This window comes from Exiguobacterium sp. RIT594, assembly GCF_003339585.1.
In the GTDB taxonomy this organism is placed as follows: domain Bacteria; phylum Bacillota; class Bacilli; order Exiguobacteriales; family Exiguobacteriaceae; genus Exiguobacterium_A.
Window position 1 is genome coordinate 57,672 of the sequence record NZ_QPKF01000004.1, and the last position, 57,671, is coordinate 115,342.

At 47.9% G+C, this 57,671-nt stretch carries 53 protein-coding genes (2 of these 53 cut by a window edge); 40 read left to right on the forward strand and 13 right to left on the reverse strand.

Annotated elements, in window-relative coordinates; all coding sequences use genetic code 11:
- From DVG79_RS12500 to DVG79_RS12530, 7 genes are all read left to right on the forward strand, one after another.
- Positions 1–1,219: the 3' portion of an ABC transporter ATP-binding protein gene (locus DVG79_RS12500; RefSeq protein ID WP_114597019.1), read on the forward strand. Its footprint begins 506 nt before the window's first position; the window shows 1,219 of its 1,725 coding nt (coding positions 507–1,725); the start codon falls outside the window, past its left edge; its stop codon occupies positions 1,217–1,219.
- Positions 1,216–3,087, forward strand: coding sequence for an ABC transporter ATP-binding protein (locus tag DVG79_RS12505; protein ID WP_114597020.1), 1,872 nt, complete (start codon positions 1,216–1,218; stop codon positions 3,085–3,087). Before DVG79_RS12500 ends, DVG79_RS12505 begins: the two co-directional genes overlap by 4 nt.
- A gap of 118 nt (positions 3,088–3,205) precedes the next feature.
- Positions 3,206–3,505, forward strand: a complete 300-nt coding sequence (locus DVG79_RS12510) for a rhodanese-like domain-containing protein (RefSeq protein ID WP_114597021.1) — start codon at positions 3,206–3,208, stop codon at positions 3,503–3,505.
- A gap of 31 nt (positions 3,506–3,536) precedes the next feature.
- A complete protein-coding gene (locus DVG79_RS12515) occupies positions 3,537–4,943 on the forward strand; it encodes an MBL fold metallo-hydrolase (RefSeq protein WP_114597022.1) in 1,407 nt (468 codons plus the stop codon).
- 184 nt (positions 4,944–5,127) lie between these two features.
- A complete protein-coding gene (locus DVG79_RS12520; RefSeq protein ID WP_114597023.1) occupies positions 5,128–6,933 on the forward strand; it encodes a mechanosensitive ion channel in 1,806 nt (601 codons plus the stop codon).
- A gap of 223 nt (positions 6,934–7,156) precedes the next feature.
- Complete coding sequence (bcaP, locus tag DVG79_RS12525; protein WP_114597024.1) at positions 7,157–8,545, forward strand: branched-chain amino acid transporter BcaP; 1,389 nt, start codon at positions 7,157–7,159, stop codon at positions 8,543–8,545.
- Positions 8,546–8,649: 104 nt separating this feature from the next.
- Positions 8,650–9,435, forward strand: a complete 786-nt coding sequence (locus DVG79_RS12530; protein WP_114597025.1) for a GNAT family N-acetyltransferase — start codon at positions 8,650–8,652, stop codon at positions 9,433–9,435.
- A 277-nt stretch (positions 9,436–9,712) separates the two neighbouring features.
- On the opposite strand, the gene DVG79_RS12535 is transcribed toward DVG79_RS12530, so the two are convergent.
- Entirely contained in the window at positions 9,713–10,159 is a 447-nt protein-coding gene (locus tag DVG79_RS12535; RefSeq protein WP_114597026.1) for an NUDIX hydrolase, read from the reverse strand.
- On the reverse strand, positions 10,156–11,256 hold the full coding sequence (locus DVG79_RS12540) for a nitric oxide synthase oxygenase (protein ID WP_114597027.1): 1,101 nt from the start codon (positions 11,254–11,256) through the stop codon (positions 10,156–10,158). The genes DVG79_RS12535 and DVG79_RS12540 overlap by 4 nt, the downstream gene beginning before the upstream one ends.
- A gap of 184 nt (positions 11,257–11,440) precedes the next feature.
- Here DVG79_RS12540 and DVG79_RS12545 point away from each other — a divergent pair, with 184 nt between their 5' ends.
- Positions 11,441–12,298 (forward strand): YihY/virulence factor BrkB family protein, encoded by an 858-nt coding sequence (locus DVG79_RS12545; RefSeq protein WP_114597028.1) that lies wholly within the window; start codon positions 11,441–11,443, stop codon positions 12,296–12,298.
- Here the strand turns inward: DVG79_RS12545 and DVG79_RS12550 are convergent.
- Positions 12,295–13,161 (reverse strand): sulfite exporter TauE/SafE family protein, encoded by an 867-nt coding sequence (locus DVG79_RS12550; protein WP_114597029.1) that lies wholly within the window; start codon positions 13,159–13,161, stop codon positions 12,295–12,297. The two genes, DVG79_RS12545 and DVG79_RS12550, sit on opposite strands and share 4 nt — an antisense overlap.
- 116 nt (positions 13,162–13,277) lie before the next feature.
- Between DVG79_RS12550 and DVG79_RS12555 the strand changes: the two genes are divergently transcribed.
- The 9 genes from DVG79_RS12555 (at position 13,278) to DVG79_RS12595 (ending at position 18,609) form a co-directional block, all read left to right on the forward strand.
- A complete protein-coding gene (locus DVG79_RS12555) occupies positions 13,278–14,126 on the forward strand; it encodes a LysR family transcriptional regulator (protein ID WP_114597030.1) in 849 nt (282 codons plus the stop codon).
- 107 nt (positions 14,127–14,233) lie between these two features.
- A complete protein-coding gene (locus DVG79_RS12560) occupies positions 14,234–14,497 on the forward strand; it encodes a metal-sensitive transcriptional regulator (RefSeq protein ID WP_114597031.1) in 264 nt (87 codons plus the stop codon).
- 56 nt (positions 14,498–14,553) lie between these two features.
- Positions 14,554–15,033, forward strand: a complete 480-nt coding sequence (locus DVG79_RS12565; RefSeq protein WP_014969361.1) for a DsrE/DsrF/DrsH-like family protein — start codon at positions 14,554–14,556, stop codon at positions 15,031–15,033.
- Positions 15,034–15,048: 15 nt separating this feature from the next.
- Positions 15,049–15,414 carry a rhodanese-like domain-containing protein gene (locus tag DVG79_RS12570; protein ID WP_114597032.1) on the forward strand — a complete coding sequence of 122 codons (366 nt, stop codon included), beginning with the start codon at positions 15,049–15,051 and terminating at the stop codon, positions 15,412–15,414.
- Positions 15,415–15,436: 22 nt separating this feature from the next.
- Positions 15,437–15,733 carry a rhodanese-like domain-containing protein gene (locus DVG79_RS12575; RefSeq protein WP_114597033.1) on the forward strand — a complete coding sequence of 99 codons (297 nt, stop codon included), beginning with the start codon at positions 15,437–15,439 and terminating at the stop codon, positions 15,731–15,733.
- A gap of 48 nt (positions 15,734–15,781) precedes the next feature.
- The gene (locus tag DVG79_RS12580) at positions 15,782–16,348 is read left to right on the forward strand and encodes a sulfurtransferase TusA family protein (protein ID WP_114597034.1); all 567 of its coding nucleotides are present in this window, start codon (positions 15,782–15,784) and stop codon (positions 16,346–16,348) included.
- A 32-nt stretch (positions 16,349–16,380) separates the two neighbouring features.
- Positions 16,381–17,517, forward strand: coding sequence for an MBL fold metallo-hydrolase (locus DVG79_RS12585; protein ID WP_114597035.1), 1,137 nt, complete (start codon positions 16,381–16,383; stop codon positions 17,515–17,517).
- Positions 17,518–17,550: 33 nt separating this feature from the next.
- Positions 17,551–17,778 carry a sulfurtransferase TusA family protein gene (locus DVG79_RS12590; protein WP_012369262.1) on the forward strand — a complete coding sequence of 76 codons (228 nt, stop codon included), beginning with the start codon at positions 17,551–17,553 and terminating at the stop codon, positions 17,776–17,778.
- A gap of 54 nt (positions 17,779–17,832) precedes the next feature.
- Positions 17,833–18,609 (forward strand): sulfite exporter TauE/SafE family protein, encoded by a 777-nt coding sequence (locus tag DVG79_RS12595; RefSeq protein WP_114597036.1) that lies wholly within the window; start codon positions 17,833–17,835, stop codon positions 18,607–18,609.
- A 62-nt stretch (positions 18,610–18,671) separates the two neighbouring features.
- Here DVG79_RS12595 and DVG79_RS12600 read toward each other — a convergent pair whose 3' ends face one another.
- Positions 18,672–19,058, reverse strand: a complete 387-nt coding sequence (locus DVG79_RS12600) for a DUF302 domain-containing protein (protein ID WP_114597037.1) — start codon at positions 19,056–19,058, stop codon at positions 18,672–18,674.
- A gap of 187 nt (positions 19,059–19,245) precedes the next feature.
- Here DVG79_RS12600 and msrB point away from each other — a divergent pair, with 187 nt between their 5' ends.
- The 4 genes from msrB (at position 19,246) to DVG79_RS12620 (ending at position 27,818) form a co-directional block, all read left to right on the forward strand.
- Complete coding sequence (msrB, locus tag DVG79_RS12605) at positions 19,246–20,346, forward strand: peptide-methionine (R)-S-oxide reductase MsrB (RefSeq protein ID WP_114597038.1); 1,101 nt, start codon at positions 19,246–19,248, stop codon at positions 20,344–20,346.
- Between the two features lie 146 nt (positions 20,347–20,492).
- On the forward strand, positions 20,493–23,405 hold the full coding sequence (locus DVG79_RS12610; RefSeq protein ID WP_114597039.1) for a S8 family peptidase: 2,913 nt from the start codon (positions 20,493–20,495) through the stop codon (positions 23,403–23,405).
- 163 nt (positions 23,406–23,568) lie between these two features.
- A complete protein-coding gene (locus DVG79_RS12615; RefSeq protein WP_114597040.1) occupies positions 23,569–26,106 on the forward strand; it encodes an ATP-binding protein in 2,538 nt (845 codons plus the stop codon).
- Between the two features lie 191 nt (positions 26,107–26,297).
- On the forward strand, positions 26,298–27,818 hold the full coding sequence (locus DVG79_RS12620; protein WP_114597041.1) for a GGDEF domain-containing protein: 1,521 nt from the start codon (positions 26,298–26,300) through the stop codon (positions 27,816–27,818).
- A 44-nt stretch (positions 27,819–27,862) separates the two neighbouring features.
- Here DVG79_RS12620 and DVG79_RS12625 read toward each other — a convergent pair whose 3' ends face one another.
- On the reverse strand, positions 27,863–28,495 hold the full coding sequence (locus DVG79_RS12625; RefSeq protein ID WP_158537538.1) for a FusB/FusC family EF-G-binding protein: 633 nt from the start codon (positions 28,493–28,495) through the stop codon (positions 27,863–27,865).
- 115 nt (positions 28,496–28,610) lie between these two features.
- Here DVG79_RS12625 and DVG79_RS12630 point away from each other — a divergent pair, with 115 nt between their 5' ends.
- The 3 genes from DVG79_RS12630 (at position 28,611) to DVG79_RS12640 (ending at position 30,346) form a co-directional block, all read left to right on the forward strand.
- Positions 28,611–29,339, forward strand: coding sequence for a hypothetical protein (locus DVG79_RS12630; RefSeq protein ID WP_158537539.1), 729 nt, complete (start codon positions 28,611–28,613; stop codon positions 29,337–29,339).
- Between the two features lie 78 nt (positions 29,340–29,417).
- On the forward strand, positions 29,418–29,867 hold the full coding sequence (locus DVG79_RS12635) for a general stress protein (RefSeq protein WP_114597044.1): 450 nt from the start codon (positions 29,418–29,420) through the stop codon (positions 29,865–29,867).
- A gap of 29 nt (positions 29,868–29,896) precedes the next feature.
- Positions 29,897–30,346, forward strand: a complete 450-nt coding sequence (locus DVG79_RS12640; RefSeq protein ID WP_114597045.1) for a universal stress protein — start codon at positions 29,897–29,899, stop codon at positions 30,344–30,346.
- 67 nt (positions 30,347–30,413) lie between these two features.
- On the opposite strand, the gene DVG79_RS12645 is transcribed toward DVG79_RS12640, so the two are convergent.
- Positions 30,414–30,605: a hypothetical protein gene (locus tag DVG79_RS12645; protein WP_012369273.1), complete on the reverse strand. Its 192-nt coding sequence runs from the start codon at positions 30,603–30,605 to the stop codon at positions 30,414–30,416.
- A gap of 147 nt (positions 30,606–30,752) precedes the next feature.
- Here DVG79_RS12645 and DVG79_RS12650 point away from each other — a divergent pair, with 147 nt between their 5' ends.
- The 15 genes from DVG79_RS12650 to DVG79_RS12720 all read left to right on the forward strand — a co-directional run bounded on the left by DVG79_RS12650 (position 30,753) and on the right by DVG79_RS12720 (position 49,931).
- Positions 30,753–31,196 (forward strand): MarR family winged helix-turn-helix transcriptional regulator, encoded by a 444-nt coding sequence (locus tag DVG79_RS12650; RefSeq protein ID WP_026829386.1) that lies wholly within the window; start codon positions 30,753–30,755, stop codon positions 31,194–31,196.
- Positions 31,197–31,231: 35 nt separating this feature from the next.
- On the forward strand, positions 31,232–33,901 hold the full coding sequence (locus DVG79_RS12655; protein ID WP_114597046.1) for an MMPL family transporter: 2,670 nt from the start codon (positions 31,232–31,234) through the stop codon (positions 33,899–33,901).
- A 74-nt stretch (positions 33,902–33,975) separates the two neighbouring features.
- Positions 33,976–34,827, forward strand: a complete 852-nt coding sequence (locus DVG79_RS12660; RefSeq protein ID WP_114597047.1) for an MBL fold metallo-hydrolase — start codon at positions 33,976–33,978, stop codon at positions 34,825–34,827.
- Positions 34,828–35,165: 338 nt separating this feature from the next.
- The gene (locus DVG79_RS12665; protein WP_012369277.1) at positions 35,166–35,870 is read left to right on the forward strand and encodes a hypothetical protein; all 705 of its coding nucleotides are present in this window, start codon (positions 35,166–35,168) and stop codon (positions 35,868–35,870) included.
- Positions 35,871–36,015: 145 nt separating this feature from the next.
- A complete protein-coding gene (locus DVG79_RS12670; RefSeq protein ID WP_233494599.1) occupies positions 36,016–37,164 on the forward strand; it encodes an ROK family transcriptional regulator in 1,149 nt (382 codons plus the stop codon).
- A gap of 235 nt (positions 37,165–37,399) precedes the next feature.
- Positions 37,400–37,882 (forward strand): hypothetical protein, encoded by a 483-nt coding sequence (locus DVG79_RS12675; RefSeq protein ID WP_026829381.1) that lies wholly within the window; start codon positions 37,400–37,402, stop codon positions 37,880–37,882.
- A 29-nt stretch (positions 37,883–37,911) separates the two neighbouring features.
- Entirely contained in the window at positions 37,912–39,222 is a 1,311-nt protein-coding gene (locus tag DVG79_RS12680; protein WP_114597048.1) for an ABC transporter substrate-binding protein, read from the forward strand.
- Between the two features lie 74 nt (positions 39,223–39,296).
- Entirely contained in the window at positions 39,297–40,262 is a 966-nt protein-coding gene (locus DVG79_RS12685) for a carbohydrate ABC transporter permease (protein ID WP_114597049.1), read from the forward strand.
- Between the two features lie 13 nt (positions 40,263–40,275).
- Positions 40,276–41,061: a carbohydrate ABC transporter permease gene (locus DVG79_RS12690; protein WP_026829378.1), complete on the forward strand. Its 786-nt coding sequence runs from the start codon at positions 40,276–40,278 to the stop codon at positions 41,059–41,061.
- Between the two features lie 25 nt (positions 41,062–41,086).
- Complete coding sequence (locus DVG79_RS12695; protein WP_114597050.1) at positions 41,087–43,081, forward strand: beta-galactosidase; 1,995 nt, start codon at positions 41,087–41,089, stop codon at positions 43,079–43,081.
- A 14-nt stretch (positions 43,082–43,095) separates the two neighbouring features.
- Positions 43,096–45,228 (forward strand): alpha-galactosidase, encoded by a 2,133-nt coding sequence (locus DVG79_RS12700; protein WP_114597051.1) that lies wholly within the window; start codon positions 43,096–43,098, stop codon positions 45,226–45,228.
- The gene (locus DVG79_RS12705; RefSeq protein WP_114597052.1) at positions 45,225–46,397 is read left to right on the forward strand and encodes a galactokinase; all 1,173 of its coding nucleotides are present in this window, start codon (positions 45,225–45,227) and stop codon (positions 46,395–46,397) included. Before DVG79_RS12700 ends, DVG79_RS12705 begins: the two co-directional genes overlap by 4 nt.
- On the forward strand, positions 46,398–47,396 hold the full coding sequence (gene galE, locus DVG79_RS12710; protein WP_114597053.1) for a UDP-glucose 4-epimerase GalE: 999 nt from the start codon (positions 46,398–46,400) through the stop codon (positions 47,394–47,396).
- A gap of 25 nt (positions 47,397–47,421) precedes the next feature.
- The gene (locus tag DVG79_RS12715; protein ID WP_114597054.1) at positions 47,422–48,915 is read left to right on the forward strand and encodes a UDP-glucose--hexose-1-phosphate uridylyltransferase; all 1,494 of its coding nucleotides are present in this window, start codon (positions 47,422–47,424) and stop codon (positions 48,913–48,915) included.
- Positions 48,912–49,931, forward strand: coding sequence for an aldose epimerase family protein (locus DVG79_RS12720; RefSeq protein WP_114597055.1), 1,020 nt, complete (start codon positions 48,912–48,914; stop codon positions 49,929–49,931). Before DVG79_RS12715 ends, DVG79_RS12720 begins: the two co-directional genes overlap by 4 nt.
- Before the next feature lie 49 nt (positions 49,932–49,980).
- Here DVG79_RS12720 and DVG79_RS12725 read toward each other — a convergent pair whose 3' ends face one another.
- The 7 genes from DVG79_RS12725 to DVG79_RS12755 form a co-directional block, all read right to left on the reverse strand.
- Positions 49,981–50,496 (reverse strand): methylated-DNA--[protein]-cysteine S-methyltransferase, encoded by a 516-nt coding sequence (locus DVG79_RS12725; RefSeq protein WP_114597056.1) that lies wholly within the window; start codon positions 50,494–50,496, stop codon positions 49,981–49,983.
- A gap of 77 nt (positions 50,497–50,573) precedes the next feature.
- Positions 50,574–51,974: a dihydrolipoyl dehydrogenase family protein gene (locus tag DVG79_RS12730; RefSeq protein ID WP_114597057.1), complete on the reverse strand. Its 1,401-nt coding sequence runs from the start codon at positions 51,972–51,974 to the stop codon at positions 50,574–50,576.
- Positions 51,975–53,189, reverse strand: a complete 1,215-nt coding sequence (locus tag DVG79_RS12735; protein WP_114597058.1) for a dihydrolipoamide acetyltransferase family protein — start codon at positions 53,187–53,189, stop codon at positions 51,975–51,977.
- Positions 53,190–53,201: 12 nt separating this feature from the next.
- Positions 53,202–54,200: an alpha-ketoacid dehydrogenase subunit beta gene (locus tag DVG79_RS12740; protein ID WP_114597059.1), complete on the reverse strand. Its 999-nt coding sequence runs from the start codon at positions 54,198–54,200 to the stop codon at positions 53,202–53,204.
- Position 54,201: 1 nt separating this feature from the next.
- Positions 54,202–55,254: a pyruvate dehydrogenase (acetyl-transferring) E1 component subunit alpha gene (gene pdhA, locus DVG79_RS12745; RefSeq protein ID WP_114597060.1), complete on the reverse strand. Its 1,053-nt coding sequence runs from the start codon at positions 55,252–55,254 to the stop codon at positions 54,202–54,204.
- A 15-nt stretch (positions 55,255–55,269) separates the two neighbouring features.
- A complete protein-coding gene (locus tag DVG79_RS12750) occupies positions 55,270–56,412 on the reverse strand; it encodes a Glu/Leu/Phe/Val family dehydrogenase (RefSeq protein ID WP_114597061.1) in 1,143 nt (380 codons plus the stop codon).
- A 44-nt stretch (positions 56,413–56,456) separates the two neighbouring features.
- Complete coding sequence (locus DVG79_RS12755; protein WP_114597062.1) at positions 56,457–56,852, reverse strand: thioesterase family protein; 396 nt, start codon at positions 56,850–56,852, stop codon at positions 56,457–56,459.
- Positions 56,853–57,177: 325 nt separating this feature from the next.
- Here DVG79_RS12755 and DVG79_RS12760 point away from each other — a divergent pair, with 325 nt between their 5' ends.
- Positions 57,178–57,671, forward strand: the 5' portion of a protein-coding gene (locus DVG79_RS12760) for a phenylacetate--CoA ligase family protein (RefSeq protein WP_114597063.1). Its footprint extends 802 nt past the window's final position; 494 of the gene's 1,296 nt are visible here — the first part of the coding sequence; it begins with the start codon at positions 57,178–57,180; its stop codon lies beyond the right edge, outside the window.

The window sequence follows — 57,671 nt, forward strand, 5'->3', positions numbered from 1 at the left end:
GATTCTGTTGATTCTCTGGAAAGGGGTCCCGTTGTTCGGCCAAGTCCAAAAACGGCTTGACCGCTTGAATCTCGTTTTACGGGAAAATCTGACCGGGATTCGTGTCATCCGGGCCTTTAACCGGGAATCCCAGGAGAAAGTCCGGTTAACAAAAGCAAATGCGGATTTAACGGATGTCTCGATCAAGGTCAATAAAATCATGGCCTTTTTGATGCCGGTCATGATGCTCGTGATGAACTTGACGGTTGTTGGTGTCATCTGGTTCGGTGGTATCCGGATTAACAACGGCGGAATGCAGATCGGGGATTTGATGGCGTTCATTCAATACGTCATGCAAATCATGTTTGCCCTCGTCATGGCGTCTGTCATGTTCGTCATGATCCCCCGGGCAGCGGTCTCGGCGAAACGGATTAATGAAGTCCTCGAGATGGAGCCGACAATGGTCGACGCCGGAACCGCTTCTGCGGATAAAGAACGCGGCACGCTTGTGTTTGACGGGGTGACGTTCAGCTATCCGGGAGCCGAGGCACCGGTCTTATCGGATATCAGTTTTACCGCCCGACCGGGTGAAATCACGGCGGTCATCGGCGGAACCGGTTCCGGGAAATCAACGCTCGTCAATTTGATTCCGCGCTTTTATGACGTGACGGCTGGCAGTATCCAAGTCAACGGTGTCGACAGTCAAGCCGTCCCGCAGGAAGAATTACGTTCGAAAATCGGCTTTGTCCCGCAAAAAGCGTTGCTGTTTACAGGGACGATTGCGGATAACATCCGGTTCGGGAAAGAGGACGCGACGGACGAAGAAATCCGGCATGCGGCGCGCGTCGCTCAAGCGACAGATTTTATTGAACGGATGCCAGACCGGTATGACTCAATGATTGAACAAGGGGGATCGAACGTCTCCGGTGGTCAAAAACAACGGCTGTCGATTGCCCGGGCGCTGGTCCGCAAACCGGACATTTATGTTTTTGACGACAGCTTCTCGGCGCTTGACTTTAAAACCGATGCAACGTTACGGAAAGCCTTGAAGCAGGAAACCGAGGACGCGACCGTCCTGATCGTCGCCCAGCGCGTCAGCACCGTCATGGACGCCGATCAAATCATCGTCCTCGAAGAAGGACGTGTGGCCGGCATCGGAACGCATGATGAACTGTATGAAACTAACGAAGTCTATCAGGAAATCGTCAAATCCCAACTGTCAGAGGAGGAGATCGCATGAGTACAAGTACAACAAAACGTCCTGCCGGTGGTCCTCCAGGTGGACCGGGTGGTGGTCCCGGCGGCGGGAACATGATGATGATGGGCGAAAAACCAAAAAACTTTAAAGCGACGTTCCGACGGTTGCTCGGTTATCTGAAACCACGCCGGAACGCTCTCATAGCGGTTTTTGTCGCAGCTATTCTCAGTACGATCTTCATGATTGCCGGACCGAAAATCATGGGGACGGCGATCACGGAACTGTTTGAAGGGGCATACGCCAAGTTCCAGGGCGTACCGGGAGCGGCAATCGACTTTACGAAAATCGGACAGATTTTGCTGTTACTCGCCGGACTGTATGTCATCAGCAGTCTGTTCAGTTACCTGCAACAGTATCTGATGTCCGGGATTGCGCAAAAAACCGTCTATGACTTACGGGAAGATGTCAATCAGAAGCTTGAACGCTTGCCGCTCAAGTATTATGACGGTCGTCCGAACGGGGAGACACTCAGCCGGGTCACGAATGACATCGATACGATCGGGAGTACGTTACAACAAAGTGTGACGTCGTTCATCACGTCGATCGTGACGATTGTCGGGATTTTAATCATGATGCTGACGATCAGTCCGCTGTTGACGTTGATTTCACTTGTCTCGTTGCCAATCTCGATTTTCGCGATTCGTCCGATTTTGAAACGGTCGCAAAAATACTTTGCCGATCAACAACGGACACTTGGACAACTGAACGGTCATGTCGAAGAGATGTATACCGGTCATCCGGTCGTCAAAGCGTTTGGTCATGAACGCAGAGCGGTCGAACAGTTTGATACGGTTAATGAAGAATTATATGAAGCGGGACGAAAAGCCCAGTTCATCTCCGGGATCATCATGCCGATGATGATGTTCATCGGAAATATCAGTTACGTCCTGATCAGTGTCGTCGGCGGGATTCTCGTCACCCAGCGCAGCATCTCAATCGGGGACATTCAGGCGTTCATCACCTATACACGCCAATTCACACAACCAATCACCCAAACGGCTAATATCGCGAACATCGTTCAGTCGACGGTCGCCGCTGCCGAACGGGTCTTTGAGTTGTTGGATGAAGAAGAGGAAGTCAAGGAAGTAACGACGCATCACTTAACAAAAGCCGACGGAGCCGTTGCGTTCGAGCATGTCGACTTCGGTTACGGCGAACAGCTGTTGATTGAAGACATGAACATCGACGTCAAACCGGGACAAACGGTGGCGATCGTCGGTCCAACCGGTGCCGGGAAAACAACGCTGATCAATCTGTTGATGCGCTTTTACGAGTTGAATCGTGGTGTCATCCGGATTGACGGGATCGATACACGGAAGATGTCACGCGAAGATTTACGGACGACGTTCGGCATGGTCCTGCAGGATACGTGGCTCTTTAACGGTACGATCCGTGATAATCTCGCGTACGGAAAAACCGGGGCAACAGAAGACGACATCGTCGAAGCCGCGAAAACAGCCCATGCCGATCACTTCATCCGGACTTTGCCGGACGGTTACGATACTGTCTTAAATGAAGAAGCATCGAATATCTCACAAGGGCAAAAGCAACTGTTGACGATTGCCCGGGCGGTCCTCGCCGATCCGCCAATCATGATTCTCGATGAAGCAACGTCAAGTGTCGATACGCGGACGGAAATATTTATTCAACAGGCGATGAAACGATTGATGGAAGGACGGACAAGTTTCGTCATCGCCCATCGTCTGTCGACGATTAAAGATGCGGATTTGATTTTGGTCATGGATCAAGGGCGGGTCATTGAACAGGGCACACATGAAGCCTTGCTCGAAGCGAACGGCTTTTATGCCGATCTTTACAACAGTCAGTTCTCGGAAAAAGAAGTCGTCTGAGGAAATGGCAGTATCCGATCCGGATGCTGTCTTTTTTTGTGCAATCTTTTTTCTTGCACTCATATACCTAAGGGGGTATATTAATGGCAGAAACTTATTCAGTAAAGGAGCCAACAAGATGAAAAACATGTCAACAAACGAATTAGAAGAGATATTGCAACAAGAAAAAACGATTCAACTGATTGATGTCCGTGAAACGGATGAATACGCCGGCGGTCATATCCGGCAGGCGAAAAACCTTCCGTTATCCGAACTGGCGGAACGGACAAATGAACTGGATGCAGATCGGCCGTTACACGTCATCTGTTTAGCCGGGGGAAGAAGTATGAACGCTTCAATCTATCTCGAACAAGCCGGTTTTGATGTCACGAATGTCGACGGCGGCATGATGAGCTGGCAAGGCGACGTCTCGAAATAATCAATCACACTTATCCGAAGGGGGAACTTCCATGTTATTACGTTACTTTTACGATGAAAAATTAGCCCAAGCTTCTTATCTGGTCGGTTGTCAGAAGACAGGGGAAGCAATCGTCATTGATCCGGCGCGAAATATCGAAGGATATCTCAAAGAAGCGGCCAAAGAAGGATTACACATCGTCGCGACAGCAGAAACACATATCCATGCGGATTTTGTGTCCGGCACACGGGAATTTGCTGAACGGTTTGATACGACGGCTTATCTGTCTGACGAGGGTGATGCCGACTGGAAATACGAATTTGCAGCTGATATCGAAGCGAAACTTGTGACGGATGGAAATCGTTTTAAAGTAGGGAACGTGACATTTGAAGTCATGCACACGCCGGGACATACGCCGGAACACCTCTCATTTTTACTGTATGACCGCGATCAAACGGTTCCGATGGGCATTTTTACAGGAGACTTTGTTTTTGTAGGCGATATCGGTCGTCCGGATTTACTTGAAGAAGCAGCCGGTATTCAAGGGACGACGGCTGTCGGCGCAAAACAGATGTTTGAATCACTTAAACGATTCAAAGAATTACCGGACTTCGTTCAAGTATGGCCGGGTCATGGAGCGGGCAGTGCGTGCGGGAAAGCCCTCGGTGCGGTTCCGACGACGACAGTCGGGTATGAAAAACAGACCAACTGGGCTCTTCAAGTCGAAGACGAAACGGCATTCGTCAAAGAGTTGACGACAGACCAACCGGAACCGCCGAACTATTTTGCGATGATGAAGCGGGTCAACAAAAAAGGAATTGTCGCCACGCCTACGCTTTCGAAACCACGTGTCGCCGATGCGACTGAACTGGAAACGCTTGTCAATACGATGCAGGTCGTTGACACACGCAGCGGAAAATCGTTTGCTTCGGGACATGTGCCGGGGGCGCTCAACATTCCGTACAATTCAAAATTCGTCACATGGGCCGGCTGGCTACTGGACTTTGATCATGATATTGCCGTGATTGCCGAGTCTCGTTTACTGGAAGACATCCAGACCGATTTACAGTCGATTGGTCTCGACCGGTTCGTCACATTGGTGGATATAGCGGATTTGTCACCCGAACAATTGACGGAACAGTATCCGGACTGGAGTGCCGAACAAGCGGTTGAAGCAGCGGAAGCCGGTGAAGTGGTTGTCCTCGATGTCCGCAATAAGACAGAATGGGATGCGGGCCATTATGAGCAGGCGAAACGGATTTTGCTTGGTAAACTGTCCTCACGTTACGAAGAAATTCCGGTCGATCGTCCGGTTGCAGTCCACTGTGCCTCCGGTGTCCGGTCACGAATGGCAGTCAGTGTCTTACAATCACTGGGCATGAAGAATGTCATCAATATTGACGGCGGGTATGCTGCTCTTCAGCCGGTTCTTGACCGACAGGCGTTAACAGAAAAATGACACCACGATACTAAAAAAAAATAGCTTTTCCAAAATGGATGGTTCTAATCAGAATCATCCATTTTTTTAAATACTATTCACAAAATGCCACTTTCAGGTTAAAAGTGGTTTAGCAATTCCTTTAGCTGGGGAAATTAAAGAAGTGTCGGAAATATACTATTTAGAGATGAAGGAGTGTGGCAGGATGAACAACTTTTGGAACACGACGTCATTTGACGTCAACGGGATTCTAGGGACTCTCGGAAACATTTTAGGAGCACTTATCGTCTTTCTGATTGGATGGCTGATTGCGAAACTGATCGCAAACGGTATTCAAAAGGCATTAGAAAAATCTGGTGTCGTTCATAAGTTGTCACCACAAAAAGAAGGTACACCACCACAAAAGAAAAAGTGGACACCTGAAAAAATTATCGGGACAGTCATTTTCTGGGTCTTGATGGTATTTGTTCTTATCCTAGTCTTTAACATCTTGAACTTGAACATCATCGCAGGACCACTTGCGGATACGATGAGCACATTGCTCGCAGCGATCCCGAATATCCTGAAAGCAGCATTGATTCTTCTTTTTGCTTACGTCATCGCGGTTGTACTCCGCATGATCATCGTCAAAGGCGGAACGAAGTTGATGTCGAACGAAAAAGTCCGTTCGAACAAAATGCTTCAAGGTCAAACGGATCTTTCGAACTATCCGAAGATTGCAGGCGAAATCGTCTTCTATCTTGTCTTGTTACTGTTCCTACCAGGTGTACTTGGTGCGCTCAACATCGAAAGTGTTTCTGAGCCGTTCAGCCAATTACTCTCGTCGTTCCTTGGTTTCATTCCACGTCTGATTGCTGCAGCAGCGATCTTCTTCGTCGGATTCCTCGTTGCGAAAATCGTTCGCGATATCGTCACGAACTTCCTGCACGCAGTCGGTACAGACAAATTTGCTTCACGCTTCAACATCGGTACAAACGAACAAAAAGATACAAAATCACTTTCTTCAATCTTAGGGACAGTCGTCTTCATCCTGATCTTAATCCCGATCACGATTTCGGCACTTGACCAGCTCAACATCAAAGGTATTACAGGACCAGCCATCAACATGTTAAATGATGTTCTTGGTATAATTCCGAACATCATTATCGGTGTCGTCTTGATCCTTGTCGGTCTTTATGTCGGTCGTTTCGTTAAGAAATTCGTTGCAGATCTCTTGTCACGTCTTGGTTTCAACAACTTAACACGCCACTTAAAAATCGGTAACTGGGATGCAAACAATGCATCGACATCACCATCATCAATCGTTGGATCACTCGTTGAAATCGTCATCGTCGTCTTGTTCGTCGTTGAAGCCTTCAACTTAATCGGCCTTGACTTCATGGTTGATCTCGGTCGCGCGGTTCTTGCTTTCCTTCCAAGCGTCTTGACAGCGATCATCATCTTGGCCATCGGTATCATCATCAGCAACTTGGTGAAACGTACAATGGACAGCCTGTTTGCTAACTCGGATTTAAAAGTTCTTTCAAGCGTCGCGAAATATGCCATCCTTGCTCTTGCTGTCTTCATGGCACTTGATCAACTTGGTGTTGCCGCTACAATCGTCAACTCAGCGTTCATCTTGATCCTCGGTGCTGTTGCTCTTGCTTTCGGACTCGCGTTTGGCTTAGGTGGCCGTGATAATGCATCACGTTACCTCGACCGTCTCCAGAAAAAAGCAGAGAATGCAGATATCGACACATCGAACCTGCCGTCAAACAACACATCGTCTGCTTCGACGAAGCCAAGCTTAAAAGAAGCAGCAAAAGGTGCAGCGTCAAAAGCAGCAGATGACGTCACACCAGATCAAGCACCAAAAGCGTCTAAACCATCATCTTCTACGAACGTGAACCCGACACACGGTACACCAAAAGGGGCACTTCCTGAAAATGATTTAGCACAACAAGACGATTACCCGATCGATCCGGACACGAACCGTGGTCCGAACTTAGATCACCCGAATGATCGTCCGTAACCAAAACGAAAACTCCTTCACCGAGCGGTGGAGGAGTTTTTAGTACGTTAATGCATATCTACATATTTGTATTGTAGTAAAATAACAAAACTGGTTTGACCAATTTGTGAAAAAAAACAGAAACTTTTGCTTATAAAAGCTGACATCCTTTGTTATGATGAAAAGGTCAATTAGAAAAATGATTTGAATATTCAGAAAAAAGAGAAAGTTCGGAGGGTGTTTTATGAGTTTGCTTCGTAAGAAAGATGTCAGTGTGATGATGGATCAAAAGAGCCATTCCAAACTGGCAAGGCATTTATCAGGCTTTGATTTAGTTTTACTTGGGATTGGTGCAATTATCGGAACAGGGATTTTTGTCCTGACCGGAACAGGAGCGTTGTATGCAGGACCCGCATTACCGGTTGCCTTTATTATTTCTGCTATCGTCTGTGCATTAGCGGCTCTCTGTTACGCCGAATTCTCATCGATGATTCCCGTCTCGGGCAGTGTGTACACGTACACCTACGCCACAATCGGGGAACTGGTTGCCTGGATCATCGGTTGGTGTCTCATCCTGGAATACGGTTTGGCATCAAGTGCCGTAGCGACAGGTTGGTCCGGTTATTTCCAATCACTATTATCCGGATTCGGTGTCAGTCTGCCGACAGCGTTAACAGCAGCACCAGGTGCTGTACCGGGAAGCGAAACATTCTTCAACTTACCGGCGTTCCTGATCTTGATGGTCATCACGCTGTTGCTCTCAATGGGTATTAAAGAAACAAAACGTGTCAACAATATCATGGTTCTTGTAAAAGTAGCGGTCGTTGTCTTGTTCATCGTCGTCGGCATCTGGTACGTCGAACCGGGCAACTACACACCGTTCGCACCGTTCGGTATCAGTGGTGTCTTACAGGCTTCAGCCATCGCCTTCTTCGCATACCTCGGTTTTGATGCTGTTACATCAGCAGCAGAAGAAGTAAAAGATCCGGGCCGTAACTTGCCGATCGGAATCTTAGGATCACTTGCCATCGTTACCGTACTATACGTCGTCGTATCCGCCATCATGGTCGGAATCGTACCATTCAAACAATTTGAAGGGGTCGACAGCCCGGTTTCGTTAGCCTTAAAAGTAGCAGGTCAGGACTGGGTCGCAGGTTTCGTCGACTTAGGTGCGATCGTTGGTATGACAACGGTTATCCTCGTCATGACATTTGGTCTGGTTCGTCTCCTGTTCGCGATGAGCCGTGACGGATTATTGCCGAAAATCTTCTCAGACGTGAATGAAAAATCACATACGCCTGTCAAAGCAACATGGATTCTTGGTACGACTGCCGGTTTGATCGCCGGATTCGTTCCACTCGGTACACTGGCAGAATTGATCAATATCGGAACACTCGCAGCATTCGCTCTGATTTCAATTGCCGTCGTCATCTTACGGAAAACGCGTCCTGATTTGAAGCGGGCGTTCAAAGTGCCATGGGTTCCATTCTTACCGATTCTTTCCGTCCTTGCCTGCATCATGTTGATGTTGAACCTTCAAACATTCACATGGATTGCTTTCTTCATCTGGACAGCGATCGGTCTGCTCGTCTACTTCGGATACGGAAGATCACGTTCAAAATTACAACAATAAACACTCATGCCATCCAGGATTATTTTTGGATGGTTTTTTGTTTACTTCCGGCAGGAATGAACACTGGAAAAGGCGAACGGTTGTAAAGAAAGGGGCGATCCGAAATGATTCATATTAAACGGGCACCTGATACAGAGACCGCATATTCAGTCATGAAGGAAGGATTCAGCGATTATATAATTCCTCTGGGTTTGTCACACGAAGTATTTGAAGAACGGATTCTAAAACGGGATGGAAACCAGTTGGAGCATTCCTTTATCGCGTACCACGGGGAACGACCGGTTGCGATTTGGTTAAACGGGCTGAAGACGATCAAGAAAAAAACGGTCATGCGTTGTGGGGGACTGGCAGTCGATCCGCAGTACCGGCGTCTTGGAATTGCCAAAGCCTTGTATGAAGCACAGCTGAGTTATGCCAAATCTTTGAATATCGATTGCTTGATGCTTGAAGTCATTCAAGGAAATGAGCCGGCGATTACCTTATACAAGAGTTTCGGTTATCAAACCGTCAGTGAACTCGGTTATTTTCAAAAAGAAGAACCGGGACAGGTTGAACCGCTTGTTGAAATTGATCAAGTGGCTTTTGAACGACGGTACATACAGCAGGGCGAATACATTTGGCAACAGGATCCGGGCGTTATGAAACTGGCGAAAGCCCGTTATTATGAATTGGATGGTGCTTTCATTGCCGCAGTCAACGGATTAATTTTTACCATTTTGACAGAAGAGGAAGAGGTCGCCCGTGTTGCAACCGAAGCGACACGCCGATTGGCAGGCGAACACTACCATCTGCAGTCGACGAATCAGCAGGTGTGGGAAGACTTACGGAAAGCCGGTTGGAAACAACGGGACCTCAAACAATTCATCATGCAAAAACCAATCGAAGTCTAAAAAACCGGGATGTGCAGAACGGCCTCTAAGGCAACTCTGTCCATCCCGATTTTTTGTTACATCCACAAGCTGATCATGACGATGACGGCAAAGATTACGAATAAGATCCCTGTGCCACCAAGCATGACGAGCATGATTTTGTTCATCATAAAACATCCTCAAATCTGTAGAAAACTACGTTTTTGTATGACTGAGCAATTAAAATTAGAAAACCAAAATCAAACTACGTTCGTATCCTCCAATAGATTGATTCTGTACGGAGAAAGAGACTGCCTGATTACAGCTGTCTCAAATAGTCCTCAATCATCACCCGATGCGAGCCGACGATTTGCTCCGGTAAATCTGCCAAAGGGAAATACGTTAACGCAACACTTTCTTCACTGATGCGTAAGGCTCCGGTCGTTTCGGAAGCAACGTAAGCCAGCGTGACGCTTTGAAAGACATCACCGTTCGCAAGCGTCGTGACATAGTTTTTTCCGGAATAGACACCGAGTAACGTCAAGTCTTCAGCGACAAGACCTGTTTCTTCCAACAGTTCACGGCGTGCAGTTTCGTCTGTTGACTCCGCCCATTCCATCAGACCGCCCGGCAGTCCGAACCGGGCTTGTGTTTCATTCCGTTGCTCGAGCAAAATGTGTCCGTCCTTGATGACGAGAACGACGGCACCGACGAGAATCAGCGGGGTCTGTCCGATTTGCTTTCGGAGTGTCTCGACATAATTCATCGAGGGACCCCCTGGTGAAACGGACAGCCGGTTGAAATATTTGTCTCTTCCGCAGGCGCAGAACGGGCAAAGAAATTCGGACGCTTGACGGCCGGATCGAAGTCTTTGTGGAAGACATGCGTCGCGGCACCGCTCATGGGCGGTACGAGCCAGGACCATTCTCCGGTTACGTCCCGTTCACAAGCCGCTTCATTTTTTTCGAACCGGGCAAATTGTTTCGTCGCCGTATGATGGTCGACAATCGTCACGCCGGCCCGTTCAAACGAATCGAGGACGGCATAATTGAGTTCGACGAGTGCCCGGTCTTTCCATAACGACCGTTCCCGGGATGTGTTCAGTCCAAGCTGCTCCGCGACCAGCGGCAAGAGGTTATATCGATCGACATCGGCCAAATTTCTTGCACCGATTTCCGTCCCCATGTACCAGCCGTTAAACGGGGCGCACGGATAGGAGATGCCTCCAATCTCAAGCCGCATGTCAGAAATCATCGGGACAGCGTACCATTTGACGGTATGGTTTGCGAACAAGTTAAAATCAGGATGTTGAATCGTGACTTCAAGCACCAGTTCGTCCGGGATCGGATGCAGACTGACCTGTCCGTCGAGTTCGACCAGTAACGGCAGAAGATCAAAGTCGGTTCCTTGTCCACTCCATCCGAACGACTCACAAAGCGAGGTGAATGCAACCGATGCCGAATCACCAATGATACCGTCCGGGGTGTCGTAACCGGCATAACGGATTAATTGATGGTTCAAGATGCGGACCCGGTCGGGATCAAAAATCGTAATCGTCGAACGGATCCGTCCATCGTTGGTCGCGTACTCCATATGATGAAACAAGGTGTCGCGGATCGATTCCACAGTCAGGGCATCCCGGGCATCAATGACGTGAAGTTGCTCCCAAAAGAGGCGCCCGATACAGCGGTTGCTGTTCCGCCAGGCAAGTTTTGCTCCATAAGTCAGTTCTTGAAGCGTTTGCGTATACGTACCTGTCCGCAAAATTTCTTCGCGGACTTCGTGCAGACGATAGCTGTCTTGCGGGTATTGTTCTATATAGTCATGGAAAAAGCTTTCGGCTTCTGTGAGTAAAGTAGACACGGCGTAAATCCTTTCTTTCATCCAACACGACGACTGTTCTTGCTTCAGTGTACCGTTTGCTTGCGCGTTGTGCCAAACGATAATCGCTAAACACTTACTTACAAGTTCAAAAGACGTTAAAAGTTTAGAAAGTGTATTGAAAGGGGGATAGGGGAAAGAACTATTCGAAAGTGAGGAAATTGTTATGTCATTATTAAAACCTGTATTTGCCCGCTTTTTTGGCGAAGCCTTTTTTGATAAATCGGCTCAACTCGCCTATTATCTGATGTTGTCCTTATTCCCATTTTTGTTATTTGTAGTTGGATTAGTATCCTTTTTACCGTTCACATCAGGAGACGTCCTTGATTTAATCCGTCCGTTTGCCCCGGCGGAAACATATGAATTGATCCGGAAAAACGTCGTCGGGATTTTTGATGACGGGGGATTGAAACTTGCCTCGATCAGTTTCCTGGCAGCCTTCTGGCTCGCTTCGATGTCGGTGCAGTCATTGGTTCGATCATTGAATGATGCGCTGGAAGTCACGCGGAAAGTGCCGTTTTGGAGAGGGTTACTGCAGGACTTCGGTTTTACGGTCGGCATGATGGTTATTTTACCGATGTCGCTTCTCGTTCCGGTTGCTGAAAAGTTAACGCGGCGTTTCATCACGCATTTTGCCATCGTCAATGATGTTGTCACGAACTACTCCTGGATTTGGTTTTTATTCCGTTGGGGACTCGGATCATTGTTCCTGCTCGTCTTCTTCATTCTCTTGTATCGTGTTCTGCCGAGTGTCCGGTTGACAGTCCGTCAAGTCTTACCGGGTGCATTGTTTGCGACAATCGCCTGGCAGGCCGTTTCTGAATTCTTCTCGTACTACGCGGAGTTCGGCAGTTACGACCGCCTGTATGGACAGCTGGCCGGAATTATCGTCCTGATGACGTGGTTCTATTTGTCCTCTGTCGTCCTGATGCTTGGTGGGTTGATGAACGCCGAACGGATGCGCCAAAAGAAGGAAGCGAAAGTCTTAAAACCTGAAAAAATCAAACAAGAGACTGTCCGTTAAGGGCGGTCTTTTGTTTGACGTTGCGTCCATTTTTGATAAAGAAACATACCGAGCAGACTGATGGTGAACGTACCTAAGATAATTAAAGACAGCGTCGGGAACCCCAATACTTTTGTGATGACACTCAGTGCAACGACGGCATAAAACTGACCAAGACTTTTCCGGACGAACCGGTTGTCAAACAGATTGAGGAAAGAGGCACCGATCGGGGAACCAATCAAAGCACCGGCAATCAAAGCACCGCCGAGATAAAGCGGTGCGTCCGTACCGGAAATGAAATAACTCGTGACCCCACCGAGAACAATCAGTGTCGCGGAAGCGATACTTGTTCCAATCGCTTGTTTGAGCGGGAAACCGACCCATCGCATCAAGAGAGGAGTCAATAAAAATCCACCGCTGACACCCATTAAAGAAGATAAAATTCCGGCTGCAAAACCAATCACAACTAATTTTAAGAAGGGAGCATCGAGTATGTGATGTTCACTTTCAGTTCGTTTGGCCGGTTTTAAAAATTGAATGGCGAACCAAACAAGCAATACGACGTACAGACCTGATATGACGGCGTCTGCGCCTGTATGCTGTTCCATCCAAAAAACGACCGGCGTAATGACCGCTGAACCGACAATCCCGGAAATTCCGACCGTCAACGCGTCGCGTAGATGAACATTTTTGAGCCGGAGATGTGAAACGGTTCCTGTCATGGTGGAAGCCAGTGTTAACAACAGACTTAAAACAATCGCGGTGCTCGGGGCATAACCCAGAATCAATAATAGAGGCGTCAAAATGATGCCGCCGCCGATTCCGAAAAATCCGGATAAGATGCCAATGACGGCACCGAGTAAAACAAATAATCCAATCGTCAAAATAAACCCTTCTTTCCAGTGTAGTAGCTACATCTGACTATACTGGGAAATCCGTTCATTAGAAAAATGAATTATACTGATAGTAACGATCAGAAAAATAGATGAGGTGGAAAAAAATGAACCTGAACGAGCTAAAAACGTTTGTCACATTAGTTGAAACGAAGCATTTTACGAAAACAGCAGAGGAACTCTACATTTCACAACCAACTGTCAGTCTTCATTTAAAACATCTCGAAGAACGATTTGGCCAACAGCTGATTCACCGGCATTCTTTCAACAAGACCGTCAAAGTTTCAGAAGCCGGAGAAGTGGTGTACCGTCATGCCAAGGAACTGTTGCACCAGGTGACCCGTCTCGATCAGGAGATGGACGAACGGATTGGAATCACTAAGGGCACGCTACGGATTGCTGCAACGCATACGATTTACGAAACGATGTTAGAAGAGATGATTCATCGCTTTCTCCTGGCCTATCCGGATGTCTCGATCGATGTGCAGTTGATGAATCAGGAACAGGTTGAACAGGCCTTGCTCCATTATGAAATTGATCTTGGATTAGTAGAAGGAACGATCCATCTGTCGCAAATCGAAGCGGTCCCGTTTGCCTCGGACCGCTTACGGATCATCGGCCGGCGAGATCTGCCGCTTGATCAGGCTACGTGGATTTACCGGGAAGACGGATCAGTGTCCCGCCTGGCGCTCGAGTCCTGGTTACAGCATCAGCAAATTACTCCGAAGCGGGTGATTACTGTTCATTCCAATCGGTTGATCAAACAATTGATTCTGAATGGGACAGGTATTTCAATCCTCTCGGAACGCTTGGCAGGGGCATTACTGGAGTCGGCAGATTTTAAAATCCATGAGGGTGTCATTATGAAAGAACGGACATTTCAGTTCATTACATTAAAAGGGGAAGTGCCCCGTCTTTCTCAAAAGTGGATGGATGAATTTTTTAAGACAAAGTGATCAGGAAAACTTTTTCGTTGACATATACCCCTGTAGGTATTATTGTATGGAATGTAGCCAACAGATATGACACAGGTCACACGGTAAAAAAGGAGAGTGTTCTTCACATGGAAAAAGTATACGAAGACAAAATCATTCATCGGATGAACCGGATTGAAGGTCAGCTTCACGGCATTACCCGGATGATGAAAGAAGAGGCGTCCTGTAAAGATGTTGTCACTCAACTGAGTGCGACACGGAGCGCGATTGATCGTGTCATTGGACTCGTCGTCAGTGAAAATCTCATTGAGTGTGTCACGAATGACGAAACCGCCGATAACCATGAACAGGCTGTAGCAGAAGCGGTTCAATTATTACTGAAAAGCAGATAAAAAATTTTACAATGATTAATACCCTTAGGGGTAAAATAGATGGAGGAATTTTTCAGATGTCAGAGATTAAAAAAACAACGATTGTATTGTTCAGTGGAGATTACGATAAGGTCATGGCAGCATATATCATCGCAAACGGTGCGGCAGCTTACGATCACGAAGTGACGATTTTCCATACATTTTGGGGATTAAACGCAATGCGTAAAGACGAACCGATTCAACCGGATAAAACATTACTTGAAAAAATGTTCGGTAAATTCATGCCACGTGGTGCCGACAAGATGCCACTTTCCAAAATGAACTTCGGTGGTGCCGGTCAAAAGATGATCAAAAACGTCATGAAAAAACACAATGCGATGCCGCTTCCGGATTTAATCGAACTGGCAAAAGAGCAGGATGTAAAACTGGTCGCTTGTACGATGACGATGGATCTGCTCGGCTTAAAGCAGGAAGAATTGCATGATGGGATCGAATATGCCGGCGTGGCAGCGTATCTTGCGGATGCTGAAGACGGAAACGTCAACCTGTTCATCTAATTTCGAGGAGGACTGATGCAAGTGGATATCTTGAACATCGTATTTCTGGTGATTGTTGCCTTTCTCGCTTACCGGATGTTTGCACCGACAAAAGGTGTCAATAAACTGTCAGCAACTGAACTGAAACAGCATTTAGGCGATCGTAACCGATTTTATTTGGATGTCCGGACACCGGGTGAGTTCAAAGGAAATCACATTAAAGGATTTAAGAACATTCCGCTTCAAGTATTGCCGTCACAACTTGACAAGATTCCGAAAGACAAAGAAGTCATCGTGATCTGTCAAAGCGGAATGCGCAGTAAACAAGCGGTCAAACAATTAAAAAAAGCCGGATATACGCAAGTAACGGAAGTGTCAGGCGGAATGAATGCTTGGCGTTAAAAAACACGAGGAGGAATAACAAATGAAACGATTCACAGCAAAAGAAGTACAGGAAAAGCTAGAGAACGGAGAACAACTTAACATCATCGACGTTCGTGAAGTGGATGAAGTCAAAGAAGGTAAAATTCCAAATGCGATTCATATCCCACTCGGTCTTGTGGAGTTTAAAATGAACGAACTCGATAAGAAAAAACAATATGTCATGGTCTGCCGTTCTGGTGCAAGAAGTGGCCGTGCCGCAACATATCTCGAAGGACAGGGATTTGATGTCATCAATATGGATGGCGGTATGATGGCGTACGAAGGTAAAACCAACTAATTTTTTTAATCTTAATTATACCCCTAGAGGTAAAAGGAGCGAATACTTTTGCAGACAATCAAAACAGATATCGTACTTGATGCACGTGGTTTAGCATGTCCGATGCCGATTGTTCGGACGAAAAAAACGATGAAGACACTGGAACCGGGTCAAGTCGTAGAGGTTCAAGCGACAGATAAAGGATCGACGGCTGATCTTCGGGCCTGGGCAAACAGTACAGGCAACCAATACCTCGGAACGATTGAAGACGGCGATGTTCTTCGTCATTACGTCCGAAAAGCTTCCGGTAATGATCAGGAAGCACCGGCATTTCAAAAAGTCGTCAACAACGAGACGGTCGAAGCTGTTCGCGGCAACGTGGATACAATGATTCTGGATGTTCGGGAAACAGCTGAATACGCCTTTTCACATATCCCGAGTGCCGTCAACATTCCACTCGGTGAACTGGAAGAACGTATGGAAGAACTCGATATGTCTAAAACAATTTATGTGGTCTGCCGGACAGGAAACCGCAGTGACTTGGCTTGCCAACAACTCGATGCTAAAGGATTCAACGTTCAAAACGTCGTTCCCGGTATGAGTGACTGGAAGTATGATACCAATCAAACCGTTTAATTCGTAAATTATTATCAGGAGGAATACAACACATGGCACAAGCAATGACAACAAAAGAAGTGACGCAAAAAATCATTCGCCGCGAAAAAATGTTTATCTTGGACGTCCGTAATGAAGACGCATTCCAGGACTGGAAGATTGAAGGCGAACAGTTTTCCTACTTGAACGTTCCTTATTTTGATTTACTTGATGGTGTCGAAGACATTTTAGACCAACTGCCGACCGATCAGGACGTGCTCGTCGTCTGTGCGAAAGAAGGATCGTCTATTTTTGTCGCGGATTTATTGGAAGAAGCAGGACGGACGGTTTCTTATCTCGCAGGAGGAATGAAAGCCTGGAGCGAACACCTCGAGCCGATCTCACTTGGATCATTAAATGAAACCGGTGCAGATCGTGGCGAAGTCGTTCAGTTCGTCCGGATCGGGAAAGGCTGCCTGTCTTACATGATCATCTCGGAAGGCGAAGCCGTCCTCGTGGATGCCACACGCATGACAGATGTTTACCTCGACTATGCAAAAGAACATCAGCTTGAAATCACACATGTTTTTGATACACATCTTCATGCCGATCACATTTCAGGTGGTCGTGAAATTGCGGAAAAAACAGGTGCGACATATTGGTTGCCACCAAAAGACGCTACAGACGTCACGTTTGATTATGCAGCGCTCGAAGATGGAAGCCACGTTCAGGTAGGAGATACACAAATTGATGTACGGGCACTTTATTCCCCGGGACATACGATCGGATCGACTTCGTTCGTTGTCGATAATCGTTATCTCCTGACGGGCGACATTTTGTTTATTGATTCAATCGGGCGTCCTGATTTAGCCGGTCTCGCAGAAGACTGGGTCGGTGACTTAAGAGACTCGCTCTACAACACGTACCGTGAACTGTCGAAAGATCTGATTGTTCTGCCTGCTCACTTCATGTTAATCGAAGAATTAAACGAAGACGGCAGCGTCGCAGAAAAACTGGATGTATTACTTGCCAACAATCATGGCTTGAACATCGAAGACGAAGAAACATTCCGGAAAATGGTGACAGAAAACTTGCCGCCGCAACCGAATGCGTACCAGGAAATCCGTGAGACGAACATGGGGAAACAGACACCGGATCTCGAAGCACAACGTGAGATGGAAGTCGGTCCAAACCGCTGTGCCGTTCGCTAAACTAAAAAAATCACTTCAGGAGGAATTACAATTATGAAATCAGAACTCGTATTAGATGCAAAAGGACTTGCATGTCCAATGCCGATCGTTAAAACAAAAAAAGCAATCGCGGGACTCGAATCCGGTCAGATTCTTGAAATCCACGCAACCGATAAAGGTGCTAAAAACGATTTACAGGCATGGGCAAAATCAGGCGGCCATGAGCTCGTCAAACACGAAGAAGATGCCAGCGTTTTAAAATTCTGGATCCAAAAAGGGTAATTCAAGTTGAAGGAGGGCTGGCGACAGTCCTCCTTTTTTAAAGGAGTGAATCGAATGGAAATCGGATTTATCGTAACCATCTTCCTGATCGGTTTTGTCGGATCATACATTTCCGGGATGCTCGGAATCGGCGGTTCAATCATCAAATATCCGATGCTGTTATACATTCCGCCGTTGCTCGGATTCGCTGCCTTTTCGGCCCATGAAGTGGCGGGAATCAGTGCGATTCAAGTCTTTTTTGCGACGATTGGCGGCGTTTGGGCTTACCGGAAAGGCGGTTATCTCAACAAGTCATTAATCGTAAGTATGGGTGGCGCCATTTTAATCGGAAGTTTTATCGGTGCCTACGGATCAAATATTTTGGCGGAAGATACCATCAATATCGTCTACGGAATATTGGCGTTAACGGCAGCGGTCATGATGTTCGTTCCGAAAAAAGGACTGGATGATATTCCGCTCGATCAGGTTCGGTTCAACAAAACAATTGCGGCGAGTAGCGCGTTCATCGTCGGAGTCGGGGCCGGAATCGTCGGTGCGGCGGGAGCATTCTTACTTGTTCCGATTATGCTCGTCGTTTTAAAAATCCCGACCCGGATGACGATTGCTTCGTCGCTCGCGATTACCTTTATTTCGTCAATCGGCGCAACGGTCGGAAAGATTACGACAGGGCAGGTCGATTGGGGACCGGCGGCTGTCATGGTCGTCGCCAGTCTGATTGCGGCACCGCTCGGCGCAATCGCCGGGAAAAAGATGAACACGAAAATACTGCAAATCATTCTCGCTGTCCTGATTTTAGCGACAGCCGTCAAAATCTGGGTGGATATTTTATGAAAGAATACAAAAAAGCGATACTTTGCTTGTACGTCAGCAAAGTATCGCTTTTTTTGATGAAGCTACAAACGACTTTTTTCAATGACATCGACAAGTTGCCGTTCAACATCGAGTGCGACTTGTTTTAATTCGTCTTCTTCCACCAGATCAATCAGTGAGGTCGGGCGCGGCATGCCGATTTTCGTTTGTCCATCTTCCGTATAGACAGCGAGTTTACACGGCAAAAAGTAGCCGGCCCGCCGTTCCGCCGACAAGACACGATGGGCTTCTTTCGGGTTACAAACTTCAAGGATATGATACTGGTCGTCAAACGGTAATTCTTTTTCAGCGAATTTCTTCGCCAAATCAAACTCCCATAAGACACCGAACGAAATCTCAGCAAGTGCTGTCTTCAGACGTTCAATCGTTTCTTCCGTTGAATGATTGGAACTGACCGTGTAATCAAACATAAATACCCCTCCCGGTTTTTTAGATGTCTTAGATTTATTTCCCTCTTTTGACAGGATGAATCGTCTTTTTTGAATGTGCGGAATGAAGGCAGACCGGGCGACAAACTGTGTGAAATCAAGGTACATTAGAAAAAAGACATCTGCCCGCGGGTGAACGACGTAAGCTTAAAAAAGGAGGCGGAGGGAGATGAAGAAACGAATGTTGACGATTGTATCAGTCGTAGCATTGATTGCGATCATGATTGGCGGCTACTTTGTTTTCCAGCAACAACAGGCAAAATCGAGTGGAAGCAAAGAGTTGTCGTATACAAAAGAAGAAACGGCGATTCTCGCCGGAGGATGTTTCTGGTGCATGGAGCCGCCGTTCGAAGAGTTAAAAGGGGTCAAATCCGTAATTTCCGGATATACCGGTGGAGATGTAAAAGATCCGACATATAACCAGGTATCCGCAGAGACAACCGGTCACCGGGAAGCGGTTCTGATTACGTTCGATCCTGATGTCATTTCGTATAAACAACTGCTGGATGTGTACTGGCGCCAAATCGATCCGACCGATCCGAATGGTCAATTCGTCGATCAAGGCGAATCATATACGACGGCAATCTTCTATACGAATGCGGAACAAAAACAGATTGCGGAACAGTCGAAGAAAAATTTGGCCGAGAGCGGCATCTTTGACAAAAAAATTGTCACACCGTTGATTGAAGCCGGTCCGTTTTACGAGGCGGAAGCGTATCATCAAGATTATTACTTGAAGAGCGAAAAGAAATATAAATTCTACCGCGCTGCATCCGGACGTGATGAATTCATTAATCAGTATTGGAATGATCAGCCCAAACTGGATATACCAAAGTATTCGAAATTGACCGATGATCAAATCAAAGCGAAATTGACGGATATTCAGTATAAGGTCACCCAGGAAGACGGGACAGAGCCGGCTTTTGATAATCCGTACCACGATTTGAAAGCGGACGGGATTTATGTCGATCTGATTTCCGGTGAACCGCTGTTTTCTTCTAATGATAAATTTGATTCGAAAACCGGCTGGCCGAGCTTCAGTCGACCGTTAGAAAAAGGAAATATCATTGAGAAAAGTGATTTTGCATTAGGGATGAAGCGGATGGAGGTCAGAAGCCGGCACGGAAATGCGCATCTTGGACATGTCTTTAACGATGGTCCTGAGCCGACTGGTTTACGTTATTGTATGAACTCAGCCGCTTTACGGTTTGTGCCGAAAGCCGACCTCGAAAAAGAAGGTTACGGTCAGTATGCTTCCGAATTTAAATAATCAGCTAAAAAGGGATTTTTCACTTTCGTGAGAAGTCCCTTTTCTTTCGAAACTGTAAGGTGACCGCTTTAAAAATAACTATCCATTTTATCCAAATATTGTTTATACTAAACACAATGTAAGATCATATCTTGAGGAGGAACGTTGTGAAAAAGTTAACGATTTGGCTCATGCTGAGCTGTTTGATTCTGACACTCGGAATCGGACCATCAGCTGTTAAAACAGCAGCGGCAAGCGAATTGTCAGAAGCTGTCTTATTAACAGCAGGACAGGAAACAGTTTTGGAAACAGGAACAAATGAAAAGAATACATACTGGTACAAGGTCGAACATCAAGCCGGAATTGAAAAAACGGCGACACACTTTGAATTGTCGATTGATACGGATCAGCCGATTGAAGTAACGGCTTACCCGAGTCAAGAGATGGCATCAAAGGATGAGACGTTTGACCGTTACCGCGGATATGCGGAACCAAGTGACAAGGACGTCACGAAACTGGCTGTTCCTTATGCATGGGACGGACCGTACTACGTCAAAGTCGATTATTATCCGGAAATCGAAGAAGGTAAGACGGTCAAACCTGCTCACGTTAACTTGACGTACAACAATGTCAAACTGGCGGTCGAATACGAGCCAATCAGTGATATGAGCTGTATGGCGGAAGAAGCACTCAAACAAACATCGGATGAAAAGCCGATGCTTGCTTTGATGCATGCGATTCAAAAACAAGTGTTGAGCCAGTCGGAACAAGGACGCAGCTTAACGTCGTTGTACTACAAAGCCTCACCATACGTCGTCAAAACGTTGTTGTTCAACAAAGATAAACGGACACAAGCTTACGAAGACTTAAAATCACTGAAGCCGGCCATGTCTGCTCTTGTCAACGGGACGGCGTACACATTGACGAAAACCGATCAAGCAGCGGTCAACCGATTATACGCGTTGACGCGTGACGCATCACCGGAAGTCATCGCAACGGAAATCAATCAAGTCGCGAAGACGGCGAACATTGAAACAATCGGTGGTTCAGACTTAACAGAAGCGTTTAAACCGTTCGGTATTCAAGTAAAATCAGAAGCCAAAACACGGTTCATCGTTAAGCTGAAACCGGGTCATACTGAGCGGACGATGAAAATTGCCGGCACACAGGCAACAGACGTTGAGAAGTTATCGCTTGGTAAAACAGGTCAGTTTGTCATCGTCACGGAAGATCCGACGGTTAAAAATCAGTCGGCAGCAGTCCTGAAACAATCGTTGAAAAAATCAAGTGCTGTTGAGTATGTCGAAGAAGTTCAGACATACCGTGCAACTGGTGACATCAACTATGACTACCAATGGTCGCTCAACCAAAAATCGAGCGTCGAACAGTTCCCGGATGCGGGAATCGGATTCGAAAAATTCCTGGCAAATAATGCCGGTCAAAAGTTAAAACCAGTCACGATTGCAGTTATTGATACAGGGGTCGATTACCGCCTGAAGGATTTACAAGGGAAAGTTGATATTGCCCAGGAAAAGAACTACGTCGATGTGAACGGGAACGGAAATGCACTCGACGATAACGGTCACGGCACACACGTTTCAGGTGTCATTGCAGCAGCTCTTGAAAATGATTACGGCATTCGCGGTATCCATCAGTCGGCGAAAATTCTTCCTGTTAAGGTTTTGAACGCTAACGGTGAAGGGGAAACGGATGCGATTGCACTCGGAATTAAATATGCAGTTGATCACGGAGCAAAAATCATCAATATGAGTCTTGGCGGCGGGGAAAGCCGGACGATGGCATATATGATGAAATATGCGGCAGATCACGGTGTAACGGTCGTCGCAGCGTCAGGTAACGAATACGATATGTCCGTTGGTTTCCCGGCCAGTTCAGAATATGCCATTTCCGTCGGAGCGACAAACCCGCTCGGTATGGTTGCTGATTATTCGAACTACGGCATCGGACTCGATGTTGTCGCACCAGGTTCAAAAATTGCAAGTCTTGTTCCGGACGGTAATACCGTTTATATGGACGGTACAAGCATGGCGTCACCGCACGTCGCAGCAGTTGCGGGGATTCTGGCGTCACTCAATTCCAAATTGACACCAAAACAAATCGAGTCGATCTTACGGACAAGTGCTGAACCGCTTGCCTTTGAGAATCCAAATGATTGGTACGATGATGAAGACGATATGGAAGATGAGTATCCACCGGGATATGAAAAAGAAATGACACCGGACTTCCCGGCATTCGTCAGCCCGGTATCGGGATATGGAAAAGTCAACATCACACGTGCGATCTCGCAATTGCACCTAAACGGAAAAGTAAACCCGGTTTATGACAACCAGCTTGTTGTCAGCGGACAAGTTAAAACGGGTACAAAAGTTGAAGTTTGGTCGACGAAAAAGTTGACGGATACAAAAGATACGGCAAAAATGTTGGCAAAAACAACAGCAACAGCCGGTAAATACAGTGTGGCGATTCCCCGTCAGGAAAAAACATCTGTCTTGACGATTCGTTATGCGAACGGTCTTGACGTGACATCGGAACGGACGGAAGTCTTGCCAGGGAAAGCACCGGCTGCACCGAAAGTCAACCGTGTGTTGGTCGGAGCAACGAAAGTAACCGGTACCGCGATTGCGAACGGTAAGATTACGATTAAAGATGCGAAAAACAAAGTGGTTGGAAAAGGCGTTGTCGACAGCAAAGGGAAGTTTACGGTCAAAGTTAAAGCATTGCAACCAAACACCCGTCTTGCGGTCACGGTAACAGATATTGCCAACCGTTCAAGCAAAGCGACTGTCCTTACGGTCCTTGCTCCACCGGCAGCACCAAAAGTGAAGCCGGTGACAGCCGGTCAAACGAAAGTAACCGGTACAGGTGAGAAAAAAGCGCATGTGTATATCCAAAATGCGAAGAAAAAAGTCATTGCCAAAGGAACGGTCACTTCTAAAGGAACGTTCTCTGTAAAGATTGCGAAACAAAAAGCAGGAGCGAAGCTGTATGTCTACCTTAAAAATGACTTGAAACAAACGAGTCCTAAAACAGCAGTTGTCGTCAAAAAAGCGAAGAAATAAGTCTTGAAAGCAGCCTTTTTCGGGTAAAACGAAAAAGGCTGCTTTTTTTTTTTGAGGGGTTGTCTTACTTTTAAAGTATTTTTTTTGAAAATATGCTATTTTTAATTGATTCTATTATTTTTAGAAAAGCATCATTCCAATCGGATGATGAGGAGGATATTTCATGATTAATTGGATTCGGAGACGAATCGGGCGGCAATTACTGGCAGTATTTTATGTCTTACTGTTTTTGGTTTCGATGACTTCCTTTTGGGTTTATGGTTACATGGAAAATCGAATCGAATCATCACGCGATAACTTGGAAGTCATCAGCGAACAAAATCGTCGTGCGGATCATTTATGGGATAACTGGCAGAATGTCCAGTTTGGTTTGCGGGGATTTGTTATTTTCGGTAACCAGGAACGTTTTGATGAAATCCAGGAACTGCGGACTGAAATCAAAAGTGAAACGGATTGGTTTACCCGTAAAGCCAAAACGGATGAAGAAGAAGAATTTGCCGCTCAAATGACGAATATGTACAACTTATATTATGGGGCCTTGTTTCCTTTGACCCAGTCGTACGTAAATGAAAAAAAGGCGAATCAAATCAATGAAGATTTTTTACAGGGTGACAGTCTGTTCTCTTTACCGATTGCCAAACGATTGGTGGAACAAGGTCAATTAAAACAAACAGCGGACGGTTCGATTGATGTCGAACCGGATATTGAAAAAGCCTCTTCGGCATTAAATGAATACCGGAATAATTTACAACAACAGCAGGATACGGCCGTTGCCAACCTGCGGAGTGAAGTCGCAAAAACGAAATGGATATGGATTTCGAGTATCTTTGTCCTGATTATCTTTATTTTACTGTTTGTTCATCCATTCCTGAAACGAATGACGAAACAGTTATTACGCCTGATTGAGGACAATCGAAAGCTGTCGCGGAACGAGCCGATTGAGATGGATGTTATGGAGCGGCGGGCAGATGAGATTGGCATGTTGCGTTCTTCCTTTAATCAGATGGCTGTGACAACCGGTCTGCATAAAGAAGAGATGCAAAATAAAAACGAAGAATTACAGGCGCAGAGTGAAGAATTACTGGCCCAACAAGAAGAATTGCAATCGCAACAAGAAGAACTCGAAGAGGCGTATCAGGCGACGAAACAAAACGAAGAGAAGCTGAAGATGCGCAGCGAATTAACGGAAGCACTCGCTGTCCGGGAAACAGTCGAATCGTACCCGGCGATTGTTCAAAAAATGTTGGATATCACTTCATCCGAATACGGAGCCTTGTTGTTGTATGACGATGGCGTTTACATCGGTGCGACGACGAACGGCATGAAGATACAACAGGTTCAATCCTTACTGGATGATGAGAATTCCTTATTGAACCGGATGCGGTTAGGGACAAAAGTCGTTCAGTCGGAAAAACGGGTTTCGCGGACAAACGACACACCATACAGCTTCAGTACGCATGAAGTTGCCTTGCCGATTTACGATCCATCGACGAAACAGTTGATGGCTGCCGTCTACATGGTTCGTTATCAGTCTCCATACCAGCCGCAACAGTTGATGGATATGCGTGAGTTCTCGCAGCAGATGACCTTATCACTGCTTCGGACACGTTCATATGACGAGATGAAGCAGGAAAAACAAAAGACCGAGCAGGTACTTGACTCAATCCGGGAAGCGATTATTTATCTGGAAGACGGAAATGATGAATTATACGTCAACCGTCCGTTGTTCGAACTGATACCGGAGCTGCAATCCGAATTTACGAGGGATCGGACTTTATCGTCGGCCAGTTATGTGATTGAAGTGATGCGTAATATCGTCGATGATGTCGAACGATTTAACGATTATTTGGACTTGATCCGGTCCGGGGAAGTTTCTCCGGATAAAGTTCAATTTGATGTCCGTGGTAATTCCGCACATCTTGAAGTATATGCAGAACGAATCGATATTGAAGGTGGTTGGAAAGGGGTCATCCTCGTCATCCGTGATATTACCCGGGAAACAGAAGCAGACCGTCTGAAGACCGAACTTGTTTCGACGGTGTCTCACGAATTGCGGACTCCCTTGTCTTCGATTTACGGATTCACGGAATTGATGCTCAATCGGGAGATTGATGCGATAAAACAACAGAAATATTTGTCGACGATTCATAATGAAACGGAACGGCTGTCGAATTTGGTGACCGATTTCCTCGATGTTCAACGGATGCAATCGGGTGGACAACGTTACCAAATGGCTCATCTTGATTTGTATTCGATTGTCGATCAAGTGATTGGTGTCTATAAGGCGTCAAACGGACTTCACGATATTCAGCTTCACTTGTTGAGTGTAGAACGACCGGCGATTATTGGAGACGAAACACGGATTAAGCAGTTGCTGAACAATTTAGTCAATAACGCCATCAAGTATTCACCGGACGGTGGACAGGTTGACATTACAGTCAGCACGGATCAGGAAAATGCGACGATTCAGATTACCGATCACGGTATCGGGATTCCACAATATGCCTTTGCCCATCTGTTTGATAAATTTTATCGTGTGGATAATTCAGATACACGACGAATCGGGGGTACGGGACTTGGTCTTTCGATTTGTAAGGAAATCGTCAAAGAACATGACGGTGTGATTCATGTCGAATCGACTGTCGGAAAGGGAAGTACCTTTACGGTCGCCCTGCCGTTGCACGCATTGGAAAATGTCTAATCCAAACAGGTATCGGATTGCTTCAGCAACCGGTACCTGTTTTTGTTTTACAATAATTTTTCAAACGCTGAGAAAAAACACAAGACGTTCAGTGAATATTTAAATATAATGAAAAGATAGTTAAAAAACAGAAAGATTTGCCGATAAACATATAGGACAAACGAACTAGGACAAAAGAAAGGGCGTGGACGATGCATAAACTAATCTATACCATCATCGGCGGATGGGTGATGTCTCATTTGTTATGGTTAGGAATCATCGGCACATCATCGGATCTTTCGAGAACAGGGAACAGCCTGTTCATGATTCTAGGCGCGGTCCTTTCGACGATCATGTTGGTAGCGGCGGCGCGGCGTCATCCGAATCGTCCCTTTACGCAACGTCTATTTTTACTGCTCTTATTCGGAAATATGTCGCTGGCGATTGGCGAAACGGCAGAATTGATCGTGTCCCAACAGCACTTGGAACGTTCCGGAATGTTTGATGGAATTGATTTAATATTCAGTCTGCAAATCGGATTTTATTTGCTGGCTTTTTGTTATTTTTTAATCAGTCGCCGTTCAGAAGTGAATTTACGATTTTTCCTATTTGATGAACTCATCATTTTGATTGTGACAGGGGCGATTTCCTGGCATTATCTCGTCACGCCGTATTTGGAACAGGCGGAACTGTTCAGCATGGAAACACTGTTATTACTCCGTTATCCATTAGGAGATCTGTTGTTACTGGGTGGGATGCTGATCCTGTTCTTTGGTGTCATGAAACGTGGAAACAGTATCCCGCTTCTGATGATATTGATTGGTTTTCATCTGCAGTTGATTGCGGATTTATTATACGTCATTTTGGATCGAACCAGTTTTCCGATTTCTTTGATGTGGCTGGATCCGATTTGGATTGCGACCGTCTTATTAATTGGCGGGGCAGGACTGTTATTTGATGTCGATGAACGACCGATTGGATTTAACGTCAACCGGCGGATTCTGGACGGGATTCGTCTCGTGACACCGTATGTCTTCCTGTTGATTTTGTTTGTGACAATGGCACGTCAAGCCGTCAGTTGGAATGGTTTAACGATTGGTTTAATGATTGCCATTCCTTTATTGATTTCAAGGCAGGTTCGGATCGTGATGGACAATCAGCGGTTGCGGGAAAATCTTGAGGCGAAAGTCGAGGAGCGGACGGCAGCACTCGAACAGGCATTGGAAGAGATGGAGCATATGGCGTATCATGACGCACTGACGAATTTACCGAACCGGTATTTGTTTGCCCGCTTGTTCAAGGAGGAACTTCGCCGGGCGGAAATTCATCAACGATTTGTCGGTCTGTTTTTCATCGATATTGATCATTTTAAACAAGTGAACGATACATACGGCCATCAAATTGGAGATCAGTTGATCATTGATATCGCCAACCGTCTTGAAAAAAAATTGCCGCATAATACGGTCATCTCCCGACAAGGCGGGGATGAGTTTGTTTTACTGTTATTTGATGTCAAAGACGAATCGGACATCGAAGCATGTGGCCGACAGCTGGTTCAGTTATTCGAACGACCGTTCATTCTGAAGGACACGCCTGTCTTCATGACGGCAAGCATTGGCGGCGCTGTCTATCCGACGCATGCGACTTCCCGGACGGCATTAATCGAACAGGCGGATGTCGCGATGTATGAAGCGAAGCGGCGCGGAAAAAATCAATTTCATGTGGAAGTCTGAATCAAGCAAAGAGTCCCTGACAACTGTCGGGGACTTTTTTTGACTCATTTCATCTTACTCAGTAATTTCTCCAAAGCGATCGGGTCAGTCACTTGCTCATTGCAATGGTCACTGTCGATACAAATATAATTTCCGATTGCCCGGTATTGATCAGCGGATGGGTTCGTCCGGGCGGAGACAAGGGTGACATCACTGTATTGATTGCAGATGGTACAGATGCCTTTTTGAATCGTCGGAAGATACGTGCCTTCGATTCCGACCCATTCTCCTTTCAAAGGATAGACGAAGAATTTCTTTTTATTCCCGGTATCGTTCCAACTTAAATAGGTTGTCTTAAGAAAATCGATCGAGTGAAGAGGCGGATGCCGTAACTTCTTCGTTTTTCGAAACAGTTGCTGCAGTTGCTGTTCGGTAATCGACGGGAAAGATTGGACGAACGGTTGGATATCCTCGAGGTACCGGGCGAAATCCGTCTCAGTTTGAACGGTTCGAACGACCATCAATAATGCCTCCTGTTCGGCAGTCAAAACCGGAAGCAAATCAAAGATTTTTTTAGAGGCACTGTAAATGACGGCGTCCCGGACGTCCGGATCATGGACGGTACCCAATTGCTGAATCATCGCATCGACCTGACCACGGATGAAATTGTACTGAAATGGTTGAATGAAAGGTTCCATAAGATATCGCTCCCTTTGTAAGTCTTTATTCACGAAATCCGTTTCGGTGAAACGGTATTTTTTTGTTTTCTTCATGTAACACCCGGGAAATAAATACCTGAGGAGGTGTACAGGAATGCAAGCATTGACCGGACTTCGCCTGTTAAATTTAATCAGCTTTTTATTTGTCCTTTTAGCACGTGTCGTCTGGTATGAACCGCCGACGGGAGAGCCTCTTGCCATCGTGCCGGCATCGTTTACGGATGCGGTGTTTGGTGTTGTCTATACGACTTTGCTGATTTGGTGTATCCGGCCTGTCCAAGCGTATCCGGCTGACCGGACATTAATTTTTGATATCAGCGGCTGGTTTATATTGACGATGCTCGGATACGGAGCGAGTAGCATCGTCGGTCCTCCATGGGAACTTGTATTGACGACGATTTCGTTTATCAGTTTATGTATCATCTATATGAAAGTACAACATCATCCGAACCGTTCCCCGTGGATGCGTTCTCCCTTTTCCGTTTTTCTTGCCTGGTCGAGTATCCAGATATTAATTTTACCATTTCGTATTCTGCGTGACTTCCGGTTTGAAGATTTGTTTGGGCTGACGACATCCGAATGGGTGACAGTCATGCTAATTTTATTTGCCTGCGGCATCGTATTTTTTATTTTTGTGCATACCGACTGGGTCTTTGGTCTTGTCATGATTTGGTATTATGTCGGTCTGTTCTTTAATGAACGTTTAACGGACTTTCAACAAGGCATGACAGTCCTGAGCGTCATAGCAGTCCTGGTGGCGGTAGTTCTTGTCTTTCGGAAACGGGACCGGTTGTTTGCGAAAGAAAAAAGACCGGTTTCTTAAGAAAGCGGCAGTTGGTGTCATTGCTTTTGGTTTTTTGGGGTATATCCCTTATAGAAGTATAAAAGGGGGAAATGACCAATGGGGAAAAAGCAGTTGATCGGAACATATGATAATGAGACGGATTTGATTCGTCAGATTGAAGACTTACACTTTGCCGGATATCTGGAAGAAGACTTATACATCGTCCTGCAGGATAAAACCGATATGGCGATGTTGCGCGGACAATCGGCAGCCCAGCTCGTTTCGGGAAAACGGACATTATTCGAACGGTTTACAGGGAAGCCGGTAACAGAGGAAGAAACCCGTGAAGCGTTCCAATCTTTAGGTTTGCCGGAAGGTGACATGGAACAACATGTAGCAAGCGTCAAACACGGGGCTTATGTTCTGTTGGCGGATGAAGAAGGGGCAAGACGCCCTAAACCAGAACCCCAAAGTATTTTAGAGAGTGAACCGGAAGGCATTGAGGCTGAGCGGAAGCTTGACCATGAAAACCGGGCACTTGAGAACGAAAACGACCGGATGTTGTAACCGTGCCAGAGTGGAAAGGGTGAACGACGATGGATAGCCATTATCACACGATTTTAGTAGCAGTCGACGGCTCCAAAACAGCAGACTTAGCTTTTGAAAAAGCCGTTCAGTTCGCGAAACTCGATCAAGCAAAACTCGTCATCACACATGTCATCGATATTCAAACCTTTGCGAATGTCCGTGCGAACCAGCGCTTCATCGATCAAAATGTCACGGAGTACGCCCAGGAACTGCTTGATAAATATCAAAAACGAGCGGTCGAGGAAGGCGTAGCGGAAGTTGAACTGGTCATCGAAAGCGGGTCGCCGAAAACGCTGATTCCGAAAGTCATCGCACCGCGTGTCGGGGCAGGGCTGATCGTCTGTGGTGCTGTCGGAATGAATGCAATGGAACGAATCATGATCGGGAGTGTCTCTGAAAACATTACCCGTTATGCGAAGTGTGATATCTATATCGTTCGTCCGAAAACACTCAAGTGAACCAAAATACAAACAGGCTGTTTCGATCTCTGATCGAAGCAGCCTGTTTGTTTGCAGTCATATTGTTTTACGTTAATAAATAATAAAAAATGCCTAAGATAATCAAAATGACCGGCAACAAGACTAAATACATCCAGGACATGTTTTTGGCTGTCTGGCTGTTGCTGTACGTTTCTTCGTTTCGACTCTGTCCGACCATTACTGTAAAAATAAGTCCAAGTACACAGATTACTAAAGCAATCCAAAATAAGACGGTCATGTTTAGCCCTCCTTCAGTAAGATAAATCCTCTCTCCCATCATAACGAAAATTGGATTTACATGTCAGAATAATTGTGACAGTTTGGAGTTGACGCCATCTGGTTTAGGGGCTAAACTACTGATATGAGTTTAGGGGGTAAACTAATCATGAAAGAAAATCTGCGGGAAGCCGTTCAATTATTTGAAGAGGTGATGATTCACGGGACGGAACGTGTCCTGAAATCAGTTGATTCACCGGTTTGGCGTCTCTATTCACCAGAACAACTCCATTTGCTGAAGCTGGTCGATAAATATGGACCGATTGCTTCCGGACGGATTGCCGTCATTCAAGGAGTTCATAAAAGTGCGATTTCCAATCGTCTGAAAAAGTTAAATGAACACGGCCTGGTCGAAGTCGAACGTTCGGAAGATGATCACCGGACAAAACGGATTATTTTGACGGAAGCCGGGAAAGAAGTCGTCGAAGCGTCGGACCAAGCGATTTACAGTTATTTGGAACAATTGATTGATGGCAAGGTCGACGATGATGAAATCAAACAGTTCATCGAGACATTCCGGAAAGTCAAAGCTATTTTAAAGATTGAAGATTAATTCAGAAAAACAGACACAGAAGAGGTGGAACGGGAATGCGACAAATCGTCAAATGGCGTTGGCCGATCGTAATCGTCTTGTTGCTTGCGACAGTCGGATTATTTTTAGCGGCACCAAACTTATCAAAACAAGCAGAAGATGCGGGTGCCATTCAGCTCGCGAGTGATACGGATTCACAACGGGCAGCGGATATTTTAAAAGCAGCCGGTGCAAGTGAAGAAACGATTTCGCTGGTCATTCCGTTAAAGGAAGCCGTCACGAAAGAAGACCGGACGGAAATCGGTCAAATCGTTAAAGATTTAGAGAAACTGGATCAACCGGTGACGGGAGTCCTGAATCCGTTTGAGAGTAAGGAAACGGAAGGACAACTGATTTCAAAAGACAAAAAAACAGTCCTCGTTCCGATTACCGTTGATGGTTCGCAGGAAGAAATCACGGCACTCGCTGAAGATATCCGAAGTGATCTCTTACCGGATGACCGGACGATTTATCTGACGGGTGAATCACTCATCAATGCCGATGTGAACAAAAGCTCACAAGAAGGATTAAAACGAACCGAATTAATCACAGTCGGTCTGATTTTTGGACTGTTGCTAATTGTTTTCCGTTCGATTGTCACACCATTCGTTCCATTATTTGCGGTAGGTGTCACGTATTTAATGAGTCAATCATTTGTCGCCTTTTTCGTTGATTGGTTCGGATTCCCCGTCTCGAACTTCACACAGATTTTCCTTGTGGCGATTCTCTTTGGGATCGGGACGGATTACTGTATCCTGCTTCTGAGCCGGTACAAAGAAGAATTGACTGCCGGACATGATGTCGAGACAGCCATCGTCAACACCTATAAAACAGCAGGACGGACCCTTCTCATCAGTGGTCTTGCCGTCCTTGTCGGCTTCTCGGCAATCGGTTTCGCTGATTTCCCGATCTTTAAATCATCGGTCGCTGTTGCGGTCGGAATCGCGGTCTTGTTACTGGTTCTCTTTACACTGGTGCCGTTTTTCATGGCGACGTTAAAAGAGAAATTGTTCTGGCCGTCAAAAAATGCGGCGAGCCATCAGGACAGTCGTTTGTGGGCCCGATACGGCGGATTATCGATTCGTCGTCCATTACTTGCGATGGCAATCGTCGCTGTGGTGACGATCCCGACCCTGTTCACTTATGATGACGATCTATCGTTCAACACCGTCGATGAGATTGGTGCAAAATATGAGACGGTCAAAGGATTAAATGCCATTTCAGACGGTTTTGGTGCCGGCGAGTCGTTGCCGGTCAATATTATCCTGAAGGACGACCAAAACATCGTGACTGAAAAAACGGTTCCTTATGCGGAACAGTTGAGCCGCGAACTGGTCAAACTGGATGGCGTCAAAGCTGTCCGCTCCATCTCACGTCCGACGGGTGATGTCATTGACGATTTATATGTCGATCAACAACTGAAACAGGTTGCATCTGGTCTGACGGATGCAAAAGATGGACTCGGTGAAGTCGGGCAGGGTCTTGAGACTGTAGAAGACAACTTACAGACTATCAGTGGTCAGCTTCCGGCCGGAGATCAAGCGTCGGCAGGAGCAGCACAGCTGCAGCAGGCCGCAGACGGTCTCGGTCAAATCAATCAACAGTTAACGCTTGTTGGTCAAGGGTTACAATCTGCGGAAAACATTCCGCAAACTGTCGGGACATTGACAGCGTTATCCGGTCAATTGACCCAAATTCAAACGGGGATCGCACAAGCGGCAACCGGGATTGAAACACAAGGTGCACAAGCCGATCAACTCGGTACCGGATTAACCCAACTGGCGGATGGTGTCGGATCTGCCAATGCAGGACTTGGTAAAATCGAAGACGGATTAACGGAAGCTGCCGATTTCCTGAAAGAGATGGGGAACTCCAAAACGATTCGCGGTACCGGGATGTTCATTCCGAAAGATACCTTAGCGAGTAAAGACTTCGAACCTGTCATTGACCGTTATACGATTGATGATCAAACCGGTCTGAAATTCGAAGTCATCCTGAATGATGATCCGTATTCACCGGAAGCGATCGAAACGGTTGCTGCCATCAAGAAAACGACAGCGAGCACACTGAAAGATACACCGCTTGAACAGGCACAAGTTGCGTACGGCGGTATCTCAAGCATCAACAGTGATTTAAATGATACGTCTAAAGCCGATTTTTCACGGACGGTCGTCATCATGATCATCAGTTTGTTCATCGTCCTTGCGATCATGTTCCGTTCATTGATCATGCCGCTGTTTATGATCGGTTCGCTCCTGTTGACGTACTATACGTCGGTATCGATTGCTGAACTGATCTTCGTCAACGGTCTTGGTTATGACGGCATCAGCTGGGCCGTTCCGTTCTTCGGATTCGTTATGCTCGTCGCTCTTGGTATCGATTACTCGATCTTCCTGCTCGACCGGTTCCGGGAAGAAACGATTAATGGACTCGAGACGAATGAAGCGATGTATGTTTCGATGAAGAAAATGGGATCTGTCATCATCACGGCTGCCATCATCCTTGCCGGAACGTTTGGTGCGATGATGCCGTCGGGTGTCCTGAGTCTGGTTCAGATTGCAACAATCGTCATCACGGGTCTGCTTCTGTACGGATTAATTGTCTTACCGCTCCTGATTCCGGCAATCACGGTATCGTTCGGAAAAGGTGTCTGGTGGCCGTTCCGTCAAAAGCAAAATAAGAAGTAAGTCGATTCGACTGGTCCATTCGGAAATCATCCGGATGGACTTTTTCGTTATACTACAAACAGGAGGCGATGGAAATGCAACAGTTTAAACAATTAACGGACCGGATCTGGTATCAAACGCCGGTCAGTGAAACGGATCGGCCGATCGTTGCCGTCATTACGGGTGACGACCGGAGTCTAGTAATTGATGCCGGAAACTCAAGTCAGCACGCGACACTCTTTTTAGAGGAGATGAAGAATCAGGGGCTCGGACGTCCGGATCTCGTCGCATTGACGCATTGGCACTGGGATCATATTTTCGGGATAAAACAGATGGCGGTACCGACGATCGCAACGCACCGGACAGTCGAAGAAATGCAGAAAATGCTGGACTACGAATGGACGGATGAGGCGCTCGAGGAACGGATTCGTCAAGGCATTGAAATTCCGTTTTGTGCGGATGCGATCAAACTGGAGTTCGGGAAGGACCGGGAGATTGAAGTCATCTTGCCGACGATTCGTTTCACGGGAGAACTTGAAATCGACCTCGGGGGCGTGACGTGTCTGTTACGACAAGTCGAGAATGACCATTCACCAGGGAGTGCTCTTGTCTATATTCCGGAAGAACGGGTTTTATTTTTAGGAGATGCCATGTATGCGGATATTTTCTCCGACAAGTGGAATTATACAGTCAATCAAACAACGCGGCTGTTAGATACGATTGCTGAATACGAGGCGGATTATTATGTCTGGTCTCACGGCGAAGCGATGGCGAAAGACGCGTTTGAGCAAGAGGTACACGTCTTCCGCCAAATCATCGAAGTGACAAAACAAGCAGAAGGACATATATCGGAGATGCGCCGGCTGTATCGTGATCTGGTCGGACGGGACTTGACGACAGACGAAGAAGAAACACTCGTATTTTTTGCGAATGGTGCGAAAAAATAATTAAAACAGCAGGTGCTGAACCGTTCATTCGAGAATTCCTTAAGTAATAAGATGGAAAAAAACGGATTTTAGCAAAGGGGTTCTCGTAATGGATCGTAAGCCTGAAGATCGGAATGAAACGGCCAATCGTGTATTTTTTGGAACAACTAACATTTTCACGATCCTTGTAGTGATTGGCTTTGCCTTATACCTGCTGTATCAATTTTTTGTGAAATGACTGATCACCCTGTAGCTCAGGGTGATTTTTTTCGTTTTAGGGGAGTGCAAGCGAACCAGATATTGGGTAATCCTTAACTGAGGGCACAAAGAAAACTCACTTAAAAGGAGGCACTTCAACAATGAAACGCATCCAGATTGCCGACTTTGATCGTCGAATGCCACCACTTGAACTACGAGAGATGGATGACTATTACGAAGCGGTATTGGTATCAAACTATGATGAATTGTATCCTTCGACCCAAGTACGGACGATACAGTTGGCAGATATTTATGTCAATCTTGTGATGACTTCTGAAGGGGCGCATCTCGTATCCGCGCTCTTTTTAAAACCGGTCGAAGTACCGGATATCGTCGCCTGGATGCAACTCTATACGATAGGTTTTGCGACAGCGGATGCAACAGGTTACTACGTGGAACAAGCAGATGAAATTTTAGAAATCGTTTTATATCAGGGAAATCCGATTGTCATTGCGACGAGAGGAACCGATCGATTGTACTATGAGACGGAAGGAGCAATTGAGATGCGGCGGGAATCAAGCGAAGTGATCGGGAAAAAACCATTGTTGTATTTGAATGGAGAAGCCCGGTTTGAGGTTCCTCATCTTGAGTTTAATCCGAATCAGGATGAGATTCATATTAACGGTACCTTTTTATTTGCAGACTATATGGATACGTATCAGGGACGGGTCGGATTTTTCCGGAAAACGGATTCGAATCTGCCGATTGTCTTACTGGTCGGTAAAGCCATTATCGAAATGGAACTGACAGAAAATCCGGATGGAAGCCGTATCCTTGTCATTGAGCAGCCATACGATGAAGCTTAATTTTACCATGAGGATACCGGGGATTTTTTCTGAGAAAAGTTAAAAAGGACGAATCTTTAGCTAATCATGAAATCCCTTACAAAATATGCGAGAATAGGAATAGAGACAAAAAGGGAAGGGATGCGGGACGAACATGGTGAAAGAGATGCCACGAAATTCAAAGTGGATGCGTTCCTACAATCGGGCACTTGTATTACGTTTGATTCGGATGCATCAACCGATTTCACGAGTGGAACTGGCACAACAGACAAAATTGACGAAACCGACCGTTTCGAATATCGTCGGAGAATTGATTGCGGATCAACTCGTGATGGAGCGTGAACTCGGTGTCTCAAACGGAGGACGGAAACCGATTTTACTCGAATTGGTGGCGAAAGAACAATACGTCATCGGGATCGATGCAACCAGTCACCGTTTTATCGGCGTCATCGCGGATTTAAGCGGGAATACGATTCACGAAGTGGAAACGATGGGGAAATTTGATACGAATGAAGAATTAATGGAAGCTGTCGTTCAATTGTGTCAACAATTGATTGACGCAACCGATCAGGTCGGAACGATTCATGGAATCGGTATATCCGTTCACGGGATGGTTAATCCGGAGACCGGGGTCATTCTGTTTGCTCCCCGTTTTCACCTCCATGATGTCGCCTTAAAAGAACATTTGGAACAGCGTTTTGCGTATCCGGTCTTCATTGAAAATGATGTCCGGGCACTCGCTTCGTTTGAACTGTTATTCGGAGAAGGCGTCGGGGTCGACCAATTTTTCTATTTGTATGCCGGAGAAGGAATTGGGGGAGCATATGTCCTGGACGGGAAACTGATTGACGGCGAAAATCACATTACCGGTGAGGTCGGACATATGCGGCTCGATTTGGACGGACCAATCTGTTCCTGCGGTAACCGCGGCTGCCTTGAAGCATTAGCCGGTGAGAAAGCGTTATTACGTGATTTTGAAGCTGTTGATCCGCAAGTCAAGACGTTAACGGAACTCCGGCGACGCTTGACGGACCAGGATCCGCATGCGACGGCAGCATATCACAGGGCGGGCGAGTATATCGGAATCGGTGTCCTGAATACGATTCATCTGATCAATCCGAAACGTATTTTACTCGGGGGCCCGATGTTCGAACTGGCACCATCCATTGTCGATCAAATTAAAGAACGGGTCGAGCACACGGCCTTGACGACCGCTTCACGTGAAACCGACGTCAAGATGGTTCCTTGGAGTGAAAAACAAGGGGCACTCAGTGCAGCAGCACTCGCGACAAACAGTATTTTTCAAACGATTTAAAATCAGCTTGTTGGATGACGGTGTTATTTACCGGATTCAACAAGCTTTTTTGATGGGAATAAATGCCGAAAAAAATATTTTTTGAAACCGTTTACAAAACAAAACCGGATGTGCTATAGTTTTCTTAAAGTTAGATAATAAATTTAATTTACTAAGTTTTCATCAACTAGTGGAGGTGGATGCAGACCGGCAGGGACCGGTTAAGCTGAAACAGAAAGAAGGGGGCGTCGCGCAGATGGAAACAGAGGATTTATGGGTTTCCTACCGTGAAGCTTTCGGGCGTTACGGAGCAATCCGTGGCTTTTACGTGAACCGTTTGACAGGAGATATGACGGAACAACAGCCGGGAGATAAGCGGTCTGCAGATCAGGACGGCGTTCTCGTTCGGCCACGACAAGATGGAGTCTTTCAATTTCGAATGTCGTCCGTACAAGGGGTACTGACGATTCGGTCTTCAGAACTTCATCTTCGAAAAAATGAGAACGGATACATCGAATTACGGGTGTTGATGCAACACATGCGCACAGCCGGTTGTTTGACGCTCGGTGGAGAATTTTATCTGTTCGTGACACCGGAAGTGGACACGCTCGACTATCGTCTACGACTGATTGCACGGGTCTTGATTCAACTCCAACGGATGCCGATTGGCATGGAAGTCATCGAACAATGGTGTCAACACGCACAGCTTGAAGGGCAACAGCTTAGAAAGTACGCTTGACCACTCACATACAAAAGGGGATCACTCACATGAAATTCAAAAAAACCAAAGTACTTGCAGCCGCATCAGTTCTGACATTATCGGCACTTCTCGCTGCTTGTGGCGGCGAAGATGAAAAACAAGCCACAACCAAAGACGGCAAAACGATCATTTCCTGGTGGGGTTGGGCACCTCAGCCTGAAGCCGGTAAGGAAGTCGTCGATGCCTTCAATAAATCACAGGACAAATATGTCGTCGAATTCAAACGGTACAGTGAAGATTACGAAAAGCAACTTCAAGTCGCGATGTTATCTGGTAAGGGACCAGACATCATCGGCTTAAAAGAACCAATGATTCAACAATACAAAGACCGTGTCGTACCGGTCGATTCTTACATGGATAAAGCAGCCGGCAAAGGATGGAAAGATAAATTCGTTGAGCTCGGAATTGATCAAACGACGATTGACGGCAAACAATATGCAGTTCCAATCGGCTTTACAGGTCAAGCTTACTTGATGTACAACAAAACGATGCTTGATAAATACGGCGTGACGCCACCGAAAAACTACAAAGAAACAGTCGATGCGGTCAAGAAGATCAAAGCGTCGGGCGATAAAGTCATTCCATTGATGCTCGGAGCAAAAGATGCCTGGATCGATATCGATGTTTACAACGTCTTAAGCCACCAGGTAGCACCGGGTTACATCCAAAAGGTCTTATCCGGCGAAGCGAAATGGACAGACGACGAGATGGTCAAGACAGCGCAAATCTGGCAAGATCTGTTTGAAAAGAAAGTCTTCCAAGAAGGTGCACTCGGACTTGCGACATACAATGACGGGATGAACCAGTTCTTCGATAAAAAGGCAGCGATGTGGGTCATCGGTTCATGGGAAGCGCACTCGATGACGACAGCTGAGAAAAAAGACAAATGGAAAATCAAAGACGAGCTTGGCTTCACACCACTTCCAAACCTTGCAGGTGGAACAGAACAACCAATCATCGCATCGATCGACATGGCGCTTGCCGTCAACAAAGAATCAAAACAACAAGAAGGTGCAGCTGAATTCGTTGCCTTCATGAGCCAAGGTGAAGGACAGGAAGTCTACATGGGCGAGTTCGAAATGGCACCGGGAATCAAGGATGTCAAAATTGATTCAGACGCAGCCTTCACATCTGAAGGGGAAAAAGAGTCGTACAAAATGCTGAACGAAACACTTTCTAAAGCTGTAGCAAGCCGTGGTATTCGTGATACAAAACTTAACGATATCCTCGGTAAGGAACTTCAAAACATCGCGACGGGTCAAAATCCGAAAGAAGCACTCCAACGTGTTCAGGATGCAGCCGATCAATCGAAAAAATAAGAACGATACAGTGAAGTGGTGCGCCCTGCGTGCCACTTCCTGATTTTTAAGATCAAGAAAGTGGGGAAATCGTTATGCAGACAGAGCAACAAGAATTGCCGATCAAACCAAAAGCGGAAACGCTGAAACCAGCACCCCGTTCAAACGTTCCGAAAAAGAAAAGAAAAGGCAAAATGAAGCAAAACATGGTCGGTTGGGCGTTCGTCGGACCCATCGTCCTGTTTGTCGTCGCGTTTATCTATTACGGGATTTTCTATAACGCGTATAACTCCTTCTTCTCATGGGACGGAATTTCGTTTGATAAAGTCTTCGTCGGGTTTGAAAACTACGCGGAAATGTTCCGTGATCCGGATTTCTATCTCTCGCTTAAAAACACGTTCATCTTCACGATTTTAACGGTTACGATTCAAGCCTTTATCGGTCTTGTTCTCGCGTACTTCCTGCACACACAGGGACCGTTACGGACTGCCATGAAATCGGTCTTCTTCTTCCCGGTTGTCCTGAGTCCGGTTGTACTTGGTGCCGCTTTCTCGCAAATTTATGACTTCCAATTCGGTTACATCAACGAATTTCTCCGGGCAATCGGTCTCGGCAGCTTAGAACAAAACTGGCTGGGTGATCCGGATATCGCGTTGTACTCGGTCATTGCCATCAACATCTTCCAATGGACAGGTTCATCGATGGTCATGTACTACATGGCGATGCTGACGATTGAAAAAGAAATCTTTGAAGCCGCTAAAATCGATGGTGCCGGATTCTTCCGGACGCTCTGGAGTATCGTCTTCCCGAACTTAAAAGGAACGACATTCACGTTATCGATTCTCGGTGTAATCGGTGGTCTGAAGACGTTTGACCTGGTCTGGATCACGACGGCCGGTGGCCCCGGTTCTTCAACGGAATTCATCTCGACGTACCTGTTCCGTAAATCGATGTTGCAACAAGAAGTCGGTTTTTCAAGTGCCGTTGCCATCATCTTGCTGACAATCGCTTTACTGATTACGTACATCCAGTTACGTGTTCAAAAGAAAATGGATAACTAAGGAGGAACGTCCCATGAATGTAGAATCTAAAAAAAGCCGTTGGGTAATCAACCTCGTCCTGATGCTTGCTTCGATCGTCTGGCTGTTTCCGATCTTTGTCATGTTCAAGGAGAGCTTACGTGTCAACGGATTTGAAAACTATATCGCCACACTGCAAAACCCGAACTTCCCGACGTTCGTCTTTAACAGTTTCTTCGTCGCCTTCTTCATGATCATCATCTCGATCACGATTCTCGCGTTTGCCGCATTCGCGTTTTCAAAACTCGAATTCGCCGGAAAACGTCTGCTGTTCAACATGGTACTCGCCGGTCTGATGTTACCGGTCGCTTCGATGATTGTGCCGCTGTTCTTCACGTTACGTTCGTTTGACGGTCTCAACAACCACTGGGGTTTGATCGGGGCAGAAGTTGCCTTCTTCCTCCCGTTCGGTTTAATGCTGATCAAAGGATATTTTGACGAATTGCCAAACGAATTAATGGAAGCCGCGTACATTGACGGCGCAACGATTCTTGAAGTCTTCTTCAAAGTCATGTTGCCGCTCGCGAAACCGGCTCTTGCAACAGCATTGATCTATGCGTTCCTCAACTCGTGGAATGAGTATTTGATGGTCCTGACGTTCATGACGGATCCGGCTTATCAAACGGTTACGATGGCACCAAGCTTCTTCAAAGATGCACTCGGCGGTGACCCGGGGAAAATCTATGCGTCACTCGTCTTAATCAGTTTACCGACAATGGTCTTCTATATCTTCTTCCAACGTTTCTTCCAAAAAGGAATGACGGCAGGTGCAGTAAAATAATTTGTTTTCAGTCAGGGGGAGCACAATGTATTTAGGCGTCGATTATTACCCGGAACAAACTCCACGTGCGTTATGGGAGGAAGATTTCCGTTTGATGAAAGAACTTGGTGTCAACGTCGTCCGGTTGGCGGAATTCGCCTGGACGATGATGGAGCCGGAAGAAGGAGTTTACGATTTCCGCTTTTGGGACGATATCATCGAACGCTTGAGTGCCGCCGGTTTTGATATCGTCCTCGGGACACCGACGGCGACACCGCCGGCATGGATGTGTCACAAGTATCCGGAGATTCTTCCGGCAGACGAGCATGGCGTGACAATCAGCTTCGGAGCCCGTCGTCACTACACGGTTCACAGTGAAACATATCAAAAGTTTTCGGTTGCCATTACGACTGAAATGGCGAAACGGTACGGAAAACATCCGCGTGTCATCGGTTGGCAGACGGACAACGAATACGGTCATGAAAAGTCCGACCGTTCATACAGTGACGTCGACCGGGCTGCATTCCAGGTATGGCTGAAAAACCGCTACGAGACGCTTGACGCGTTAAATGAAACATGGGGAACCGTCTTCTGGAGTCAGACCTATACGGCATGGGAGCAAATCCCGGTGCCGCGGAAAGTCTACCAGGAACATAACCCGTCGTTACTCGTCGACTTCGACCGCTTCTGTGCCGACGGATATAACCACTACAACAAACTGCAAGTCGATGCACTCCGGGAACATATTCATCCGGACGCCTTCATTACACATAACCTCGTTTACAGTGACATGGCCGTCAATCAACAGCAGATGGCACAGGATCTCGATTATGTCGCCTTTGATAACTATCCGGTCTGGGGTGGTTTGCCGGAACCGAACCGTTTCGAGAAGATGGCGAGCGATCATGACCTTTGCCGCTCCTCAAAACAAGGGAAAGGCTTTTGGGTGATGGAGCAGCTCAGCGGAGCGCAAGGCTGGAGTAAAATCGGTTACTTGCCGCGCCCGGGACATATCCGGTTGTGGACGTATCAGGCTGTCGCGCGCGGTGCCGAAGCGATCGTCTATTTCCGCTTCCGGGCTGCCTTGTTCGGGACGGAAGAATTTTGCCACGGTATCATCGATCACGATGGAAAACCAAAACGCAAATTCAACGAAGTCAAACAGATCATGACCGAACTCAATACGTTTGGTGACGAGATCAATGCGAGCAGCTATCAAGCAGAAGTCGGCGTCTATTTTGATCAGGAAAATGTCTGGGCCTGGACACATCAACCGCACAGCGATGCGTTTGATTTCCGGACTGAGTTCGTCCGGTTCTACGGCGGTGCCGTCCGTCGTCAAGCATCGACGGATATCGTGTTCCCGGGCGACCGCCTCGATCAATATAAATTAATCATCGTTCCGCTGTATTTCCTGACGAATCCAACATTTGACCAAGCACTGATTGATTACATGGAGCAGGGCGGACACGTCATCTTCACGTACCGGACCGGCGTCAAGGACCCGCATAACAATGTCTTGCCGTTAACGTTACCAGGGAAGTTCGCACCGTATGCAGGAATCGAAATCGATGAGTACGAATCGTTGCAGGCTGTACAGGAAAACCGGATTGAAGGCATCGGAGCATTCGCCGGACACGGTTCACCGGCCCGGCTCTGGTGTGACTTGATTACACCGACGACAGCTGAACCACTTGCTGTCTACCGCGATACGTTTTATGACGGCGTTGCTGCCGTGACACGCAACGAATACAAAGGAACGATTACCTATATCGGCGCATCGATCGACGATGCGATGATCGATACGATTTACCGGCAAGCGTTTCTCGATGCTGGTGTTCAGACGTTTGAAGCACCGGATCAAGTCGAGGTCGTCCGCCGTCACGGGGAGACACGCGATTTCGTCTTCCTGATGAACCACGATACGAAAGCAAGCCGGGACGTTGTGCTCGATGCTGCCTATAAAGAGTTGAATACGAACGAGACATATAGTGGAACAGTGACACTCGCCCCGCTCGAGACGCTGATTCTGACAACGTAAGGAGGAGAACGACCATGGCCATTCTTGAACTGCCGAATCAGCGGTTCGTCCTCGAAGGACAACACGTCGCGCATGTCGTGACGATCGGACAGCACGGTAAAGTGTTGCATACGTATTTTGGAGCACGTCTGCCGTATCCATCCGACTATGAAGCCTTACCGAATCCGGTTCTTGCACACAGCTCATTTGAATCACCAGATGGTGTCGCAGTCTACGACTTCATTCCGTTTGGTGAGATGGTCTACACGGAACCGACTTTAAAATCAGAACGGGAGGACGGACAACGAATCAGTCAGTTCGTTTTTGAACGCGCCGAACAATCCGACAGTGGATTGACGTTATGGTTGTTTGATTCGTTACAAGAACTCCGGGTCGGCATCAAATACGACCTGTACGAAGCGTACGATATGATCGGACGGTCGCTCGTGATTGAAAATACCGGAACACAACCGGTCCGGTTGACGACAGCCCAATCCTTTGCGATGGGAATTCTGCAACGACCGAACTTGAACGTGCACCACTTCACCGGGACATGGACAGGCGAATTCCAAAAACAGGTAACGCCACTAACGCCGGGACGTAAGACGATTGATAGCCGGCGGGGTGTGACAAGTCACCAGGCGAATCCCTGGTTTGCACTTGAAGAAGGGGCAACCGAATCAACCGGGGAAGTCATTTACGGACATTTTGCCTATTCCGGTAACTGGTCGATGCACTTCGAGCAGGATGCCTTTGGATTCGTTCAAGTGTCCGGCGGGATGAATGCGTTTGATTTCAGCTGGAAACTCGAATCCGGTCAACATCTTACGACACCGGACTTTTATATCGGGTATGCGGCAGACGGCTTTTCCGGGATGAGTGCCCGGGCGCATGATTTCCAGCGTGACATCATCATGCCGGAATCAGACCGGAACAAGGTCCGGCCCGTCCTCTACAATTCCTGGGAAGCGACCTATTTTGACGTGACTGAACACGGACAACGGGCGCTCGTCGACCAGGCTGCGGCGATTGGTTGCGAACTGTTCGTCGTCGATGATGGCTGGTTCGGTGAACGAAACTCCGATCAGGCCGGTCTTGGTGACTGGGTCGTCAATCCGGAAAAATTTCCGAACGGTTTAACCCCGTTGATTGAGTACGTGAAACAACAAAACATGCAGTTTGGTTTATGGGTCGAACCGGAAATGGTGAATCCCGATTCAAACCTTTACCGGACGCATCCCGATTGGATTTACCATAGTCCCGGTGCACACCGGACGACATCACGCAATCAGTTTGTTCTGAACCTTGGTTTACCGCAAGTCGAACAATTCGTGTTTGAGATGATGGATGAGTTGCTTGAGACACACGCGATTGATTACATCAAATGGGACATGAACCGTGCTTTTTCAGAACCGGGTCTAAAAGACGCTACACCGGCAGTACAACAGGAATTATGGAAGCGTCATGTCGATGCCTTGTACCGGATCTTTGACGAGTTGCGGACACGTCACCCGGAAGTGGATTTTGAAGCTTGTGCCGGAGGCGGCGGAAGAATTGATCTTGGAATTCTCAAACGGACGGAACAGGTCTGGACGAGTGATAACACGGATCCACTGGACCGGTTGACGATCCAACATGATTTCTCGTTTGCCTATAATGCGAAAATGATGAGTTGTTGGGTGACGGATGGTCCGAACTGGCTGAACGGCCGGAACTTACCGCTTGCGACACGCTTCGTCTCATCGATGCAAGGAACACTTGGCATCGGCGGCAACTTAAGCGAATGGACAGCGGAAGAGTTAACGGAAGCAACCGAGTGGATTGCGACGTATAAAACAATTCGGGAAACTGTTCAATTCGGACGTCAGTACCGGTTGTCGGCAGACCGCGTGGCGGCTTCCCTCATGCAATATACGTCAAACGATCAAACGGTTGTCCTGGCGGTAGCGCCGATGCGTCAGCACGGCTCAAACCAGTACCACTTCCGTCTGAACGGACTTGAGAAGACAGGTTTGTATCAGGTCGACGGGCTTCAGCTCAGCGGTGCCTACTTGATGCAACAAGGATTGACGATTACTTATACGACAGATTATGAAGCCCGTTGTCTACACATTCAGCCGGTTCACCGCAGCCTTCCTACTTCAGAGTCAAAGGAGCCGATCGCATGACAGACCAGACATTAGAACAGATTTTTGAACAACAATTCGGTCAACCGTCGACCCACCGCTTTTTTGCACCGGGCCGGATCAACTTGATCGGAGAACATACAGACTACAATGGTGGACATGTCTTTCCGTGTGCTTTGACGCTTGGAACGCATGCGGTTTCCCGCAAGCGCGATGATGCGGTCTTCCGGTTTTATTCGCTGAACTTTGAAGCTGACGGTATCATCGAAGTCGCAGGGGATGACTTGACACATCAATCTGCCGATGGCTGGGCCAACTATGCCAAAGGAATGATTCATGTCTTACGGGAAGCCGGTTACCGGATTGATACAGGGTGCGATATTTTAATCAAAGGTGATATCCCGAACGGTGCCGGACTGTCTTCGTCCGCGTCACTCGAACTCGTCATCGGTGTCTTACTCGATAAACTTTACGATCTGAATATCGACCGGATCGAACTCGTTAAATACGGTCAACAGGTTGAAAATCACTACATCGGTGTCAACAGCGGCATCATGGACCAATTTGCCATCGGGATGGGCAAAGCGGGATCCGGTCTGTTACTGGATTGTGAGACACTTGACTATACGTATGCTCCGCTCGATTTATCCGGCTATACGATCATCATCATGAATACGAATAAGCGCCGTGAGCTGGCCGATTCGAAATACAACGAACGCCGCTCGGAATGTGAAGCGGCGCTCGCTTATCTGCAACAGTACCGTCCGTACGCTTCACTCGGTCAATGGTCGATGGATGAATTCGAAACGGTTTCGTTTGAGAACGAACGGTTGCAACGGCGGGCACGTCACGCGATTTCCGAAAATGAGCGGACGTTGCAGGCACTCGATGCTCTAAAAGAAGAGAGACTAGAAGCATTCGGTCAACTGATGAATGCTTCCCACCGTTCGTTACGGATTGATTATGAAGTAACGGGGAAAGAACTGGATACATTGGTCGAAGCGGCGTGGGCGCAACCGGGAGTTCTCGGTGCCCGGATGACAGGTGCCGGTTTTGGCGGCTGCGCGATTGCGATCGTCGAAGACGAAACGATCGAGGCATTCATGACGGAAGTCGGTCAAACGTACGAGACGACAATCGGTTATCCGGCATCGTTCTATACGGCAACAGTTGGTGATGGAGCACGAGAAGTCGAACAGGAGGTCATTTAAATGGCAGTACTCGTAGTAGGTGGAGCAGGTTATATCGGATCACATGCAGTCTATCAACTGGTGGATGCCGGTCAGGATGTCGTCGTGGTCGATCATTTAAAGTCGGGTCACCGGGAAGCCGTTCATCCGAAAGCCCGTTTTTACGAAGGGGATATCCGGGATCGTGCCTTCCTTGACACCGTGTTTGAGACGGAAACAATCGATCAGGTCGTTCATTTTGCAGCTTTCTCGTTAGTCGGGGAATCGATGGAGCATCCGCTCGCTTATTTCGACAACAACGTCTACGGCACACAAGTGTTGCTTGAAGCGATGATGGCGCATGATGTGAAGCAGATTGTCTTCTCATCCACCGCGGCCACATACGGCGAGCAGGAACAGATGCCGATTCTTGAGACGGCAACGACGAACCCGACAAACGCCTACGGTGAAACGAAACTGATGATGGAGAAGATGATGCGTTGGTGTGAAACCGCTTACGGTCTCCAGTATGTGGCGCTCCGTTACTTTAACGTTGCCGGCGCACGTGCAACGGGTGAAATCGGAGAAGATCACACACCGGAAACCCATTTAGTGCCGCTTGTCCTCGAAGTCGCCAACGGGCAACGGCCGATGATTTCGATTTACGGCGATGATTATGCGACGGAAGACGGCACGTGTATCCGCGACTATATCCATGTGGAGGATTTAATCGATGCCCATCTGCTTGCGCTGGAGTATTTAAAGCAGGGCAACACGAGTGATGTCTTTAATCTCGGTTCAAGCCGCGGCTTTTCGGTCCGGGAAATCATCGAAGCTGCCCGCCGCGTGACGGGACATGCGATTCCGGAACAAGTTGTCGCACGACGTGCCGGAGATCCGAGTACATTGATTGCCGGATCCGATAAAGCCAAAACGATTTTAGGCTGGACACCAAGCCGGACGGAGATCGATACCATCATTCAAGATGCATGGCGCTGGCACGAACAGCGTCCGCAAGGTTACAAAACACCTGTACGGTAAAGAGAGAGTTAGGAGAGTGAAGGCGATGAATGAACTCATCAAACAATTAACAGAGCAGGCGGTCCGTCATAGGTTGATTGAACCGGAAGATACGGTATATGCCCGAAACCGGCTCTTATCGTTGCTCGGAGAAGCTGCATATGTGGATCCGGGCACAGTCGACACGCGTCCGATTCCTGATCTTTTGGACGAGATGATTGAACACCAGATCACGGCCGGGAAACTGGCACCGCGGCTGGATGAAAAAGAACGGCTGGCGGCAGAATTGATGGATGTGTTCGTCGATCGCCCGTCTCAAATTACTTCGACTTTCCGTCAGTTGTACGCTGAACATCCGCAACAGGCGACTGACTATTTTTATCAGCTCAGTCAAGCGAATAATTATATCCAGACGAAACGCATCGCCAAAAACATCCAGTATCAAGCGGATACGGTCTACGGGGAAATCGACATTACGATCAACCTGTCGAAACCGGAAAAAGATCCCCGTGAAATCGCGGCAGCACAAACGGAGGTCGTCGAATCGACCTATCCGACCTGTCTCTTGTGTGTCGAAAACGTCGGATATGCCGGACGGAGCAATCATCCGGCCCGTGCCAATCACCGGATTGTGCCGCTGTCACTCAGCGGTGAACCCTGGGCATTACAATATTCACCGTACGTCTATTACAACGAACACAGCATCATCTTGTCGCAGGAGCACCGGGACATGGTCATTAACCGTCAAGCCTTTGCGCGGTTGCTTGAATTCGTCGCCCAGTTCCCGCATTATTTTGCCGGATCCAATGCAGACCTGCCGATCGTCGGCGGATCGATTTTGACGCATGATCATTATCAGGGCGGACGGTATGAATTTGCGATGGACCGGGCGAAGACGCTCCAAGAGTTCGTCCTACCGGATTATCCGGATGTGGCCGGTGAAACATTACATTGGCCGTTGACGGTCGTTCGGTTGAGCAGTACCGATGCTGACGCACTACTCGATGCGGCGGACGACGTCTACCGGACGTGGCTGACGTACGAAGATACCGATCATCAGATTCTCGCAGCGACGGATGGTGTCCGCCATAATACGGTGACACCGATTGCCCGGATGCGTGGCGATCGCTTTGAACTGGATCTTGTCTTACGAAACAACCGGACATCGACGGATCATCCGGACGGAATCTTCCATACCCATGCCGATATTCACCATATTAAACGTGAAAACATCGGTTTGATTGAAGTGATGGGACTCGCCGTTTTACCGGCCCGTCTGTTAAGTGAGCTCGAGGAAGTCGAACAATTTGTGACAGGCACAGCCGCTTCGACGGCTCCTTCCCACCAAACATGGGCAACCGAATTGAAAGCAGCATACAACGGGCAAGACGTGACGGACTATGTCCGCCAGGCGGTCGCGGCTAAATTTGTCCGTGGTCTTGAAGACTGTGGTGTCTTTAAACAAACGCCGGAGGGACAGGCGGGACTTGACCGCTTCCTTGAAACGGTCAGCCGACAAGTGGCAGGTGATCGACGATGACGAAGCAGACACAATTCATTCAGGAAACCGATCTCATTCGTCATACGCTGACGCAACCTGGAATCGAAGTCGAGATTTGGAATTATGGCGGTATCATCAATGACATTCGTGTTGCGGATCGGGATGGCCGGATCGAGAGTGTCGTCCTGGGTTTTGACACATTAAAGGAGTACCGGGACCATTCTCCATATTTCGGGGCCATCGTCGGCCGGGTCGCCGGGCGTATCGGACAAGCGCAAATGGAAGTGGAAGGAACCGTCTATCCACTGGCAGCAAATGATGGCACGCATCATCTGCACGGAGGCATCAAAGGATTTGATCAAACACTTTTTGAAATCGTCGAAGCCGCAACGGACCGGCTTCACCTCCGGTTGTTCAGTCCGGACGGAACGGAAGGGTACCCCGGGAACGTTACGCTCGATGCCATCTATCAGCTGGACGGTCTCGAATTGACGCTGACGATGCACGCGACAACGGATCAGACGACACCGTTGAATCTGACGAATCATACGTACTGGAACCTGTCCGGAAACTTGAAACGGGACATCCTTGATCATCACTTGACGATCCCGAGTAAAACATATTTACCTGTTGGAGCAGATTTGTTGCCAACCGGTGAGTTGCGGGACGTGATGGGGACTCCCCTTGATTTTCGAACGGGACGGCAGATTCGAAGCGGCGCGGAATCCGGTCATCCGGAAACGGTAGCCGCGGGACATGGATATGATCATCCGTTTCTTTTATCGGGACAGCCGATTCGCTTGGAAGACGCATCTAGTGGCCGATCTCTTGAAGTAACGACGAATCAACCAGTCGTCATCCTTTATACGGGGACACAACTCGAGACGAATTACGAGATTCGCGGTGTCGGTGCTCGTCCTTCGCTCGGTCTGTGTCTTGAAACACAGGTCCATCCGAATGCGGTGAACGAACCGGATTTCCCGGATATTTTGGTACAGCCGGATCAGACGTACAACTGGGAAACGACGTACCGGTTTGGCATAAACTCAGCATAAAAAAAGAGAACGGATTCGATTGATATCGAGTTCGTTCTCTTTTGCTATGTTAGTGCGGTTGAGAAGAAGAAGTCTGTTCGATCGCGAGAAGTTGTCGCTTCATGTTCAGACCACCCCAATAACCCGTCAGATCTCCTTTTTTTCCGATGATTCGATGACAGGGAACGACGATCAGGACACGATTTTTACTGATGGCTGTTCCGACAGCGCGCGTCGCACCCGGTCGATAGATCTGCTTAGCGATATCGGAGTACGTCACCGTCACGCCGTACGGAACATGACATAAAGCCTGCCAGACTTCCAATTGAAAGGGTGTACCGATCAAATGCAGCGGGAGGGAAAACCGGGTCCGTACCCCGTTTAAGTATTCAAGAAGTTGTTCCTGGTATGGTTGCATGATAGGCGGATGCTCAATCAGATCAGCCCGGGGAAATTGTTTTCGGACCCAGTCGTCAAATAACTCCAACGGTTCATTTAACGCACCGACGTAACAGAGTCCGTTTTCCGTCGCGGCAATCGGAAACGATGTTTCGTTCCAGTTCAGCCGTGTAAAGTAGACTTCCATCGTCTGACCTCCTTCACAGTACAAATCCAGACAACAAACCGGACGTTACTCCAAAAAAGGAACGGTCCGGTTTGATCTTACGACTTCGTTAATACGTCCTGCTGACGAGGCGGTAAATGAATCGCCTGCCCGAGTAAGGATTCGACGGCTTCGGTCCAGGCTTCATTCCGACTTGGATGCGGCATGACCGGAAAGCGGACGTCTTCTTCTTTCGCATGCAGTTCAAGCGCTTGAGAGAAGACGCCGGCCAGTTCGACGGCTCCTTCTCCAATCATATGAATACCGAGAATCAGGGTCGTGGTCGCATCGGAGATGACCTTGATGAAACCACTTCCCGCTTCAATCATCGTTGCCCCATTGGCATTAAGGGCAAATTGGCCGGTCCGGATCGAATGACCGGCGTCCGTTGCCGCCTGTTCCGTCAAGCCGATGGAGACGATTGGCGGAAGGGACCGGATGATGGTCGGATAATACGGCACCGTCGGATCGGCCAGTTGTCCGGCTAAATGTTCGGCCGTCCGTTTCGCTTCATGGATGGCCCGTGTCGCAATCGCCGGACCCGTTGTCACATCTCCGATCGCATAAATATGCGGACGGTTAGTCTGTCCGAATGGGTCGACGGGAATCGTTCCGTCCTCTGCTAACGTCACACCAATCCGCTCGAGTCCGAGTTCCAGCGTGTGCGGGACACGGGGTAACGATTGGAATAAAAATGGAGCGGACCAGGTCGTCTCCTGTCCCTGTTTGACGACCGTGACGGTGACCTCACCGTCTGCTTCGATGGCGGTCACGGTACCGGTGACTAATTGAATTTTTTGTTTTTTAAAGAGACGTCGCAATTCTTTCTCAAGACTTGGATCCAATCCGAACGTATCTGCAATCAACGTGACCGACGTCCCAAGAGCTTGAAAACTCATCGCGGCCTCAATCGCGATATAGTCCTGTCCGATGATGACGAGACGTTCAGGTAATTCGGACAGCTGGTACAACTGTTCGGCATTTAAGACAGAAGGGGAGTCCTGTTCGATGCTGTGGCTTCCGGTCGCAATCACGACGTCGTTGAACCGGTACGTATCAAACTGATGCCCGAGCTCGACACCGATCCGATCATCCGCTAAGAAGGAAGCCGTTCCGTGAACGACTTCAATCGCGTTGGCCTGACAGAGCGATTCGACTCCTGTTCGTAATTGACGGATGGTCCGCTCCCGGTACTCGGCCAATTGACTGAAATCATGTGTCGGATTGAAAGAAAAACCGAGAGCAGACATATGATTCATCTGCTGTTTGATATCTGCGGCATGAGCGACGACCTTGGACGGAATACATCCTTTGTTCAAACAAAGTCCACCGAGCTGTGCCTGCTCAATCAAGGTGACTTTGCGGCCCAATTGACTGGCACGGATCGCAGCGGTGTAACCGGCTGGACCGCCACCAAGAATCACTAAATCACGTTCTTGTGTCAGTTCACCTACGACCATTTAAATCAGCTCCATCAATAAAGTAGTGGGGTGTTCGATTAATCCGGCGAACCGGTTCGTAAAAGCGACAGCCGTCGCGCCGTCGGCGACACGGTGATCAAAGGACATCGAGAGATTCATCATCGAGCGGATGACGATTTGATCGTGGTCGTCGACACAGACCCGTTTTTTTGTTTTGTGGAAGGCAATTAAAGCCGTTTCCGGGTAATTGATGATTGGCGTCGCTCCCGTACTTCCGAGGGGACCGACATTACTCATCGTGAACGTGCTTGGTTTCAGATCGGCAGCCCGCAAGTCGCCTGTCTTGGCACGGGCCGACAGTTCCGCGACACGCGTATGCAACTGTTGCATCGTCAGCTTGTCTGCGTCACGAACGACCGGGACAATCAGTCCGTCCGTCGTCTCGGTTGCGACACCAATATGATACTGTTGCTCGAGGATGATTTGTTCGTTGGCTTCATCGAGTTTTGCGTTAAAGACCGGGAAGTCCTGGAGTGCGACAATCAAGGCTTTGATGAAAAAGGCGTTAACACTGATTGGTTTACCGGCCGTCTTTAGTTCTTCGCGCAAAGCGAGCAAACGGGTCATATCCACTTCTTCGAAATGCGTAACGTGTGGAATCGTAAAGAGGGATTGCGTCATTTTTTTCGCAATTTGTTTCCGGATCCCACGGAACGGAATCGTTTCGACCGGGTTAGCAGAAAGTGTACTTGTCTGTTCGACGACATCGGTTTTCTCGACGGAAGTATCGGTATCGAGGAACCGCCGGACATCTTCCTCTGTCACACGACCTGACGGATCAGAAGGCGGAACTTGTTCCAAATCAATTCCATGTTCACGTGCGATTTTACGCGTGTACGGTGTAGCCAAGACACGCCGATTATTTGACGGAACAGCCGGTGTGACGACAGGCGGCCGGACTTTGATTTGTTCCGTCGTCTGCCGGATCGGTTGTTCCGCAGTTACGGCCGTTTCTGTTTCAAGGGCTTCAATCAATAATAGGACCGTACCGACCGAGACGGTTTGACCGACAGGGATGATGAGGTCCGTAACGACACCGGAAACCGGTGCCGGTAATTCAGCGACCATTTTATCGGTCGACACTTCGACGACAGGCTGGTCAATCGTAACACGATCCCCGACCCGGACCAGATAGTTCGCGATTTCACCTTCCGTCATCCCTTCACCGACGTCATGCAGCTTTACTTCAATCATCACGTTCACTCCTTAAAAATCGACCGTACGCTGGATCGCTTCAAGCACACGCGTCGGCGTCGGGATGTAATGGTCCTCGAGGGCGAATAATGGAACAGGTACGTCGAACCCGGTGACACGGGCTACTGGGGCCCGTAAATATAAGAACGAAGTATCGTTGATCAACGCAAGCAAATCGTTGCCAAGACCCCCCATAGCTTGTGCTTCGTGGATGATGACAGCCCGTCCGGTTTTTTGAACGGAGGCCGCAATCGTTTCACGATCAAGCGGATAGAGCGTCCGTAAATCAATCACTTCACAGGAAACACCACGGGTCGCAGCTTCCGTTGCGGCTTTTTGTGCGACTTGGACCATCGCTCCCCAAGCAATCAGCGTCACGTCCTGACCTTCGGTGACACATTTTGCTTTCCCGATTTCAATCGTATAGGCTTCACTCGGAACCGGCTCCTTAAAGGCCCGGTAGCTCCGCATCGACTCGAGGAATAAGACCGGATCCGGATCTTCAATCGCCGCAATCAATAAACCTTTCGCATCATACGGAGTGGAGGGACAGACGACTTTTAAGCCCGGCATCGAAGTGAAAAGGGCTTCCGTGCTGTCGGAATGAATCTCCGGCGCCCGAATACCGGCACCATAAGGAGCCCGGATGACCATCGGCACGCCGTAACGTCCCATCGTCCGCATCCGGATCCGCGAGACGTGGGTCATGATTTGTTCGTAAGCAGGATAGATGAAGCCGAGAAATTGGATTTCGACAATCGGCTTAAATCCGTTGACCGCGAGACCGATTGACGTTCCGACGATTCCTGCTTCGCTCAGCGGCGTATCGATGATCCGGTCCTCACCGAACTCTTCCTGCAGACCGTCCGTCGCCCGGAAGACACCCCCGTTTTTCCCGACATCTTCACCTAGTACAAGCGTCGTCTCATCGTCCGTCAGTTTTGTCCGTAAGGCATCGGTAACAGCCTGGACGAGCGTCATCTCCGTTTGTCGATTGATCGGTGTCGCCATCTTAATTCCCCCTTGCGGTCAGATAATCTGTTTTTTGACGGACTAAATCGTCCGGTAATGTTGCGTACGTATGATCGAACAAATCATTGACGTCAGGCGGCGGAAAGGCTTCCATCGTCTTGACGGCGGCTTCGACCTCTTCTTGATGCCGCGTCCGGATGGCTTCGATTTCCTGTTCATCGTAGAAGCCTTGTTCTTTCATGAAACCTTCCAAGCGGGTGAGGGGATCGATCCGGTCCCGGGAACGGTCCTGATCCCGGTATTTCGACGGATCATCTGCTGTCGTATGGGCACCGAATCGCCACGTGACCGCTTCAATCAAGGTTGGTCCGCCACCGGAGCGTGCCCGTTCCAGTGCAGTCTGCATCGTGAAATAAACGGCGAAGATATCATTGCCGTCAATCCGGACACTTGGCATACCATAGGCGAGTGCTTTTTGGGCAATTGTTTCCGAATGCATCTGTTTTTGAATCGGGACGGAAATCGCATAGCCATTGTTTTGATTAAACAGGATGACCGGAGCCTGGAAGACGCTGGCGAAGTTCATGCCTTCGTGGAAATCACCTTCCGATGTGGCTCCGTCCCCAAAGTAAGCGACGGCGACGTGGGTCGATCCTTTTCGTTTTTCTGCCCAGGCTGCACCGACTGCATGCGGGATTTGTGTGGCAATCGGAACAGCGGGCGGGAAGATATGCAACTCATCCGTCGGGACACAGCCTTCGACACGTCCGTTCCAATATAAAAATGTCCGGACCATGTCAGCGCCGAATGTCAGCGTCGCTCCGTGATCCCGGTATGTCGGGAAGACCCAGTCCTTGTCCTGCAATGCATATGCACTGCCGACCTGTGCCGCTTCCTGTCCTTCAAACGGCGCATAGGTTCCGAGCCGTCCTTGACGCTGCAGATTGATGGCTTTCCGGTCGAATGTCCGGATCCGGTTCATATGTGTGAAGAGTGCGAGACTCAAGTCTTTTGTCAGCAAATCAGCTTTAGATGTATCGAGGACGTGTCCTGCATCATCAAGGATTCGGTAAATCGGAAATTCGGTTTTCATTCGTGTCACCTCCATTTAGTCGTTCCGGATGTTCCATTTCGGTTTGATCGTATTCGTAAAGATATTGTTATGGCGTGAGCGGATTTGAATCCGTTTGTTACACATCCGATTCGCTGCTTCGAGTGTCGTGATTGATTCCGCATGAGACTCGTGGAATACTTCGAGGACCGCATCATAAATGTGCTTGGTTTTTAACAGGACACGTTCATGATTCGCACCGTATAATTCGTCGGCAACCTGAATCAAACCGCCGCCGTTGACGATATAATCGGGCGCATATAAAATACCGCGTTGCTGTAATTCGAGTGCCAGAGCATCGTCGGCAAGTTGATTGTTGGCCGATCCGCAGATGGCCTTACACTGGAGCTGTCCGATGTTCGCTGCTTGGATGACACCGCCATAGGCACAAGGCACAAAGATGTCGGCATCCGTCAGATGAATTTCATGAGCGGCGATGACACGGACCGTTCCCGGCGTTTTTTCCGCTTGCTCGACGAGAGCAGCGAGAACGGATTCGCTCAAATCGGACACGTACAGGTTGGCACCGGCAGACAACAACTGTTCCGCAACTTTATAGCCGACCTTTCCGAGTCCCTGGACAGCGTAACTGGCCCGGCTTAAATCATCCGATCCGTATAACGTTTCGACCGTTGCCCGTAAGCCGTAAATGACGCCTTCCGCCGTTGGAATCGATGAATCCCCGCTGCCGCCGAAAGCTTCCGGAATTCCGACGATCCGTGACGTTTCCCGGCTGGCATGGACGAAATCATCCATCGTCGTGCCCATATCCGTCCCGGTATAGAAACGTCCGCCGAGTGAATCGACGAATCGTCCGAAGGCCCGGAACAGTTCGGGGGTTTTGTCCGTCGCCGGATTACCGATGATGACGGCTTTCCCGCCGCCGAAATCGACGTCGGCTGCTGCACATTTATACGTCATGCCACGTGACAGCCGCAAGACATCATCGAGTGCTTCGTCGACAGTCGAATACGGTGCCATGCGGCAACCACCGAGGGCGGGTCCGAGTGTCGTATCGTGAATGGCGATGATCGCCTGCAGACCGGAAATCGGATCGTTACAAAAAACGACTTGTTCGTGACCGGAAATTTTCTCCATGATGGATGGTGATGGATCCGTGGATGGGTTTAACATATTCATAGTAAGCATCCTCCTGACTTTAGTAAGCGCTTTCATTTTGCTCTTTAAAAAACACGCGGCGTCAACTTTTCCTGAATCAGCTGCTTCGTTAAAATGATTTGTTTGACTTCTCCAAGACCGATGACACGATCGCCGTGTCTGACTTCGACTTTGGCTAATACGCGGTCGGATGTGAGTTCGCTGACAGTAGCTTCAATCCGGATAGTGGATCCAAGTGTCGCCATTCCTAAATGCTTCAAGGAAACAGCACCACCGACTCCTTCTTCCTCTTCTTCCAGGTAGGGGAGGATGAGTTTTCGAGCGGCCCATTCCATATGATAGACCATCGAGACAGTCGAGTAAGCCGGGTGGACGACCACACCTTCAAACTGAGCGAACATTTCTTCTGTGACAATCGCCTCGATGACAGCAGAGTCGCCGAGCGACAAACCGTTTTTCATACCGTTTCCCCCTTGCCAGTGACCACAGCTGGTCTTACCAAAAATAGTATAACACTTGTCACACGATATTTTATCAATCAGTTACAAAATGAGCAAACATTTTCAGGAATATTTTCCAAAAAGAAATATCGTTTTTAGTGTTTCTCTATAGGAAAGGTCTTTGTTCAGACTTTCAATTGAAAAAAAGACCGGAATCAAGCAAGTTGGGAGCTTTTAACAAAATGAAGGATTGACAACATTGTGAACGTATCGTAGTTTAATGGTATAACCATTTTAAAACGGACGTTTATTTATTGTGTTATACGGACGCGGAAAGGGGTGCCACTTGTATAACGAAATCTTGGAAACGATGGAAGCAGAAGAACGATCGCGCTTACAGCTTGCAAGTTTACGTGAGACCGTTCGTCATGTGATGGAACATGTTCCGTTTTATCAGACCCGATTCATGGAACGGGGTCTGAATCCGGAGGCATTCCAAACGATGGCGGATATTCAAAAGTTACCGTTCACATACAAAAGTGATTTGCGGGAACAGTATCCGTTTGGCTTGTTTGCGGTTCCGCCACAGGAAGCGGTCCGGATCCATGCCTCTTCCGGAACAAGCGGAAAACCGACCGTCGTCGGTTATACACAAAGTGACCTCGATGACTGGTCGACCGCTGTCGCACGTGGTCTGGTCGCCATCGGTGCTGAAAAAACCGACTTGTTGCACAATGCTTACGGCTACGGTTTATTCACCGGCGGACTGGGTCTGCACGGCGGAGCCGAACAACTCGGCATGACGATTGTCCCGGTCTCCGGCGGCAATACGGACCGGCA

What these genes read in the sequence shown, in the direction of transcription:
- DVG79_RS12505 (WP_114597020.1), top strand. Translation starts at nt 1,216, where the DNA reads ATGAGTACAAGTACAACAAAACGTCCTGCCGGTGGTCCTCCAGGTGGA.
- DVG79_RS12510 (WP_114597021.1), top strand. Translation starts at nt 3,206, where the DNA reads ATGAAAAACATGTCAACAAACGAATTAGAAGAGATATTGCAACAAGAA.
- DVG79_RS12515 (WP_114597022.1), top strand. Translation starts at nt 3,537, where the DNA reads ATGTTATTACGTTACTTTTACGATGAAAAATTAGCCCAAGCTTCTTAT.
- DVG79_RS12520 (WP_114597023.1), top strand. Translation starts at nt 5,128, where the DNA reads ATGAACAACTTTTGGAACACGACGTCATTTGACGTCAACGGGATTCTA.
- bcaP (WP_114597024.1), top strand. Translation starts at nt 7,157, where the DNA reads ATGAGTTTGCTTCGTAAGAAAGATGTCAGTGTGATGATGGATCAAAAG.
- DVG79_RS12530 (WP_114597025.1), top strand. Translation starts at nt 8,650, where the DNA reads ATGATTCATATTAAACGGGCACCTGATACAGAGACCGCATATTCAGTC.
- DVG79_RS12535 (WP_114597026.1), bottom strand. Translation starts at nt 10,159, where the DNA reads ATGAATTATGTCGAGACACTCCGAAAGCAAATCGGACAGACCCCGCTG.
- DVG79_RS12545 (WP_114597028.1), top strand. Translation starts at nt 11,441, where the DNA reads ATGTCATTATTAAAACCTGTATTTGCCCGCTTTTTTGGCGAAGCCTTT.
- DVG79_RS12555 (WP_114597030.1), top strand. Translation starts at nt 13,278, where the DNA reads ATGAACCTGAACGAGCTAAAAACGTTTGTCACATTAGTTGAAACGAAG.
- DVG79_RS12560 (WP_114597031.1), top strand. Translation starts at nt 14,234, where the DNA reads ATGGAAAAAGTATACGAAGACAAAATCATTCATCGGATGAACCGGATT.
- DVG79_RS12565 (WP_014969361.1), top strand. Translation starts at nt 14,554, where the DNA reads ATGTCAGAGATTAAAAAAACAACGATTGTATTGTTCAGTGGAGATTAC.
- DVG79_RS12570 (WP_114597032.1), top strand. Translation starts at nt 15,049, where the DNA reads ATGCAAGTGGATATCTTGAACATCGTATTTCTGGTGATTGTTGCCTTT.
- DVG79_RS12575 (WP_114597033.1), top strand. Translation starts at nt 15,437, where the DNA reads ATGAAACGATTCACAGCAAAAGAAGTACAGGAAAAGCTAGAGAACGGA.
- DVG79_RS12585 (WP_114597035.1), top strand. Translation starts at nt 16,381, where the DNA reads ATGGCACAAGCAATGACAACAAAAGAAGTGACGCAAAAAATCATTCGC.
- DVG79_RS12590 (WP_012369262.1), top strand. Translation starts at nt 17,551, where the DNA reads ATGAAATCAGAACTCGTATTAGATGCAAAAGGACTTGCATGTCCAATG.
- DVG79_RS12595 (WP_114597036.1), top strand. Translation starts at nt 17,833, where the DNA reads ATGGAAATCGGATTTATCGTAACCATCTTCCTGATCGGTTTTGTCGGA.
- DVG79_RS12600 (WP_114597037.1), bottom strand. Translation starts at nt 19,058, where the DNA reads ATGTTTGATTACACGGTCAGTTCCAATCATTCAACGGAAGAAACGATT.
- msrB (WP_114597038.1), top strand. Translation starts at nt 19,246, where the DNA reads ATGAAGAAACGAATGTTGACGATTGTATCAGTCGTAGCATTGATTGCG.
- DVG79_RS12615 (WP_114597040.1), top strand. Translation starts at nt 23,569, where the DNA reads ATGATTAATTGGATTCGGAGACGAATCGGGCGGCAATTACTGGCAGTA.
- DVG79_RS12620 (WP_114597041.1), top strand. Translation starts at nt 26,298, where the DNA reads ATGCATAAACTAATCTATACCATCATCGGCGGATGGGTGATGTCTCAT.
- DVG79_RS12625 (WP_158537538.1), bottom strand. Translation starts at nt 28,495, where the DNA reads ATGGAACCTTTCATTCAACCATTTCAGTACAATTTCATCCGTGGTCAG.
- DVG79_RS12630 (WP_158537539.1), top strand. Translation starts at nt 28,611, where the DNA reads ATGCAAGCATTGACCGGACTTCGCCTGTTAAATTTAATCAGCTTTTTA.
- DVG79_RS12635 (WP_114597044.1), top strand. Translation starts at nt 29,418, where the DNA reads ATGGGGAAAAAGCAGTTGATCGGAACATATGATAATGAGACGGATTTG.
- DVG79_RS12640 (WP_114597045.1), top strand. Translation starts at nt 29,897, where the DNA reads ATGGATAGCCATTATCACACGATTTTAGTAGCAGTCGACGGCTCCAAA.
- DVG79_RS12645 (WP_012369273.1), bottom strand. Translation starts at nt 30,605, where the DNA reads ATGACCGTCTTATTTTGGATTGCTTTAGTAATCTGTGTACTTGGACTT.
- DVG79_RS12650 (WP_026829386.1), top strand. Translation starts at nt 30,753, where the DNA reads ATGAAAGAAAATCTGCGGGAAGCCGTTCAATTATTTGAAGAGGTGATG.
- DVG79_RS12655 (WP_114597046.1), top strand. Translation starts at nt 31,232, where the DNA reads ATGCGACAAATCGTCAAATGGCGTTGGCCGATCGTAATCGTCTTGTTG.
- DVG79_RS12660 (WP_114597047.1), top strand. Translation starts at nt 33,976, where the DNA reads ATGCAACAGTTTAAACAATTAACGGACCGGATCTGGTATCAAACGCCG.
- DVG79_RS12665 (WP_012369277.1), top strand. Translation starts at nt 35,166, where the DNA reads ATGAAACGCATCCAGATTGCCGACTTTGATCGTCGAATGCCACCACTT.
- DVG79_RS12670 (WP_233494599.1), top strand. Translation starts at nt 36,016, where the DNA reads ATGCCACGAAATTCAAAGTGGATGCGTTCCTACAATCGGGCACTTGTA.
- DVG79_RS12675 (WP_026829381.1), top strand. Translation starts at nt 37,400, where the DNA reads ATGGAAACAGAGGATTTATGGGTTTCCTACCGTGAAGCTTTCGGGCGT.
- DVG79_RS12680 (WP_114597048.1), top strand. Translation starts at nt 37,912, where the DNA reads ATGAAATTCAAAAAAACCAAAGTACTTGCAGCCGCATCAGTTCTGACA.
- DVG79_RS12685 (WP_114597049.1), top strand. Translation starts at nt 39,297, where the DNA reads ATGCAGACAGAGCAACAAGAATTGCCGATCAAACCAAAAGCGGAAACG.
- DVG79_RS12690 (WP_026829378.1), top strand. Translation starts at nt 40,276, where the DNA reads ATGAATGTAGAATCTAAAAAAAGCCGTTGGGTAATCAACCTCGTCCTG.
- DVG79_RS12695 (WP_114597050.1), top strand. Translation starts at nt 41,087, where the DNA reads ATGTATTTAGGCGTCGATTATTACCCGGAACAAACTCCACGTGCGTTA.
- DVG79_RS12700 (WP_114597051.1), top strand. Translation starts at nt 43,096, where the DNA reads ATGGCCATTCTTGAACTGCCGAATCAGCGGTTCGTCCTCGAAGGACAA.
- DVG79_RS12705 (WP_114597052.1), top strand. Translation starts at nt 45,225, where the DNA reads ATGACAGACCAGACATTAGAACAGATTTTTGAACAACAATTCGGTCAA.
- galE (WP_114597053.1), top strand. Translation starts at nt 46,398, where the DNA reads ATGGCAGTACTCGTAGTAGGTGGAGCAGGTTATATCGGATCACATGCA.
- DVG79_RS12715 (WP_114597054.1), top strand. Translation starts at nt 47,422, where the DNA reads ATGAATGAACTCATCAAACAATTAACAGAGCAGGCGGTCCGTCATAGG.
- DVG79_RS12720 (WP_114597055.1), top strand. Translation starts at nt 48,912, where the DNA reads ATGACGAAGCAGACACAATTCATTCAGGAAACCGATCTCATTCGTCAT.
- DVG79_RS12725 (WP_114597056.1), bottom strand. Translation starts at nt 50,496, where the DNA reads ATGGAAGTCTACTTTACACGGCTGAACTGGAACGAAACATCGTTTCCG.
- DVG79_RS12730 (WP_114597057.1), bottom strand. Translation starts at nt 51,974, where the DNA reads ATGGTCGTAGGTGAACTGACACAAGAACGTGATTTAGTGATTCTTGGT.
- DVG79_RS12735 (WP_114597058.1), bottom strand. Translation starts at nt 53,189, where the DNA reads ATGATTGAAGTAAAGCTGCATGACGTCGGTGAAGGGATGACGGAAGGT.
- DVG79_RS12740 (WP_114597059.1), bottom strand. Translation starts at nt 54,200, where the DNA reads ATGGCGACACCGATCAATCGACAAACGGAGATGACGCTCGTCCAGGCT.
- pdhA (WP_114597060.1), bottom strand. Translation starts at nt 55,254, where the DNA reads ATGAAAACCGAATTTCCGATTTACCGAATCCTTGATGATGCAGGACAC.
- DVG79_RS12750 (WP_114597061.1), bottom strand. Translation starts at nt 56,412, where the DNA reads ATGAATATGTTAAACCCATCCACGGATCCATCACCATCCATCATGGAG.
- DVG79_RS12755 (WP_114597062.1), bottom strand. Translation starts at nt 56,852, where the DNA reads ATGAAAAACGGTTTGTCGCTCGGCGACTCTGCTGTCATCGAGGCGATT.